General features: G+C 64.5%; 57 protein-coding genes (2 of these 57 only partly in view). 28 read left to right on the top strand and 29 right to left on the bottom strand.

Going from position 1 to position 56,128, the window contains the following annotated elements; genetic code table 11:
• Positions 1-631 carry the 3' portion of an NUDIX domain-containing protein gene (locus RM190_RS04720; RefSeq protein WP_311758253.1) on the top strand. 62 nt of this gene lie to the left of the window's left edge, so 631 of the gene's 693 nt are visible here — the last part of the coding sequence; the start codon falls outside the window, past its left edge; it ends in the stop codon at positions 629-631.
• A gap of 3 nt (positions 632-634) precedes the next feature.
• Here the strand turns inward: RM190_RS04720 and RM190_RS04715 are convergent, their stop codons facing one another.
• From RM190_RS04715 to RM190_RS04680, 8 genes are all read right to left on the bottom strand, one after another.
• Positions 635-1,405, bottom strand: a complete 771-nt coding sequence (locus RM190_RS04715; protein WP_311758252.1) for an enoyl-CoA hydratase-related protein — start codon at positions 1,403-1,405, stop codon at positions 635-637.
• A 65-nt stretch (positions 1,406-1,470) separates the two neighbouring features.
• On the bottom strand, positions 1,471-1,923 hold the full coding sequence (locus RM190_RS04710; RefSeq protein WP_311758251.1) for a cytochrome c-type biogenesis protein: 453 nt from the start codon (positions 1,921-1,923) through the stop codon (positions 1,471-1,473).
• Between the two features lie 5 nt (positions 1,924-1,928).
• Positions 1,929-3,893: a heme lyase CcmF/NrfE family subunit gene (locus RM190_RS04705; RefSeq protein ID WP_311758250.1), complete on the bottom strand. Its 1,965-nt coding sequence runs from the start codon at positions 3,891-3,893 to the stop codon at positions 1,929-1,931.
• A gap of 86 nt (positions 3,894-3,979) precedes the next feature.
• Entirely contained in the window at positions 3,980-4,510 is a 531-nt protein-coding gene (locus tag RM190_RS04700; RefSeq protein WP_311758249.1) for a holin family protein, read from the bottom strand.
• Positions 4,501-5,112, bottom strand: coding sequence for a holin-associated N-acetylmuramidase (locus tag RM190_RS04695; RefSeq protein WP_311758248.1), 612 nt, complete (start codon positions 5,110-5,112; stop codon positions 4,501-4,503). The genes RM190_RS04700 and RM190_RS04695 overlap by 10 nt, the downstream gene beginning before the upstream one ends.
• A 77-nt stretch (positions 5,113-5,189) precedes the next feature.
• Entirely contained in the window at positions 5,190-5,633 is a 444-nt protein-coding gene (ccmE, locus tag RM190_RS04690; RefSeq protein ID WP_311758247.1) for a cytochrome c maturation protein CcmE, read from the bottom strand.
• An 18-nt stretch (positions 5,634-5,651) separates the two neighbouring features.
• The gene (locus RM190_RS04685; protein ID WP_311758246.1) at positions 5,652-6,464 is read right to left on the bottom strand and encodes a glutamate racemase; all 813 of its coding nucleotides are present in this window, start codon (positions 6,462-6,464) and stop codon (positions 5,652-5,654) included.
• 64 nt (positions 6,465-6,528) lie between these two features.
• Positions 6,529-9,927 (bottom strand): indolepyruvate ferredoxin oxidoreductase family protein, encoded by a 3,399-nt coding sequence (locus RM190_RS04680; protein WP_390907942.1) that lies wholly within the window; start codon positions 9,925-9,927, stop codon positions 6,529-6,531.
• A gap of 156 nt (positions 9,928-10,083) precedes the next feature.
• Between RM190_RS04680 and RM190_RS04675 the strand changes: the two genes are divergently transcribed.
• The 3 genes from RM190_RS04675 to RM190_RS04665 all read left to right on the top strand — a co-directional run bounded on the left by RM190_RS04675 (position 10,084) and on the right by RM190_RS04665 (position 14,427).
• Positions 10,084-10,986: a LysR family transcriptional regulator gene (locus RM190_RS04675; protein WP_311758245.1), complete on the top strand. Its 903-nt coding sequence runs from the start codon at positions 10,084-10,086 to the stop codon at positions 10,984-10,986.
• Positions 10,987-11,339: 353 nt separating this feature from the next.
• On the top strand, positions 11,340-13,511 hold the full coding sequence (purL, locus tag RM190_RS04670; protein WP_311758244.1) for a phosphoribosylformylglycinamidine synthase subunit PurL: 2,172 nt from the start codon (positions 11,340-11,342) through the stop codon (positions 13,509-13,511).
• Between the two features lie 100 nt (positions 13,512-13,611).
• Entirely contained in the window at positions 13,612-14,427 is an 816-nt protein-coding gene (locus tag RM190_RS04665) for a GNAT family N-acetyltransferase (RefSeq protein ID WP_311758243.1), read from the top strand.
• Here RM190_RS04665 and RM190_RS04660 read toward each other — a convergent pair.
• The 6 genes from RM190_RS04660 to alr all read right to left on the bottom strand — a co-directional run bounded on the left by RM190_RS04660 (position 14,424) and on the right by alr (position 19,609).
• The gene (locus RM190_RS04660) at positions 14,424-15,362 is read right to left on the bottom strand and encodes a hemolysin family protein (RefSeq protein ID WP_311758242.1); all 939 of its coding nucleotides are present in this window, start codon (positions 15,360-15,362) and stop codon (positions 14,424-14,426) included. The genes RM190_RS04665 and RM190_RS04660 overlap by 4 nt on opposite strands.
• On the bottom strand, positions 15,359-15,883 hold the full coding sequence (gene ybeY / locus RM190_RS04655) for an rRNA maturation RNase YbeY (RefSeq protein ID WP_311758241.1): 525 nt from the start codon (positions 15,881-15,883) through the stop codon (positions 15,359-15,361). The genes RM190_RS04660 and ybeY overlap by 4 nt, the downstream gene beginning before the upstream one ends.
• Complete coding sequence (locus RM190_RS04650; protein ID WP_311758240.1) at positions 15,876-16,979, bottom strand: PhoH family protein; 1,104 nt, start codon at positions 16,977-16,979, stop codon at positions 15,876-15,878. Before RM190_RS04650 ends, ybeY begins: the two co-directional genes overlap by 8 nt.
• Before the next feature lie 118 nt (positions 16,980-17,097).
• Positions 17,098-17,835 carry an ABC transporter ATP-binding protein gene (locus RM190_RS04645; RefSeq protein WP_311758239.1) on the bottom strand — a complete coding sequence of 246 codons (738 nt, stop codon included), beginning with the start codon at positions 17,833-17,835 and terminating at the stop codon, positions 17,098-17,100.
• Entirely contained in the window at positions 17,835-18,593 is a 759-nt protein-coding gene (locus RM190_RS04640) for an MlaE family ABC transporter permease (protein WP_311758238.1), read from the bottom strand. Before RM190_RS04640 ends, RM190_RS04645 begins: the two co-directional genes overlap by 1 nt.
• A complete protein-coding gene (gene alr, locus RM190_RS04635; protein WP_311758237.1) occupies positions 18,590-19,609 on the bottom strand; it encodes an alanine racemase in 1,020 nt (339 codons plus the stop codon). Before alr ends, RM190_RS04640 begins: the two co-directional genes overlap by 4 nt.
• A gap of 153 nt (positions 19,610-19,762) precedes the next feature.
• On the opposite strand from alr, the gene RM190_RS04630 reads away from it, so the two are divergent.
• From RM190_RS04630 to RM190_RS04595, 8 genes are all read left to right on the top strand, one after another.
• Complete coding sequence (locus RM190_RS04630; RefSeq protein WP_311758236.1) at positions 19,763-21,295, top strand: acyl-CoA carboxylase subunit beta; 1,533 nt, start codon at positions 19,763-19,765, stop codon at positions 21,293-21,295.
• A 23-nt stretch (positions 21,296-21,318) separates the two neighbouring features.
• Positions 21,319-21,996: a DUF6497 family protein gene (locus RM190_RS04625; RefSeq protein WP_311758235.1), complete on the top strand. Its 678-nt coding sequence runs from the start codon at positions 21,319-21,321 to the stop codon at positions 21,994-21,996.
• A gap of 181 nt (positions 21,997-22,177) precedes the next feature.
• Positions 22,178-22,312 carry a hypothetical protein gene (locus tag RM190_RS04620; RefSeq protein ID WP_311758234.1) on the top strand — a complete coding sequence of 45 codons (135 nt, stop codon included), beginning with the start codon at positions 22,178-22,180 and terminating at the stop codon, positions 22,310-22,312.
• Positions 22,313-22,405: 93 nt separating this feature from the next.
• A complete protein-coding gene (locus RM190_RS04615) occupies positions 22,406-22,816 on the top strand; it encodes a hypothetical protein (protein ID WP_311758233.1) in 411 nt (136 codons plus the stop codon).
• Positions 22,817-22,943: 127 nt separating this feature from the next.
• Positions 22,944-23,189, top strand: coding sequence for a hypothetical protein (locus tag RM190_RS04610; RefSeq protein WP_311758232.1), 246 nt, complete (start codon positions 22,944-22,946; stop codon positions 23,187-23,189).
• Positions 23,190-23,255: 66 nt separating this feature from the next.
• Positions 23,256-23,468 (top strand): hypothetical protein, encoded by a 213-nt coding sequence (locus RM190_RS04605; protein WP_311758231.1) that lies wholly within the window; start codon positions 23,256-23,258, stop codon positions 23,466-23,468.
• Positions 23,469-23,583: 115 nt separating this feature from the next.
• On the top strand, positions 23,584-25,581 hold the full coding sequence (locus RM190_RS04600; protein WP_311758230.1) for an acetyl/propionyl/methylcrotonyl-CoA carboxylase subunit alpha: 1,998 nt from the start codon (positions 23,584-23,586) through the stop codon (positions 25,579-25,581).
• Positions 25,582-25,661: 80 nt separating this feature from the next.
• Positions 25,662-26,321 (top strand): hypothetical protein, encoded by a 660-nt coding sequence (locus tag RM190_RS04595; RefSeq protein WP_311758229.1) that lies wholly within the window; start codon positions 25,662-25,664, stop codon positions 26,319-26,321.
• Here RM190_RS04595 and RM190_RS04590 read toward each other — a convergent pair.
• Complete coding sequence (locus RM190_RS04590; protein ID WP_311758228.1) at positions 26,287-26,475, bottom strand: hypothetical protein; 189 nt, start codon at positions 26,473-26,475, stop codon at positions 26,287-26,289. The two genes, RM190_RS04595 and RM190_RS04590, sit on opposite strands and share 35 nt — an antisense overlap.
• Before the next feature lie 99 nt (positions 26,476-26,574).
• Positions 26,575-27,099 carry a DUF4174 domain-containing protein gene (locus RM190_RS04585; RefSeq protein ID WP_311758227.1) on the bottom strand — a complete coding sequence of 175 codons (525 nt, stop codon included), beginning with the start codon at positions 27,097-27,099 and terminating at the stop codon, positions 26,575-26,577.
• Positions 27,100-27,156: 57 nt separating this feature from the next.
• Between RM190_RS04585 and scpA the strand changes: the two genes are divergently transcribed.
• The 5 genes from scpA to RM190_RS04560 all read left to right on the top strand — a co-directional run bounded on the left by scpA (position 27,157) and on the right by RM190_RS04560 (position 32,677).
• Positions 27,157-29,301: a methylmalonyl-CoA mutase gene (gene scpA, locus RM190_RS04580; protein WP_311758226.1), complete on the top strand. Its 2,145-nt coding sequence runs from the start codon at positions 27,157-27,159 to the stop codon at positions 29,299-29,301.
• Between the two features lie 102 nt (positions 29,302-29,403).
• Positions 29,404-29,892: a GNAT family N-acetyltransferase gene (locus RM190_RS04575; protein WP_311758225.1), complete on the top strand. Its 489-nt coding sequence runs from the start codon at positions 29,404-29,406 to the stop codon at positions 29,890-29,892.
• A gap of 58 nt (positions 29,893-29,950) precedes the next feature.
• Complete coding sequence (locus RM190_RS04570) at positions 29,951-30,775, top strand: glycosyl transferase (protein ID WP_311758224.1); 825 nt, start codon at positions 29,951-29,953, stop codon at positions 30,773-30,775.
• On the top strand, positions 30,763-31,296 hold the full coding sequence (locus RM190_RS04565; RefSeq protein ID WP_311758223.1) for a hypothetical protein: 534 nt from the start codon (positions 30,763-30,765) through the stop codon (positions 31,294-31,296). The genes RM190_RS04570 and RM190_RS04565 overlap by 13 nt, the downstream gene beginning before the upstream one ends.
• A gap of 64 nt (positions 31,297-31,360) precedes the next feature.
• Complete coding sequence (locus RM190_RS04560; protein WP_311758222.1) at positions 31,361-32,677, top strand: homoserine dehydrogenase; 1,317 nt, start codon at positions 31,361-31,363, stop codon at positions 32,675-32,677.
• A 31-nt stretch (positions 32,678-32,708) separates the two neighbouring features.
• On the opposite strand, the gene RM190_RS04555 is transcribed toward RM190_RS04560, so the two are convergent.
• Complete coding sequence (locus RM190_RS04555) at positions 32,709-33,359, bottom strand: GntR family transcriptional regulator (RefSeq protein ID WP_311758221.1); 651 nt, start codon at positions 33,357-33,359, stop codon at positions 32,709-32,711.
• 31 nt (positions 33,360-33,390) lie between these two features.
• Complete coding sequence (locus RM190_RS04550) at positions 33,391-34,095, bottom strand: M48 family metallopeptidase (RefSeq protein ID WP_311758220.1); 705 nt, start codon at positions 34,093-34,095, stop codon at positions 33,391-33,393.
• A 140-nt stretch (positions 34,096-34,235) separates the two neighbouring features.
• Here RM190_RS04550 and RM190_RS04545 point away from each other — a divergent pair, with 140 nt between their 5' ends.
• Positions 34,236-34,559, top strand: coding sequence for an FYDLN acid domain-containing protein (locus RM190_RS04545; RefSeq protein ID WP_311758219.1), 324 nt, complete (start codon positions 34,236-34,238; stop codon positions 34,557-34,559).
• A gap of 124 nt (positions 34,560-34,683) precedes the next feature.
• On the opposite strand, the gene RM190_RS04540 is transcribed toward RM190_RS04545, so the two are convergent.
• From RM190_RS04540 to RM190_RS04520, 5 genes are all read right to left on the bottom strand, one after another.
• Entirely contained in the window at positions 34,684-35,193 is a 510-nt protein-coding gene (locus RM190_RS04540; RefSeq protein ID WP_311758218.1) for a CarD family transcriptional regulator, read from the bottom strand.
• Positions 35,194-35,533: 340 nt separating this feature from the next.
• Positions 35,534-35,872, bottom strand: a complete 339-nt coding sequence (gene fdxA / locus RM190_RS04535) for a ferredoxin FdxA (protein ID WP_311758217.1) — start codon at positions 35,870-35,872, stop codon at positions 35,534-35,536.
• A 165-nt stretch (positions 35,873-36,037) separates the two neighbouring features.
• Positions 36,038-36,316: an RNA-binding S4 domain-containing protein gene (locus RM190_RS04530; RefSeq protein ID WP_311758216.1), complete on the bottom strand. Its 279-nt coding sequence runs from the start codon at positions 36,314-36,316 to the stop codon at positions 36,038-36,040.
• Positions 36,313-39,291, bottom strand: a complete 2,979-nt coding sequence (locus RM190_RS04525; RefSeq protein WP_311758215.1) for a helicase-related protein — start codon at positions 39,289-39,291, stop codon at positions 36,313-36,315. The genes RM190_RS04530 and RM190_RS04525 overlap by 4 nt, the downstream gene beginning before the upstream one ends.
• A 1-nt stretch (position 39,292) precedes the next feature.
• Positions 39,293-39,976: a tetratricopeptide repeat protein gene (locus RM190_RS04520; protein ID WP_311758214.1), complete on the bottom strand. Its 684-nt coding sequence runs from the start codon at positions 39,974-39,976 to the stop codon at positions 39,293-39,295.
• Positions 39,977-40,067: 91 nt separating this feature from the next.
• Here RM190_RS04520 and RM190_RS04515 point away from each other — a divergent pair, with 91 nt between their 5' ends.
• From RM190_RS04515 to RM190_RS04480, 8 genes are all read left to right on the top strand, one after another.
• On the top strand, positions 40,068-40,352 hold the full coding sequence (locus tag RM190_RS04515) for an SCP2 sterol-binding domain-containing protein (protein ID WP_311758213.1): 285 nt from the start codon (positions 40,068-40,070) through the stop codon (positions 40,350-40,352).
• Between the two features lie 15 nt (positions 40,353-40,367).
• Complete coding sequence (locus RM190_RS04510; RefSeq protein WP_311758212.1) at positions 40,368-41,315, top strand: alpha/beta hydrolase; 948 nt, start codon at positions 40,368-40,370, stop codon at positions 41,313-41,315.
• A gap of 111 nt (positions 41,316-41,426) precedes the next feature.
• Positions 41,427-43,256, top strand: a complete 1,830-nt coding sequence (locus RM190_RS04505) for a M3 family oligoendopeptidase (protein WP_311758458.1) — start codon at positions 41,427-41,429, stop codon at positions 43,254-43,256.
• Positions 43,253-43,738: a GNAT family N-acetyltransferase gene (locus RM190_RS04500; protein ID WP_311758211.1), complete on the top strand. Its 486-nt coding sequence runs from the start codon at positions 43,253-43,255 to the stop codon at positions 43,736-43,738. The genes RM190_RS04505 and RM190_RS04500 overlap by 4 nt, the downstream gene beginning before the upstream one ends.
• Positions 43,739-43,786: 48 nt before the next feature.
• Positions 43,787-44,959: a dipeptidase gene (locus tag RM190_RS04495; RefSeq protein WP_311758210.1), complete on the top strand. Its 1,173-nt coding sequence runs from the start codon at positions 43,787-43,789 to the stop codon at positions 44,957-44,959.
• A gap of 34 nt (positions 44,960-44,993) precedes the next feature.
• A complete protein-coding gene (locus tag RM190_RS04490; RefSeq protein ID WP_311758209.1) occupies positions 44,994-45,653 on the top strand; it encodes a glutathione S-transferase family protein in 660 nt (219 codons plus the stop codon).
• Positions 45,654-45,777: 124 nt separating this feature from the next.
• Entirely contained in the window at positions 45,778-47,748 is a 1,971-nt protein-coding gene (gene parE, locus RM190_RS04485) for a DNA topoisomerase IV subunit B (protein ID WP_311758208.1), read from the top strand.
• 126 nt (positions 47,749-47,874) lie between these two features.
• Positions 47,875-48,939, top strand: coding sequence for a Hint domain-containing protein (locus RM190_RS04480; RefSeq protein ID WP_311758207.1), 1,065 nt, complete (start codon positions 47,875-47,877; stop codon positions 48,937-48,939).
• Positions 48,940-48,943: 4 nt separating this feature from the next.
• On the opposite strand, the gene RM190_RS04475 is transcribed toward RM190_RS04480, so the two are convergent.
• From RM190_RS04475 to RM190_RS04455, 5 genes are all read right to left on the bottom strand, one after another.
• Positions 48,944-49,450, bottom strand: a complete 507-nt coding sequence (locus tag RM190_RS04475; protein WP_311758206.1) for a phosphatase PAP2 family protein — start codon at positions 49,448-49,450, stop codon at positions 48,944-48,946.
• A gap of 103 nt (positions 49,451-49,553) precedes the next feature.
• Complete coding sequence (locus tag RM190_RS04470; protein WP_311758205.1) at positions 49,554-50,216, bottom strand: ABC transporter ATP-binding protein; 663 nt, start codon at positions 50,214-50,216, stop codon at positions 49,554-49,556.
• A complete protein-coding gene (locus RM190_RS04465; RefSeq protein WP_311758204.1) occupies positions 50,209-51,510 on the bottom strand; it encodes a lipoprotein-releasing ABC transporter permease subunit in 1,302 nt (433 codons plus the stop codon). The genes RM190_RS04470 and RM190_RS04465 overlap by 8 nt, the downstream gene beginning before the upstream one ends.
• Before the next feature lie 85 nt (positions 51,511-51,595).
• Positions 51,596-52,063 (bottom strand): Lrp/AsnC family transcriptional regulator, encoded by a 468-nt coding sequence (locus tag RM190_RS04460; RefSeq protein ID WP_311758203.1) that lies wholly within the window; start codon positions 52,061-52,063, stop codon positions 51,596-51,598.
• A complete protein-coding gene (locus tag RM190_RS04455) occupies positions 52,060-52,515 on the bottom strand; it encodes an Lrp/AsnC family transcriptional regulator (RefSeq protein ID WP_311758202.1) in 456 nt (151 codons plus the stop codon). Before RM190_RS04455 ends, RM190_RS04460 begins: the two co-directional genes overlap by 4 nt.
• A gap of 128 nt (positions 52,516-52,643) precedes the next feature.
• Between RM190_RS04455 and ilvC the strand changes: the two genes are divergently transcribed.
• Together ilvC and RM190_RS04445 are read left to right on the top strand one after the other, a co-directional pair.
• Positions 52,644-53,666: a ketol-acid reductoisomerase gene (gene ilvC, locus RM190_RS04450; RefSeq protein WP_311758201.1), complete on the top strand. Its 1,023-nt coding sequence runs from the start codon at positions 52,644-52,646 to the stop codon at positions 53,664-53,666.
• 60 nt (positions 53,667-53,726) lie between these two features.
• Complete coding sequence (locus RM190_RS04445; protein WP_311758200.1) at positions 53,727-54,053, top strand: YnfA family protein; 327 nt, start codon at positions 53,727-53,729, stop codon at positions 54,051-54,053.
• 6 nt (positions 54,054-54,059) lie between these two features.
• Here the strand turns inward: RM190_RS04445 and dnaE are convergent, their stop codons facing one another.
• Positions 54,060-56,128, bottom strand: the 3' portion of a protein-coding gene (dnaE, locus tag RM190_RS04440) for a DNA polymerase III subunit alpha (protein WP_311758199.1). It continues 1,402 nt past the right edge of the window; 2,069 of the gene's 3,471 nt are visible here — the last part of the coding sequence; its start codon lies beyond the right edge, outside the window; the stop codon is at positions 54,060-54,062.

Genomic DNA, 56,128 nt, shown 5'->3' with positions numbered 1-56,128 from the left:
CAGTAGCCCGAACGGCCCGACGGTCTTGATGGGGCAGCGGGGATCCGGTGCGGCCTTCATGCCCTCGAAATATGTATTCCCGGGCGGCGCTGTCGATGCAGCGGATGCAGATGTGCGCTTTTCGGCACCGTCAGATCCTTCGCAACACCACCGTCTTGCGGCCGAACCGGCCCGGGATCCGGCTCCCACCCCCGAAAGCCTGCTGGCCGCCGCCCTTCGCGAACTGGCCGAGGAAACGGGAATGCTGACTGGCGCTGCTGGTCCCGCACCCGAAGGCTGGGACCATTACGCGCGCGCCGGACTAAGCCCGGATCCCGCTGCGCTGATCTTTCTGTTCCGCGCCATCACGCCGCCGGGCCGGACCCGGCGTTACGACGCGCGGTTCTTTCTGCTGGACGCAACCCGTCTGCACGGCGACCGCAACGATTTCAGCGCCGCCTGTGATGAGCTTTCGCACCTGCACTGGGTCCCCCTTGATGAGGCACGCGCACTGGACCTGCCCTTCATCACCGAGGTGGTGATGGCCGAAGTCGCGGCGATTGCCCGCACTCCGGCCCAGCTGGCCCCGCCCGAGGCCGTGCCCTTCTTCGACAATCGCGCGCGCGAGCCGCGTTTCCTGCGAATCCGCTAGGATTCAGCGCCCCGAAAATTTCGGCCGGCGCTTTTGCAGGAACGCCCCGACGCCCTCGGCGAAGTCCGCCGTCGCGGCCATGCGCGCCTGTAGCCGGGCTTCGACCGCAAGCTGTGCCTCGATCCCGTTCGACGCGGATTCAAGGACGGCCTCGCGGATTGCAAGATAGGATTGCGTCGGACCCTGCGCCAGCATTGCCGCCCTTTCGGCGACGCGGGATTCGAACTCGGCATCCGCGACGGCTTCCCAGATCAGGCCCCAATCCGCAGCCTGACGCGCACTGACCGGCTCGGCAAAGAACATCATGCCCTTGGCTCGCGCCGTTCCCACCGCGCGCGGAACGATGAATGTCCCGCCCGCGTCTGGGATTAGGCCGATGCGGCTGAAGGCCTGCACGAAACTGGCGCTTTCCGTCGCGATCACGATGTCCGTGGCCAGCGCAAGGTTCGCCCCCGCCCCGGCAGCCACCCCGTTCACCGCAGCAATCACCGGCACCGGAGCCGAGGTGATCGCCTTCAGCATGGGTTCGTATTCTTCGCGCAGGATACGCTCGACATCCATGCCTGCGGATGCATCGGTCAGATCCTGCCCCGAACAGAAAGCGCGTCCGGTCCCGGTCAGCACGACGCAGCGCGTGCCAGGGGGCAAAGCGGTCAGCGCGGCCGCGATCTCAAAGCGCATCCGGCTGTTCAGCGCGTTCATGACCTCGGGCCGGTTCAACGCGACCCGGGTGATATCATCCTGATGCAAAACGGTAATGGTCTGATAGGTCATGCGTCCTCCGCTGGCTTGGCGGCATCCTGACCGCAGTGGAGGGCCCGGAAAAGCGCGACCTCGCGTCAGTCGCGCATCAGTCTGTCCAGCCGTGCGCTTTCCTCGGGGTCCAGCGCCTCCTCATCGGGTTCGCCACGCCTGCGCGAGCCGATGAAGCGCCACGCGACCAGCAGGGCCAGCAGCGCCATGACGGGTCCAGCAAGATACAGCACCCAGTTGATCCCGCGCGCCCGCGGCTCGAACAGGACATATTCGCCGAAGCGATCGACGACCGCATCCAGCGCTTCGGTGTCGCTGTCGCCCGCGACCAGCCGCTCGCGCAGGTAAAGCCTCAGATCCCGGCTGATCGGCGCGTTGGATTCGTCTATCGTCTCGCCCTGGCAGACCGGACAGCGCAGGACCTGCGAGATCTCCCTTGCCCGCGCCTCAAGCGCAGGGTCGGACAGCATTTCGTCCGGCTGAACCGCAAGGGCGGGCGTCGCGACCAGCAGCGACAGGCAAAGCAGCAGAAAGCGCATCCCCCCTACTCCGCGGGGCCGGCAAGCGGCGCAAGCCCGCTGCGTGCGCCGGCGGCCACGCGATAGCGGCGGTCGGACAGGCTGACAAGCCCGCCAAGCGCCATGAAGAAGGCGCCCAGCCAGATCCAGCTTGCGAAGGGTTTGACATAGCTGCGCACCGCCCAGCCCCCACCCTTTTGCGGATCCCCGATGACCAGATACAGGTCGCGGAACAACCCGTTCTGGATCGCGGCCTCGGTCGTGGGCATACCCTGGACTGGGTACAGCCGCTTTTCGGGGTAAAGCACGGCGACGGACTGCCCGTTGCGGGTCACGCTCATTCTGGCGATGGTCGCGTCATAGTTGGGGCCAGGCCGGCCCTCGACCGATTCAAGGGTGATGTCATAGCCACCGACATTGAAGGTCTCACCGACCTGAGCCACGCGGATATCCTCGACCTGCCAGGCCATCAGCAGGCTGACGCCGATGAATGTGACCCCAAGCCCAGCATGAGAGATCGCCTTGCCCCAGTCCGCGCGCGGCAGACGCCACAGGCGCTGCAGGCCTGACTTGCCCGTGCGCAACCACAGATCCATTGCCGCGCCCACGATAAGCCACGACCCCAACGCCGCACCGATCACCGCCAGCGCGGAATTCCCCGTGGACAGCGCATAAACCAACCCAGCCACTGCCAGCGCCAAGACCAGCGGGGCGCGCAGCGACGGCAGCACCTTTTCCAGTCGCCCTCGCTTCCACGGCAGAATGGCTCCCAAAGGCAGAACCAAGGCCAGCACGATCATGAAGGGCGTAAAGGCCTTTTCGAAGAAGGGCGGACCAACCGACAGCTTGCGATCCCACAGCATTTCGGCCACCAGCGGCCAGATCGTCCCGATGAAGACTACGAAGGCCGCGACCGCCAGCAGGATGTTGTTGAGCACAAGCGCGCCCTCCCGCGATACGGGAGAGAAGGCGCTTTTCGACTGCATCGCTCCTGCGCGGAACGAATACAGCACCAGCGCTCCACCAACAAATACCGCCAAAATCGCCAGGATGAAGACGCCTCGTTTCGGGTCATTGGCAAAGCTGTGGACCGAAGTGATGACGCCAGAGCGCACGATGAATGTGCCGATCAGCGAAAAACCGAAGGCCATGATCGCCAGCAGGATAGTCCAGCTTTTCAGCACCTCGCGCTTTTCGACGACGATGGCCGAATGCAGCAGCGCGCCCGCCAGAAGCCAGGGCATGAAGCTGGCATTCTCAACCGGATCCCAGAACCAGAAGCCGCCCCAACCCAGTTCGTAATAGGCCCACCACGACCCAAGCGCGATGCCGATGGTCAGAAAGATCCAGGCGGCCAGGGTCCAGGGCCGCACCCAGCGCGCCCAGGCGGCATCCACCCTGCCCTCGATCAGGGCGGCGACGGCAAAGCTGAAAGCCATCGAAAGCCCGACATAGCCGAGGTACAGGAACGGCGGATGGAAGGCGAGACCGGGGTCCTGCAACAGCGGGTTCAGGTCACGCCCGTCGAACGGAGCATTCTCAAGCCGCAGGAACGGGTTCGAGGTGAACAGGATGAACGCCAGGAACGCCGCGCCGATCGCGCCCTGGACAGACAGCACCCGCGCCCGCAGCCGGGGGGGCAGATGGACGTCGAACACAGCCGCCGCCGCGCCGAACAGCGCAAGGATCATCACCCATAGCAGCATCGACCCTTCGTGATTGCCCCAGACGCCCGAGATCTTGTAGATCATCGGCTTCGCGGTATGCGAATTCTCATAGACGAGACGCACCGAAAAATCCGAGTTAACGAAAGCAAGTGTCAGCGCGACAAAGGAAATCGCGATCAGCCCGAACTGGGCCAGTGCGGCCGGACGGGCGCTTTCGATCCAGCCGGTCCAACCACGAGCCGCACCGATGAACGGAACCGTCATCTGGAACACGGCTACGGCAAAGGCAAGGATCAGGGCAAAATGGCCGATTTCCGCGTTCATTGGTTCCTCCGGACAGGTTGGCGGAGGATAACGATCTCAGCCCGGGCAGGCCAGCCCTTGCAGCCACCCGGGCGATCACAGCCTGGCTAGTTTCGGCCGTAGGACTGCGCCCAATCCCTCAGCGCAGCATTATCCGCGAAATCCCCAGAATTTGCGGTTGTCAGTGAGGGCGGCGATCCCTGCCCGGTGTCGGGCCCCGCGGGGGTCTTGCTGCCCGGCCGTGGCCGGGCGCGAAAGTAATGCGCCTCTCTTGCGCCGAAATAGAAACTGATGATTGCGCCAAGCAGCCACCACAGCGGTTCCGGGACAAGGTTGAGGTTCGTCATCCGCAATCCGAACCCCACCGGCTCAACCATCGCATAGACGAAAAGCGCCAGCGTTCCCATGGTCAGGACCGGGCGCGGCAGCCGGTTCAGTCTGTCAACGAACCCGTCGAACCATGTCCGGGGCTTGGGTGGAGTAAAATCTACGGCGCACAGGCTGCATGACACCACCTCGTCATCTGCCCCCGTCTGCCGCGCCGCGCCTTCGCACAGGATCTCTGCCACGCCACTTGCGGCATTCGCCACCACTGCGGCGGTGCCGTTGCTTCCCAGCACCCGCTCGATCATGCCCATGCCGCGGTCCTTTTCTGATGTTCCGCCAGCGTCAGGTGATACCTGGCCGAGACGAACTCTTCGGCGCGCAGGATCCAGCCACCCTTGCCGCCGGACGCGGTGCGGGCATATTTGCGGCTGGCCGGTCGCGCATCCGCCAGCGCGTAATAGTAATTGCGGCGGGCGATCCCGTAGGCATCGGGCAGATAGCCGGCGGCAGCAACATCGGCACGACGGGCGGCATCGCTGGTGCGCGGCCCGACGATGCCGTCATCCGTGGCCGCAAACCCCATCCGGCTCAGCAACCGTTGCAGGATGCGCACGGCATTCGATCCGGCATTCACATACATGTCGAAAACCGGCGCCTGCACCGATTGCGGCAGATCACCCAGGCGCGGCGTGCGGAAATAATGCTCAACAAAAATCCGCTGGGCATCTGATCTGGTCAGCGCCTTCACATCGGCATTGTTGACCCTTCCGTCACCCGTCCGGTCCATCCCCAATCGCTGCAATGTGGCCAGCGTCACGCCGTATTTCGTGGCCCCGCCGGGATCGTCGGGATCGTTCACATAACCGCCTTCGCGCGCAACGATTTCGGCTGCGATCTGGTCGATTGTCTTCATCTGGCGTCCCTTTCCACAAGCTGCGGAAAGGCTGGCGCCGGGCGGTTAACGTCTCGTTAACCCGACGCGCGTTGCGCCTAGCTGCTCGGATCCTCGTAGACGCCCTGCGCTTTCAGCGAGTCGATGACTTCGCGCGGCATATAGGTTTCGTCATGCTTCGCCAGGATCTCGGAAGCGACAAAGGTGTCACCCTCCATCTGGCCGGTCCCGATCATTCCCTGACCCTCTCCGAACAGGTCGGGCGGAACGCCGGTGAAACTGACGGGGACCGAGGCCCCGCCATCTGTCACTCGGAAGGTGACGGTTTCGCCCGCACCACGGACAAGGGTACCTTCTTCGACAAGCCCTCCAAGGCGGAAAACCTCACCGGGCCGTGGCGGGTTTTCGGTCATCTGGCTTGGCGCGCGGTAAAGGTTGATGCCATCGCGGAAGCCATAGCCGATCAGCCCGACCGCCAGTACCAGCGCGACCGCTGCGGCGACGAGGATCTGGATACGTCGCTTTTTCTTAAGCGATTTCATCAGACAACAACCATTTCTTCAGGCAGCTTCAAAGTGGATGGCCTGACGCATGAACTGTGTGGCCTTGCCCGAGACCCGTTCCGGATCGCCGGTGGTCAGGAAGCGTGAGACGGTGCCCGTCCCCCGGAATTCGGGTCGGCGCTTGAGGTAATCGTCAAGGCTTTCGGCCACCAGGTTCGCCTGAGAATAGACCTTGACCCGCTGCCCCAGCGCCTTCTGGAAGGCGGCCTGCACCAGCGGATAATGCGTGCAGCCAAGGATCGCGGCCTCTGGGACGGGCATCCGGCGCAGCAGCGCCTCGACATGGCTGGTCACAAGCGCCTCGGCCAGGATCTCGTCGCCCATTTCGATCGCATCGACGACACCGCCACAAGGCTGCGCCTCGACATCGACGCCGATGGCGCGGAAGGCAAGCTCGCGCTGGAAGGCGCGGCTGGCGACGGTCGCCGGCGTCGCGAACAGGGCGACGTGCTTCACCTCGACCTCGCGCGGGGGGGAGTTGTCGCCCCAGCGGCGCTCGGTCAGCGCCTCGATCATCGGGACGAAAACGCCCAGGACGCGCTTGTTCGGGGGCAGCCAGGTTTCCTGCATGCGCTTCAATGCGGCAGCCGAGGCCGTGTTGCAGGCCAGGATCACCAGGTCGCAACCTTCGGCCCAAAGCCGTTCGACGCCGGCGCAGGTCAGGTTGAAGATGTCGTCGGCATCGCGCACGCCATAGGGGGTGTGCTTGTTGTCGCCAAGATAGACCAGCGGCAGATCGGGCAACCGGGCGGCAATGGCGTCCAGCACCGTCAGACCACCAAGACCCGAATCGAATACGCCCACCGCCATGATCAGCCTCCTGCTTGCGACGGGCCCTTTTAGGCTGGAGCGCGCGCGAACGCCACGATTTATGTCATTCGGCGGCCTGTGCCAGCGGGGAACCACCTTTGCGGAAGGCGTCCAGCAGCGCCAGACGCCGCTCGGCGGCGCCGGCTGCGGCAGCATCCTTGACCGGTCCATAGCCTCGCACGCTCAATGGTAATTCGGCCAACTCGCGCGCCAGTCCCATGGTGGCCGGACCGACGGCGGACAGGACTTCGCGCATGTCGCGTTCGAACTCGGCAATCGCCGCGCGCTCGGCCCGACGCTCGGCACTGCGGCCAAAGGGGTCAAGCGCGGTGCCGCGCAGCCCCTTCATGCGTGCGAGCAACCGGAACAACGGCACGATCCAGGGACCGAATTCACGCTTCAACGGACGCCCGTCCGGGTCGCGCCCCGGCAGGAACGGAGGCGCAAGGTGAAAGCCAAGCCGCGCATCACCCTCGAACTCTTCGGCAAGCTGGTCCGCGGTCGTCAAGTGAAGGCGCGCGACCTCGTATTCGTCCTTATAGGCCAGCAGCTTGTAATATCCCTGCGCCACGCTGTCGCGCAGCTCGGGCGGTGCCAGGTTCACCAGTTCACGGAAGCGGCGGGCCAAGGCCTCGTCCTGGTAATCCACCAGCCGCGCCGCGCGATATTCGACGGGGTCCACCACCTCTGCCTGCTCCGTCGGAGCGCGCAGAAGGGCTTCGGCAGCGTCGCGCTCCACCATGGCCCAGCGACCGACCTGGAAGGCGCGCTGGTTTTCGGCAACCTTTGCGCCATTCATCTCGATCGCTTTCAGGATCGCGCTCTCGGTCAGGGGGACCAGTCCCTGCTGCCATGCGGCACCCAGGACCAGCATGTTGGAATAGATGGAATCCCCCAGCAGCCGCAAAGCCAACGTCGAGGCATCAAGGAACGAGACCCGGTCCCCAAGCCGCGCCTGCAGCGAAAGGCGCAGCCGATCCGCGGGGATCTGGAAGTCGCGCTTACGGGTGAACTCACCGGTAATGATCTCGTGATCATTCACGACCGCACCCGTCCGGCCCTTGGTCATCAGGCCGATGGTCTTGGCCCCCGCCGTCACCACAAGGTCGCCACCGATGATGCAATCAGCTTCGCCCACGGCGACGCGGATTGCGCTGATATCCTCGGGGCGGTTGGCAAGGCGCAGGTGGATATGGACAGCGCCGCCCTTTTGCGCCAGCCCCGCCATTTCCATCATGCCCGCGCCCTTGCCGTCGATATGGGCGGCCTGTGCCAGAACCGCGCCGATGGTCACGACACCGGTTCCCCCGACCCCGGTGATGACGACGTTATGCGTGCCGCTGATCGCGGGCAAAGCGGGGGCTGGCAGGTTCGGCAGGTCCAAAGCGGCGGCCTCGGGCTTTTTCAGCTTCGCGCCCCGGACCGAGACGAAGCTGGGACAGAAGCCTTTGACGCAGGAATAATCCTTGTTGCAGCTCGACTGGTCGATGGCGCGCTTGCGTCCCAGTTCGGTATCCTTGGGGACGATCGAGACGCAGTTGGACTGCACCCCGCAATCGCCGCATCCTTCGCAGATGTCGGGGTTGATCCAGATGCGGCGGTCGGGATCGGGGAATTTGCCGCGCTTGCGACGGCGGCGCTTTTCGGCAGCACAGGTCTGTATATAGACAATGGCGCTGACGCCCTTGACCTGCTCCAGCTCCTTCTGCACCGCCAGCATCGAGGCCCGCTCCTCGAACCGCAGGCCCGAGGGGAACTGCGCGCGGTCGATCTCTTCCTTTTCATCATAGACCGCGATCACCGGTGATACGCCCATCGCCTGCAACTCGCGCACAATCTGCTGCGCCGTCAGCCCACCTTCGTTCGGCTGGCCGCCGGTCATGGCCACAGCATCGTTGAAAAGGATCTTGTAGGTGATGTTCGCGCCCGCCGCCTTGGCCGCACGGATCGCCAGAGATCCTGAGTGGTTATAGGTTCCATCCCCAAGGTTTTGAAAGACATGGGGTCTTTTGCTGAACGGCCCCTCGCCTATCCAGTTCGCGCCCTCCCCCCCCATATGCGTGAAGCCGACGGTGTCCCTGTCCATCCACTGGACCATATAGTGGCATCCGATACCGGCATAGGCGCGGGCGCCTTCGGGCAGACGGGTCGAGGTATTGTGCGGACAGCCCGAACAGAACCACGGCGTCCGGGTCGCGATCTCGGGGGCGTTGTCGTTGCGACGCACTTCGGTCAGGCGTTGCAGGCCGGCCTTGATCCCCTCGGTCCCGCGCCCCTCCTCGATCAGGATTCCGCCCAGCTTTTGCGCAATCATCACCGGGTCCAGCGCATAGCGGGTCGGAAACAGCTCTTCCCGCGTGCGGTCATGCTTCCAGCCAAGGACGCGTCGCCCGTGGCGGTTGTCGAAGATCGCCTCCTTGACCTGGATTTCGATCAGCTTGCGCTTTTCCTCGACGACGACGATGACCTCCAGCCCCTCGGACCATTCCTGAAAGGATTTCATGTCCATCGGCCAGGTCTGCCCGACCTTGTAGGTCGAAATGCCCAGCCGGTCCGCCTCGGCCTCATCAATGCCCAGCAGGGACATGGCATGGACAAGGTCCAGCCAGTTCTTGCCCGCCGCGACAAAGCCGATATGCGCACCGGGTTTGTTCCAGACCGGGCGATCGATGCGGTTGGCACGGGCAAACGCCTCGGCGGCGAAGCGCTTGTAGTCGATCATCCGCGCTTCCTGCGCGACGGGCGTATCTCCCAGCCGGATGTTCAGCCCGCCTTCGGGCATGGCAAAATCCGGCGTCACGAACTTCATACGGAAGGGATCGCCATCGACCACGCTAGTGGCCTCGACCGTGTCCTTCATGGTCTTCAGGCCGGTCCACACCCCAGCGAAGCGCGACAGGGCAAAGCCGTAAAGACCGAAATCAAGGATTTCCTGCACGCCTGCAGGAGAAAGGACGGGAATATAGGCATCCACCATGGCCCAGTCCGACTGGTGCAGCACGGTCGAGCTTTCGCCGGTGTGATCGTCACCCATCGCCATGATGACGCCACCATGCTTCGACGATCCGGCCATGTTGGCGTGACGCATCACGTCGCCCGTGCGATCTACGCCCGGCCCCTTCCCGTACCACAGTGCGAAGACGCCATCATGGCGCCCCTCACCCCGCAATTCGGCCTGCTGGCTGCCCCAGATCGCGGTCGCGGCCAGATCCTCGTTCAGACCCGGCTGGAACAGGACCTGCGCGGCCGTCAGTTCCCTTTTCGACTTCATCATCTGCAGGTCGACGCCGCCCAAGGGCGAACCGCGATAGCCGGTGACCAGCCCCGCCGTATCCAGCCCCGCCGCACGGTCTCTCGCCGATTGCATCAGCATCAGTCGAACCAGCGCCTGCGTCCCGTTCAGTAGAACGTGACGCTTCGTCAGATCGAATCGGTCCGCGAGGGAAAAATCCTGCACACTCATCTGGCCCTCCCAAGCTTGATGACTGGTATGGAGGCATTGTAGGTCAGCCTAGCTGACCGATAAAGGATTATCTTGCGCCCTCCCATATTGTCCGGTTGCACCTATATGCTAAGGGTTGCGAAAATTGCATGGCTGATAGAACACGAAAGCAATATTATGGATTGGGACAAGCTTAGAATATTCCACGCCGTCGCGGATGCGGGCTCGCTCACCCATGCGGGCGACGTGCTGCATCTGTCTCAATCCGCCGTCAGCCGCCAGATCCGCGCGCTTGAGGATTCGCTGGGCACCACACTGTTTCACCGTCACGCGCGCGGCCTGATCCTGACCGAACAGGGCGAATTGCTGTTCGAGGCGACGTCATCGATGGTGCGCAAGCTTGACACCACCGCCGCCCGGATACGGGACAGCGAGGAAGAGGTGTTCGGTGAACTCAAGGTCACGACGACCACTGGCTTCGGGACCATGTGGCTGGTGCCGCGGCTGGCCAAGCTTTACGACCGCTACCCCGATCTCAAGATTGACCTGATGCTGGAAGAGCGCGTTCTGGACCTGCCCATGCGCGAGGCCGACGTTGCCATCCGCATGAAGGAACCAGCGCAGCAGGACCTGATCCGGCGGCGGCTTCTGAACATCCGGATGCGGCTTTATGCCACGACCGAGTATCTTGAGCGCGCGGGAACGCCGGAAACGGTCGACGACCTGCGCCCGCATCGCCTGATCTGCCAAAGCCCGCAAACGCCGCAGGTCAGCTCGGGGGCGGTGCTGGTCCAGCAGTTGCTGACGCACAACCTGACCTCGATGCTGATGGTCAACAACTATTTCGGCGTGCTTCAGGGCGTGCTGAACCATGTCGGCATCGGTGTCCTTCCAGATTACCTGACTGCCGACTTCCCGAATCTGACCCGCGTCCTTCCCGAGATCGAGTCCGGCGAGGTTCCTGTTTTCCTGGCCTTCCCCGAGGAATTGCGCACCTCGCGCCGCGTCACGGCCTTCCGCGATTTCGTGCTGGAAGAGATCCAGTCGATCCGTCGCCTACAGTCGGAAACCGATCTGTGACGGGTCCAGCGTTCCCCTGCGTCATGGGCGTGTCGGACAGCCATTCGTTAACTGCATATCCGGCATGTCATATCTGCGGCCTTTCATCCTTGAATGGTTCGCTTACTGCACATATCTGAGGCTGCGAAGGAGATGGTTTGAGGAAACTCTCATCACCTTCAACCTCCCTGTTGGACTTAGGCCGGGCTTTATGCCCGGCTTTTTTTTGCCCATTCTGCAGCGACCGCCCGGACCGGAAAACAAGCCTTTGGCTGGCCATCCGCATCATCCTTGACCGATGCTGCGCGCGGCCCCTTTCCTAATGCCCCGCCGCCGCTTAAAAGGCCCCGAAATCCGGGGAAAAGGGCGCGAAAATGAACGAACCGCAGATCACCGAAGACCTCATCGCCGCGCATGGGCTGAAACCCGACGAGTATCAGCGCATCCTTCAGATCATCGGACGCGAGCCGACCTTCACCGAGCTTGGCATCTTCTCGGCCATGTGGAACGAACATTGTTCCTATAAATCCTCGAAAAAATGGCTGCGCACTCTGCCCACCACCGGGCCGCAAGTCATCTGCGGCCCCGGCGAGAACGCGGGCGTCGTCGATATCGGCGACGGTCAGGCCGTGGTCTTCAAGATGGAAAGCCACAACCACCCGTCCTATATCGAGCCGCATCAGGGTGCCGCGACCGGTGTCGGCGGCATCTTGCGCGACGTGTTCACGATGGGTGCGCGTCCGATCGCCGCGATGGACGCATTGTCCTTTGGCTGTCCCGAACACCCCAAGACCTCGCATCTGGTCAAGGGCGTGGTCGAGGGGATCGGCGCCTATGGCAACGCCTTTGGCGTGCCGAACGTGGGCGGCGAAGTGCGCTTCCACCAATCCTATGACGGCAACTGCCTCGTGAACGCCTTCGCGGCGGGTCTGGCCGATGCCGACAAGATTTTCTACTCGGCGGCGTCGGGCGTCGGCATGCCCGTCGTCTATCTGGGTGCCAAGACCGGCCGCGACGGCGTCGGCGGTGCGACCATGGCCTCGGCCGAGTTCGACGACACGATCGAGGAAAAGCGCCCGACCGTGCAGGTCGGCGACCCCTTCACCGAGAAATGCCTGCTCGAAGCCTGCCTCGAACTGATGCAGACCGACAGCGTGATCTCGATCCAGGACATGGGTGCTGCGGGTCTGACCTGCTCGGCCGTGGAAATGGGCGACAAGGGCGGCCTCGGCATCAAGCTGAACCTCGAGGCCGTGCCGCAGCGCGAAGCCAACATGACCGCCTATGAGATGATGCTGTCCGAAAGCCAGGAGCGGATGCTCATGGTGCTCAAGCCCGAGAAAGAGGCAGAGGCTCGCGCCATCTTCGTGAAATGGGACCTCGACTTCGCCATCGTTGGCGAGACCATCGCCGAGGACCGCTTCCTGATCCTGCACCATAACGAGGTCAAGGCCGACCTGCCGTTGTCGAAACTGTCCTCCAGCGCGCCGGAATATGACCGTCCGTGGGTCGAGACCCCAACAGCCGAGGCGCTGCCCGCCTTGCCCGCGATCACGCCCATCTCGGCGCTGAGGGCCCTGATCGGCTCGCCCAGCTATGCCCACAAGGCGTGGGTCTGGGAGCAATATGACACGCAGGTCGGCGCCGACACCGTGCGCCGCCCCGGTCTGGGCGCCGGCGTCGTGCGCGTCCATGGCACCGAAAAGGCGCTGGCCTTCACCAGCGACGTGACGCCGCGCTATGTCAAGGCAAACCCGTTCGAGGGCGGCAAGCAGGCCGTGGCCGAGGCTTACCGCAACCTGACCGCCTGCGGCGCGCTGCCGCTGGCGACGACCGACAACCTGAACTTCGGCAACCCCGAAAAGCCTGAGATCATGGGTCAGCTCGTCGGCGCGATCAAAGGCATCGGCGAGGCCTGCGCCGCGCTCGACTTCCCGATCGTGTCGGGCAACGTCTCGCTTTACAACGAGACGGATGGAAAGGGCATCCTGCCGACCCCGACCATCGGCGGCGTCGGTCTGATCGCCAATCTCGAAGACCTGATCGCGGGCCTGCCCTCTGCGGGCGATGTCGCCATCGTGATCGGCACCACTGTGGGCCATCTGGGCCAATCCGCCCTCGCGGCCGAAGCCTTCGGGATCGAGGCGGGCGATGCCCCCCATGTCGATCTGACCGCCGAGCGCAAGCATGGCGAGTTCCTGCGCGCCAATGGCAAGCTTTTCTCGGCTGCGACCGACCTGTCGGATGGCGGCCTTGCACTGGCGGCGTTCGAGATGGCCGAGGCCGCAGGTCTGGGCCTTGCGCTCGACTCGTCGGATATTGCCCAGCTCTTCGGCGAGGATCAGGCCCGCTATCTGGTCGCGGCGACCGAAACCAATGCCGGAAAGCTGGCCGAAGCCGCGACGGCAGCGGGTGTGCCAGTCGCCGTCGTGGGACGCTTTGGGGGCGAGACCGTCACCTTTGGGACCGATGCCGCGCCGCTGACCGAACTCTCAGCACTTTATCGCGACGCCTTCGTCGAGCAACTGAACCTCGCCATCGCCTGAACGTACAAAGGCCGGGCCAGGTGCCCGGCCTTTCCTTTGTCGCAATGGCCCTTGGCGCGCGACCCTGCTAGCCTGCCCGCAATTGAAAGGACCCCCTGACATGAGCGGCTGCGCCTGCGGACATCACCACCCCCATCACCATCATGCACCGGCCACTGGCGGGGCCGAGATCGCGCTGTCGCGGCCGCTGGTCGCGCTGTCGGGACGGCTGACCTGCGCGGACATGGCGCAAATGATGCTGGCGCTGGACCTGCTGCCCGATCATGTGAAGCTGAGCCGGGCCGAGCCGGGGAACCTGCGCTTCGATCTTGCCCAGACCGAAGATCCGCTGGTCTGGCGTCTGGACGAACTTTTCGCCGATGCCGAGGCCTTTGCCGCGCATCAGTCCCGCACCGCGGCCAGCGACTGGGGCCAGCGCAGCCGGGATATTACCCGCGCCTTTGAACGGACAGAGACCCTGCCCCGCATTCGTCCCGAACACCCGCTTGAGGCCGCGGCAATTTCGGAACTGCTGCGCCAGTCCTTCGGTGGCGGGGACGAGGCGCGGCTGGTCGAAATGCTGCGCGATCAGGACGATCTGACGCTGTCGCTGGTCGCTGAAGCGGCGGGCTGCATCCTTGGACATGTCGCGCTGTCCCCGCTGCAGGCGGAAGGACCGGCGCTAGCCCTTGCCCCCGTGGCCGTCCACCCGGCCGTGCAGAGGCGCGGGATCGGGGACGCGTTGATCCGCGCGGCGTTGGCCGCGGTTCCGGGGCATACGATCGTGGTGATGGGCGATCCGGCCTATTATGCCCGCTTCGGCTTCCAGCCGGTGGACCTGGGCTCGCCCTATGCCGGACCCTATCTGATGGCACTGGGCCCGGCGCTGCCCAAGGGCAGCGCCATCACCCATGCAAGGGCCTTCTCGGCGCTTTAACCGGCCTGCGGTTCGGGATCCGCCTGCATGGGTTCGGCCGCCCTTGGCAGACGCAGGCGGACGCGTTTCACGCGGCGGGGATCGGCATCGATGATCTCGAACTCGACGCCGCTTTCATGGGGGACGACCTCTCCCCTGACCGGAACGCGACCGGTCAGCATGAAGATCAGCCCGCCCAGCGTGTCGATCTCCTCCTCTTCCGAGGAAAGCCGCAGTCCGGTTTCAGCCTCGACCTCCTCAAGCGGGGCACGGGCTTGCACCAGCCATTGACCGGGTTGCTCCAGCATCAGCAGGCCGCCGTCGATCTCGTCATGCTCGTCCTCGATCTCGCCGATAACTTGCTCGATCAGATCCTCGATGGTGACGACGCCATCGACCCCGCCATATTCATCGATCACCATCGCCATGTGGATGCGTTTCTGCTGCATCTGCTGCAGCAGCACGCCGATCGGCATTGAAGGCGGGACGTAAAGCAGCGGACGCAAAAGCGGGCGCAGCGCGAATTTGGCGGGCGTCGCGGCACCGAAGCCGTATTTCAGCGCCAGATCCTTCAGGTGGATCAGGCCCAGCGGGCTGTCCAGCGTGCCCTTGAAGACCGGGATGCGCGAGAACCCGTGCTCGCGAAAGATCTCGACCAGTTCCGGCAGCGTCGAGGTGACCGGAACAGCCACGATTTCCGCCTTGGGCACCGCAACGTCATCGACGCGCAGTCGCCGCAGGTTGACCATGCCAAGCGCGGTCTTGCTGGGGCCCTTTGCCCCCGCACCCTGCGGGGACGAAGGCTCGCTTTCGGCTTCACCTCCGCCGAAAGCACCAAGGATACGGCCAAGAAAGCCGCGCGATTGCGGAAGATCCCGCCCGTCACCGCCGACGCCATCCGCCCAAGAGGCCGGGTCCGCGGAAACGGGGGTGTCGGGACTTCGATCGTTGCTCATGTTTCCAGTTCCAGATAGGGGTCAGGTATGCCAAGGCTGGACAGGATCGACCGCTCGGCATCCTCCATTGTCTCTGCATCCTGATCGTCGATATGATCATATCCCGCAAGATGCAGGATAGCATGGACCAGCAGATGGGTTGCATGGTCGGCAAAGGGCTTGCCCTGCGCCTCGGCCTCGCGCCAGCAGGTATCGAACGAGATCGCGATATCGCCCAGTTCGTCGACCTCGGGCAATTCGGGAACCTCGCCCGGCGCACGCAGGTCGAATTCGATCGCGGGCCAGCTCAGCACGTTGGTGGGGGTCGGCTTGTCGCGGAACTCGGCATTGAGGCCGGCAATGCGCGCATCGTCGCAGCCCATGACCACGATCTGGAAATTTTCCAGCCCCAGCCAGGAACCGACGGCGCGCGCTGCGCGCTGCGACATGCCCAGCAGATCGGCATCGTCCCAGCGGGCGTCCTCGATCACAAGATCGACGATGCCCGGACTTTGCTCGTCATGCGCGAAGTGATCAGACATCCGCCTGTCCCCCGGTCGTCGCGACAAAGCGCGGTTCCCGGCGCGGGATGCGCTGTCCGCGTTCGTCGAATGCTTCGCCGCGTGCCAGCGCCGCCTCGGCTTCTGCATCATAGGCCTCGATGATGCGCGCGACCAGAGAATGGCGCACGACGTCCTTGGCGGTGAAATAGCTGAAGCTGATGCCCTTGATATCCTTCAGGATCTTCTCGGCATCGACCAGACCCGAATGGATGCCGCGCGGCAGGTCGATCTGCGTGCGGTCGCCCGTGATGACCATGCGAGAACCTTCGCCAAGACGGGTCAGGAACATCTTCATCTGCATGGTGGTGGCGTTCTGCGCCTCGTCCAGCACGACGAAGGCGTTGGACAGCGTCCGCCCACGCATAAAGGCCAGCGGTGCGATCTCGATCCGCTTTTCTTCCATCAGCTTCTGCATCTGCTTCGAGGGCAGAAAGTCGTTCAGCGCGTCGTAAAGCGGCTGCATGTAGGGATCGACCTTTTCCTTCATGTCGCCCGGCAAAAAGCCAAGACGCTCGCCCGCTTCGACGGCGGGGCGGGACAGGATGATCTTGTCGACATGGCCGCCGATCAGCATGGTGACCCCGACCGCGACCGCGAGATAGGTCTTGCCCGTCCCGGCCGGACCGATGCCGAAGGCCAATTCGTTCGCGAACAGGTTGCGGACATAGTCCTTTTGCGCTTCGGTCCGGGGCTCGACGGTCTTCTTGCGGGTGCGCAGCTCGATATGGCCGGTCTGGAACATCTCAAGCTGCTCGGCCGGCGTCATCGGCTCCTGCGGCTGTTCAACGCCCATGCGCAGCGCGGCCTCGATCTCGGGCAACTCGACATGGCGACCCTGTTCAAGGCGGGCATAAAGTGCCCGCAGCACCTGCGCAGCCTCGGCCTGCGCATCGGCGGGGCCGACAACGGAAAGCAGGTTGCCGCGGCGGAGGACATGAACCTTCAGTGCCTCCTCGATCCGCGCCAGGTGACGGTCATGAGGGCCGCACAGATCGATCAGCAACCTGTTGTCGTGGAATTCCAGCAGGGTTTCGCCGGCAGTGGTGGTCGCGGGGGCAGTCGGGGAAAGACCCAAATTCGTCTCCGGTCAGGTCAGGAACACAATCTTCATGGTTGCAACTGCGCGGGATTCGCACAAGACCCCGTTCCGAGATGACGCGGATCTGCGCAGGCGCTGGTGCATATATAAGCATTCATGCGCCGGCTTGCGACCCCGGCACAAGGGCCCGACCGGCGATGAAATCCCGCAGGTATTCATCCTCGGCCGCATCCATGTCCGAAACCGGCCCCTGCCAGCGGATGCGCCCGCGATCCAGCAACGCCACGCGGTCGCCGATGCTGCGCACCGAACTCATGTCATGGGTAATGGTGATCGCGCTGGCGCCGGTCTCATCCACGATGCCGCGGATCAGGGTATTGATGGCAGCGGCGCGGATCGGGTCCAGCCCGGTTGTCGGCTCGTCAAAAAAGATCACGTCCGGATCCGCGGCGATGGCACGGGCCAGCCCGGCGCGCTTTCGCATCCCGCCCGACAACTCGGCCGGGTAAAGATCGGCGACCTCGGCGCCAAGGCCCACCCGGGCCAGCTTGTCCAGGGCAACCGCCCGCGCCCTTGCCTTCGGCATCTCGCGCAGCAGGCGAAAGGCGACGTTGCGCCAGACCGGCAGGCTGTCAAACAGCGCGGCGTTCTGGAACAGCATCCCGAAGCCCTGCATGAAGGTGGCGCGCTGATCGGCAAGCGGCCTGCCGTTCCACAGGATCCGGCCTGCATCCGGCCGTTCAAGGCCAAGAATCGACCGCAGCAGCACCGATTTCCCGGTCCCCGAGCCGCCGATGACGACAAGGCTTTCGCCCCTCGCCAAAGTCAGGTCGATGCCGTCCAGAACCCGCTTTGGCCCGAAGCTTTTGGTCAGGCCCTGCACCTCGATCATCAGAAGAACAGCCCCGTCAGAACGAAATTCGCAGCCAGGATACCGACCGAGGCCGCGACAACCGCGTTCGTGGTGGCGCGCCCCACCCCGGCTGCCCCATTCCCGGCATTCATGCCGAACCAGCAACCTGACAGTGCGACGACGAAACCGAAGAAACCGCCCTTGATCAGTCCAGAGACCACATCCCAGCCTTCAAGATAAGCCCAGCTGTTCGACAGATACGTGACCGAGTTGAAGCCAAGCGCGTTGACCCCGATCAGCCAGCCGCCCATGATCCCGATCACGTCACCGACCCCGACCAGCACCGGCAGGGACAGGATCGCCGCCCAAAGCCGGGGCGAGACCAGCCAGCCGACCGGATCCGTCGACAGCGTCACCAGCGCATCGACCTGTTCGGTGACGCGCATCGTTCCAAGCTCTGCCGCGATCGAGCTTGCAACGCGCGCCGCAACCATCAGCCCGCCCAGGACCGGGCCAAGTTCACGCGCCATGCCGATGGCGACGATCGCAGGCACCACGTCCGAAGCCTGGAACCGCTCGCCCCCCGAATGGATCTGAAGCGCCAATGCCGCGCCGGTGAACAGCGCGGTCAGCCCGACGACGGGAAGTGACAGCCAGCCGATATGCAGGATCTGGCGCAAAAGCTCGGCCGGATGCGCGCCGACGCGCGTCAGGCCCTGCGCTGCAAAGATGGAAACCCGGCCCGTGGTCCGGGTCAGCGTCATCGCAGCCCTTCCGATCAGCCGGACTGGCGTCACGAATAAGTCCGTGCGTAGCGTTGCCCCAGCGAGGTCAGGATCTCGTATCCGATGGTTCCCGACAGGTCGGCCAAGGCATCGATCCCCTGCGCCGCGTTCAGGATGGCAAGCTTTTTCGGAATGTCCGGCAGGTCGGTGACGTCAACGGTGATCAGATCCATCGAGATGCGGCCCACAACCGGGCAGGCGCGCTCACCCGCCCAAAGCCGCAACTCGCCTTGACGCGCGAGTGCCCGCGCCAGCCCGTCGGCATAACCCGCTGCGACGGTCGCGACGCGCGAGGGCCGCTTCGCGGTCCAGCTATAACCATAGCCTACGGATTCCCCGGCCTTGACGTCGCGTGTCTGGATCACCGGCAGATCAAGGCTCAGGACCGGGCGCGCCTCGGCAAAGGGCAGACCGCCGTACATGCCGACGCCTGGCCGCACGATGTCAAAATGGTAATCCGCACCCAGAAGGATTCCACCAGTCGCCGAAAGCGAACGCGGAACGCCGGTTCCGTCGGTCATCGCGCGGAACGCGGCCAGCTGTTCGGCATTGGCAGGATGTTCGGGTTCGTCGGCGCAGGCCAGGTGCGACATCAGAAGGCTGGGGCCAGCCGCCAGCGCTTCGGACCGGATCGCGGCCCATTCGCCCGGCTCCAGCCCCAGCCGGTTCATGCCGGTATCAAGCTGCAGGCCAAACGCGCCGCGCGGCCGCAGTGCACGGTCGCGGAAAAACTGCTCGGGGCTGTTCAGAAGCGGGATCAGGCCCGTCAGATCCTGGCCTTCCATGTGCCCGGACAGGACGAAGATGCGGGCGTCATCGCCCAGCAGGGGACGCAGGGCGCGCCCCTCGGCCGCCAGGGCGACGAAGAACTCGCGCACTCCGGCCTCGTAAAGCGCCGGCGCGACCCGCGCCGCGCCAAGCCCATAGGCGTCCGCCTTGACCACCGCCGCCGCGCGCGCACCGGGCGCCCGCTCGGCCAGCGATTTCCAGTTGGCCTGAATGGCCGAAAGATCGATGCTCATTCCCATGTGCAGCGGCATGGCCCGTGGCCCGGCTTTCGTCAAGGGCTTTACATTTTGCTGTTTGCACGTCGAGCTTGCAAACGACTTTGCAAATATTCGCAATTCTACTTTCCGCAATGCGGCACAGGTTCTACCTTGCCGAAAAATGGGGGACCGCAGATGAAGGACATCCTTGGCCAACTGGAAGCCAGACGCCGCGATGCAAGGCTTGGCGGCGGCCAAAGGCGCATCGACGCCCAGCACGCCCGCGGCAAGCTGACCGCACGCGAACGGCTGGAGCTGCTGCTGGACGAGGGCTCCTTCGAGGAATTCGACATGTTCGTCCGTCACCGTTCGGTCGATTTCGGGATCGACGCGGACCGCCCGTATGGTGACGGAGTCGTGACGGGCTGGGGCACGATCAACGGCCGCATGGTCTATGTCTTCTCGCAGGATTTCACCGTCTTCGGCGGCTCGCTGTCCGAAACCCACGCCCAGAAGATCTGCAAGATCATGGACATGGCCATGCAGAATGGCGCACCGGTGATCGGGTTGAACGATTCGGGCGGCGCCCGCATTCAGGAAGGCGTCGCCTCGCTTGCCGGCTATGCCGACGTGTTCCAGCGCAACGTGCTGGCCTCGGGCGTGGTGCCGCAGATCTCGGTCATCATGGGTCCATGCGCAGGCGGCGCGGTCTATTCACCGGCGATGACCGACTTCATCTTCATGGTGAAGGACACGTCCTATATGTTCGTGACCGGTCCCGATGTCGTGAAGACGGTAACGAATGAGGTCGTGACCGCCGAGCAGCTTGGTGGCGCATCGACCCACACCAAGAAATCCTCGGTCGCCGATGGCGCCTTCGAAAACGACGTCGAGGCAATGACGGAAATTCGGCGCCTGGTCGATTTCCTGCCGCTGAACAACCGCGAAAAGGCCCCGACCCGGCCCTTCTTCGACGATCCCCACCGGATCGAGACCAGCCTTGATACCCTGATCCCCGACAACCCGAACCAGCCCTATGACATGAAGGAGCTGATCCTGAAGGTCGCGGACGAAGGCGACTTCTACGAAATCCAAAAGGATTACGCGGGCAACATCATCACCGGCTTCATCCGCATCGAGGGCCAGACCGTCGGCGTGGTCGCGAACCAGCCGATGGTGCTGGCGGGTTGCCTTGACATCGACAGTTCGCGCAAGGCCGCGCGCTTTGTGCGCTTTTGCGACGCGTTCGAGATCCCGATCCTGACCTTCGTGGACGTGCCGGGTTTTCTGCCGGGAACCGGGCAGGAATATGGCGGGGTCATCAAGCACGGGGCCAAGCTTCTGTTCGCCTATGGCGAGGCGACGGTGCCCAAGGTCACTGTGATCACCCGCAAGGCTTATGGCGGGGCCTATGACGTCATGGCGTCAAAGCACCTGCGCGGCGACTTCAACTATGCCTGGCCGACCGCCGAAATCGCCGTGATGGGGGCAAAGGGCGCGGTCGAGATCCTGTATCGCAGCGAATTGGGAGATCCCGAAAAGATCGCCGCCCGGACCAAGGATTACGAGGACCGCTTCGCCAATCCCTTCGTGGCCGCCGAAAAGGGTTTCGTGGACGAAGTCATCCAGCCCCGCTCGACCAGACGCCGCGTCGCAAGGGCATTTGCCAGCCTGCGCGGAAAAAAGCTGACCAATCCTTGGAAAAAGCACGATAATATCCCGCTGTGATTGGACAGCCCGGAGAAGATTTGATGACACGTCCCGCAGCGGTATGCGCAAGCCTTGCCCTGTTGGCCCTGCCCGCAGCGGCAGAGATCAAGGGCGACGCGAACGAGGCGATCAGGCTGCCTTCGGGCGCCGTCGCCTATTGGCAGGAAACGCTGCACGACAGCGCGGGGGGGACAGGCCTGACCTATCGCTTCCGTTTCGTAATGCCCGACCTTGCCGCGCGCGTCCCCTCGACCGAGGGATCGGCGACGGAACCCGATGACGCGGACCGCGCCCCGATCGAGATCGACACCGAAACCGCCGAGGTTCAGGGCGGGGATGGCAGCGACGCCGATGCCAATGGCGCGGGCGAATACCTGGACGACAGGTCGGTGGAGATCGGCGCCGCGACTCCCGACACCGACCCCGCTGCCGCCGATGTCCAGGCCGAGGAGGACGCCGACGCGATGGTTGACGAACCCGCGCTTCCGGCGGCTCCGGACGCGCTGGCGCAGGATCCGGTTCATGACGATGTCGTGTGGCTTTGTGAAAACTGGGTACTGCCACGGATCGCCAGCCCCGGCCCTCGGCCGACGCAGATCATCGTCAGCCTGGCCGACAAGAAGATCTCGTTCGGAACCTATGATCCTGATGTCCTTCAGCTTTTCGAGGCGTTCCGCCTGCCCGCGGATCGCAATGCCTGCGAATGGGAACCCTGGTGATGTGCCCTTGCCCTGCTGATGCAGCCCTGCCACAGCCCTGCAACCCCGGCGCCATTCGTCCGGGCCCTGCCTGTGCCATCCCGGACCCGGTCTATATGGTCGGTCAGTGGTCGCCCAGAGTGGCCGAATCTCAACCGAGCAGTCGGGATCTTGCGGTCCCGCTCAACAGGAGCACGACAGCATGTCGAAGAAACTTGCCCTGGCCCTGGTCCTTGTCGGCCTGGCCGCAGCCTGCGCCAAGAAAGAGCCTGAAGTCATCACCCCCGCGCCGGTCACGACCGAGCCGGTCTTCCAAGGCAAATACGGCGCCAACTAAGCCTTTTGCCAAGCGCGGGCTGCATGGCGGCCCGCGTCTCGCACGCTCGGCCCGTTGCCCGCTTGAACACCTTATTCAAGAACGGGGCAGATCATGCTGAAGCATCGCGGTTTTCCCGGCCGCCTTCCGGGAACGGATTTCCAGTTCACCATTCGCCGCGCCAACAAGAAGGGCGCAACGCCGCTTGTCCGGCGCGAGCGGTTTCGCGACCGCAGGGCGCCCGACCGCAAGGCGGACGAAGGCTTCATGGCCGCACTGATCCAGTGTTTCGGCGAAGAAGCCTTTGTGCGCGGCAACCTTGATGCCGGTCGCCTGTCCTGGCTGATCGGACGCGAGGTGGTGCCCATCGGAAAGCTTGATCCGGTCGATTACGAGCAGGAATTGCGCATCGACATGAAGCGCGCCCAAGCCAGTTTCCCGGCCCTTTTCGCGGCGGACGCCCCCACCTTCGATTGGGACGATATCGACTGGGGCGACGACGAGGATTGGGACGACGAGGAATGAGCGGAATGCCGCGTAGCTGTGACATTTCACATGGAAGTCAGTTCCGGCTGACACACCCCCATGCAATATTGCAACTACCTCATTCACGAATGGCCCGCAAACGGGCCAATAATACAGGCAAAGAGCTATGCAAAATTCCGTCATCCTCCGCCTTTCGGGCGCCGTGCTTCTGGTTGCGGGTCTCGCGGCCTGCGAACCCAGCCCGTATGGCGGTTCGACCCTTTCGCCCGACGCGCAGCGTGCGGCAGGCGGCGCCCTGGCGGGTGCAGCCGTCGCCAAGATCCTTGACGAGAATGTCGCCACGGGCGCACTTATCGGTGCTGGCGCGGGCGCACTTTGTGACGACGCCGGCGTCTGCCAGCGCCGCTACTGATCCCGAATACCGGGTTGGCCGCGGCACGCAATGTCAGCTCGCGGCCCCTTTTACGGAGTATAGACCATGTCGAAGAAAATCGCCGCCGTCCTGGCTTTCGGCCTTCTGGCACTTGCCGGCTGCACCCAGGGCATCAACCCGACCGATACCGACCGCGCGCTTATCGGTGCCGGCACCGGCGCGGTCATCGCTGACCTCTCGGGCCATAGCGTCCTTGGCGGTGCTGCCGCTGGCGCTGCCGCCGGCGCGCTTTGCGACGACGTCCGCCTCTGCCAGTAACGCTGGTCATCTGAGCGTCGCGCCCGGCTTCGGTCCGGCGCCCATCGGATTTAGCCGTCCCGGTCCAGTACCGGGGCGGCTTTTTCATTTCCGCCTGCGGGCATAGGGGGAACGCATGTTCAAGAAGATCCTGATCGCCAACCGTGGCGAAATCGCCTGCCGGGTCATCAAGACCGCAAGGAAGATGGGCATTTCGACCGTGGCGGTCTATTCCGATGCGGATCGCAACGCGCTTCACGTCAAGATGGCGGACGAGGCGGTCCATATCGGTCCCCCGCCCGCGAACCAGTCCTATATCGTGATCGACAAGATCATGCAGGCGATCAGGCAAACCAGTGCCGAAGCTGTCCATCCGGGTTACGGCTTCCTGTCCGAGAACATGAAATTCGCCCAGGCGCTTGAGGCCGAGGGCGTGGCGTTCATCGGTCCGCCCTCGGGCGCGATCCAGTCGATGGGCGACAAGATCACCTCGAAGAAGATCGCGCAGGAGGCGGGCGTCTCGACCGTTCCGGGCTATATGGGATTGATCGCGGATGCCGAAGAGGCGGTGAAGATCTCGAAAGAGATCGGATATCCGGTGATGATCAAGGCCAGCGCCGGCGGCGGCGGCAAGGGGATGCGCATCGCCTGGACCGATCAGGAGGCGCGCGAAGGGTTCGAAAGCTCGAAGAACGAGGCCGCAGCCAGCTTTGGCGACGATCGCATCTTCATCGAGAAATTCGTCACCCAGCCGCGCCATATCGAAATTCAGGTTCTGGCCGACCAGCACGGGAATTGCGTCTATCTGCACGAACGCGAATGCTCGATCCAGCGCCGCAACCAAAAGGTGATCGAGGAGGCGCCTTCGCCCTTCCTGGACGAAGCGACCCGGCGCGCGATGGGGGAACAGGCCTGCGCTTTGGCGCGCGCCGTGGGGTATACCAGCGCGGGGACGGTGGAATTCATCGTCGATGCGCAGAAGAATTTCTACTTCTTGGAAATGAACACCCGCCTTCAGGTCGAACATCCCGTGACTGAGCTGATCACCGGCATCGACCTGGTCGAGCAGATGATCCGCGTCGCCAATGGCGAGCCGCTGCCCTTTGCCCAGGAAGATCTGAAGATCAACGGCTGGGCGATCGAAAGCCGCCTTTACGCCGAGGATCCCTATCGCAATTTCCTGCCGTCGATCGGGCGTTTGACGCGTTATCGCCCCCCGGCGGAGGTCGCTGACAGCGCGCATGTCGTCAGGAACGATACCGGCGTGTTCGAGGGCGGCGAGATCAGCATGTATTACGATCCGATGATCGCCAAGCTGTGCACCTGGTCCCCGACCCGCCATGAGGCGATCGAGCAGATGCGCCTTGCGCTGGATGAGTTCGAGGTCGAGGGCATCGGCCACAACCTGCCCTTCCTGTCGGCGGTTATGGACCACCCGAAATTCGTTTCCGGCGACATCTCGACCGCCTTCATCGCCGAGGAATACCCCGAGGGGTTCCTGGGCGCGGCCCTGCCCGAGGCCGAGATCATCCGGGTAGCCGCCTCGGCCGCCGCCATGCATCGCGTGGCGGAAATCCGGCGCACCCGCATTTCCGGACGGCTGGACAACCATGAACGCCATGTCGGGGAGCATTGGGTGGTGACGGTTTCCGGGCGCGAGTTCCCGGTTCGCATCACCGCCGACAAGCAGGGTTCGACCGTCGAGATCGAGGGCCGTAAGCTGCGCGTCGAAAGCGACTGGCTGCCGGGACAATCCCTGGCCCGCATCGCGGTGGATGGTGCGCCCTTGGTGATGAAGGTGGACCGGCTGCCCTCGGGCTTCAGGCTGCGTGTGCGGGGGGCCGAGCTGAAAACCTATGTCCGCCGCCCGCGCGCGGCCGAGCTTGCGCGCCTGATGCCCGAGAAGCTGCCGCCCGACACCTCGAAATTCCTGCTCTGCCCGATGCCGGGGCTGGTCGTGCGCGTGAACGTCGCCGCCGGTGACGAGGTGCAGGAAGGCCAGGCGCTGGCCACGGTCGAGGCGATGAAGATGGAGAACATCCTGCGTGCAGAGCGCAAGGGCGTCGTCAAATCCGTGAACGCAGCCGCAGGCGAAAGCCTGAAGGTCGACGACATCATCATGGAATTCGAATGATGGCCCGCCCCGGCGGTCCTGACCTGCCCACGTTGCGGCCCGCCACGGGCCGCAACCTTCAACAGCGCGATTAGGGAATCATGCCGCTTCTGGACGGTTATCTCAGCCCACCCGCGCAGCAGGCGCTGATTGCCGGACTGTTCCTGTCGGCAGGCTGGTGGGTGGTTGCCCTTCAGAACCGCAGACGGGACGCCAAGCTGCGGGCCGAGCGCGTGGACGATATGCAACGCGCCCTGGTGGCCGAGGTGCGTGCCCATGTCGTCGCGCTGGAGCGTCAGGTCCAGGACGACAGCCTGGACGGTATCCTTGCGCAGATCCAGGACGGGGATGCCCGGCTGGTCATCGCACATGGCGGCAATGACCGGATCTTTCGCGCGGTTCTGGCCGAGATCCACGTCCTGCCCGGCGCCGTGATCGATCCGGTGGTGATCTATTACCGCCTGGTCGCAGTCATGGACGCAATGGCCGATTCCATCCGGCGCCTGGCGCGCAATCATCCCGACCGCGCAAGTGAGATGATGGTGGATTACTTCCTGTTGACTCAGGAAACCCGCGAAGCCGGGCTTGATGTTCTGGAGATCCTGACGGCCAGCCTGCGTGGCGGAGAGGCCGAGATCCAGGCGATGCTGCGTCAGCAGCGCGAGGATGCGGGCAGCAGGCTACGAACCACCCTGCCGCAGGAGCTGGCGCAGATGCGCGAGCGCCTCAATACGCGATTTTCGGACCGGAGCGGCCTTTGATGGGTTTCAGGCCGATCACGCTGGTAATTTCGTTGGCGCTGCGCGCGCGCGCCAGCCGCTCGATCAGCGATTCAAGACGCGGATCGGGTTTGCCGCGCGGGGCCATGGCCGACGCGGTATCGTCGGCTTTGCGCGGCGAGGTCGATTTGGCCATGTCGGAACCCCTTTCATTCGGGCGCAGCCTGCGCCCTGCCTTCAAGATAGTGTGCCCGGGCCCCTGCCGCAATGAACTTGTTGCGAGTTTCGCAACGACCTATGGCAGCGCGGCACGACCGATCTCGCGCCGGCGCAGGGGGAACTTGTCAATCGCGCGGGTGATTTCGCGCACCGAACGCGGCGCGGGCATGCGCTGCTTGACCTGGCCGTCCTTGTCCATCAGCACGACCGAAAACCCCTCGGGGCGCAACTGCTTGCGCCAGGCGCTGGCTGCCGCGGGATCGGTATCCGTGATCACCACCACGTCGCGGATCAACAACGCGGCCGGATCGCGTCGCAACTGTGCCAACTGGGCGGTGAAATCGGGGTCCGCCGCCGTGTCGGCAAAGATGACCAGCGGCCGGGCCTGCCAGGTGAATTCCGCGGGCTCGACCTCGGACCCCGACAGGATCTGCAACTCGCCCTCGGGCAGCTTGCGCGACATGGGCTTGGCCTCGCTGGTCGCAGCAGGCACCTCGCCGCGCACAAAGGGGCTATGGCCATCGTCGGCCCCCTGGGGCCTTGGCCCCATCGCCGCCAGCAGCGGCACCGCAATCAGAAAGATCAGCCGTTTCAGTTTCATCGCCCTCTTGCCTCTTGCATCATATAAGAGCCGCCGGGCGCCGCGAAAGGATGTCAGATGAGCAAAAGCCCCGAAGCCCGCCTTGATGATTGGAAAAAACTTGCTTCGAAGGAGCTGAAGGGGGCCGATCCCGCCAGCCTGACCTGGCACACGCTGGAAGGGATCGAGGTCAAACCGCTTTACACCGAGGCCGATACCACCGGCCTGCCCCACCTTGGCAGCCTGCCGGGAATCGAGCCATTTACCCGCGGCCCCCGCGCGACGATGTATGCGGGGCGGCCCTGGACCATCCGTCAATATGCGGGCTTCTCGACCGCCGAGGAATCGAACGCCTTCTATCGCAAGGCGCTGGCGGCGGGACAGCAGGGCGTCTCGGTCGCCTTCGACCTTGCGACCCATCGCGGCTATGACAGCGACCATCCCCGCGTCGAAGGCGATGTCGGCAAGGCAGGCGTTGCCATCGACAGCGTCGAGGACATGAAGATCCTGTTCGACGGCATCCCTCTGGACCGGGTTTCGGTCTCGATGACGATGAACGGGGCCGTCATCCCGATCCTCGCCAGCTTCATCGTCACGGGAGAAGAACAGGGGCATCCGCGTTCGGTCCTGTCCGGCACGATCCAGAACGACATCCTCAAAGAGTTCATGGTGCGGAACACCTATGTCTATCCGCCCGAACCCTCGATGCGGATCATCGCCGACATCATCGAATACACCTCGAACGAGATGCCGAAGTTCAACTCGATCTCGATTTCCGGCTATCACATGCAGGAAGCGGGCGCGAACCTGGTGCAGGAGCTTGCCTATACGCTGGCGGACGGGCGCGAATATGTCCGCGCGGCGCTGAAAACCGGCATGGATGTCGACCAGTTCGCGGGGCGTCTGTCCTTCTTCTTCGCCATCGGCATGAACTTTTTCATGGAAGTCGCCAAGCTGCGCGCGGCCCGTCTGCTGTGGACGCGGATCATGAAGGAATTCGATCCCAAAAAGACCGGCAGCCTGATGCTGCGCACGCATTGCCAGACCTCGGGAGTCAGCCTGCAGGAGCAGGATCCCTATAACAACGTCGTCCGCACCGCCTATGAGGCGATGGCCGCGGCGCTTGGCGGCACCCAGTCGCTGCACACCAATGCGCTGGACGAGGCGATCGCGCTGCCGACTGAATTCAGCGCCCGCATCGCCCGGAACACCCAGTTGATCCTGCAGGAGGAGACGGGCATCACCAATGTCATCGATCCGCTTGCCGGCAGCTATTACGTCGAAAGCCTGACGGCAGAGCTGGCTGACAAGGCCTGGGCGCTGATCGAAGAGGTCGAGGCGATGGGCGGGATGACCAAGGCCGTGGCCTCGGGGATGCCGAAGCTTCGGATCGAGGAGACGGCGGCCCGTCGTCAGGCCCAGATCGATCGCGGGGACGAGGTCATCGTCGGCGTGAACAAGTATCGCCTGACCAAGGAAGATCCGATCGACATCCTCGACATCGACAATCACAAGGTGCGCGAGGCCCAGATCGCACGGCTGAACAGCATTCGCGCCAGCCGGGACGAGGTGAAATGCCAAACCGCGCTTGAGGAACTGGCGCGGCGCGCGAAGGAAGGCGGCAACCTGCTCGAAGCGGCGGTCGAGGCCGCCCGCGCCCGGGCCAGCGTGGGAGAGATCAGCATGGCGATGGAAAAGGAATTCGGCCGCCACCGGGCCGAGGTGAAGACCCTGGCCGGGGTCTATGGCGCCGCCTATGAGGGTGACGACGATTTCGCGCAGATCCAGCGCGACGTCGAGAAATTCGCCGAGGATGAGGGCCGCCGCCCCCGGATGCTGGTCGTGAAGATGGGCCAGGACGGCCATGACCGCGGCGCCAAGGTCATCGCGACCGCCTTTGCCGATATCGGCTTCGACGTCGATGTCGGCCCCCTGTTCCAGACGCCCGAGGAAGCGGCACAGGACGCCATCGACAACGACGTCCATGTCGTCGGCATCTCGTCCCAGGCGGCGGGCCACAAGACCCTTGCCCCGAAACTGATCGCGGCGCTGCGCGACCAGGGCGCCGAAGAGATCATCGTGATCTGTGGCGGCGTCATCCCGCAGCAGGATTACGACTTCCTGAAGAAGGCGGGCGTGAAGGCGATCTTCGGTCCGGGGACCAACATCCCCACGGCGGCGCGCGACATCCTGTCGCTGATCCGGGCAGCACGACCGGCCTGACACGGGGCCTTGCCGGTTCCGCTTGGCGTCGCGGCGATATCTGTGGAACAAGAAGGGCGCGCCGCCGCTGCATCGGCGGCGCGCCATCAATGCGAGGATACCATGCCCATCCGCCCCGCCACGCCCGAGGATCTGCCCGAGATCCTCGCCTTCTGGAACCCGATGATCCGCGAAACCACGGTCACCTTCTCGTCCGAGGAAAGAACGCTGGAAAGCCTGGGCCAGATGATCGCTACACGCCGTGGCAAGGGGCGCGAATTCCTGATCGCCGAGGAAGACGACCAGATCATGGGCTTTGCGACCTATGACCAGTTCCGGGGCGGCAATGGCTATCTCCACGCGATGGAGCACACGATCATCCTTTCCGGTCAGGCACGCGGCCGTGGGCTTGGCCGCCACCTGATGCGCGCGGTCGAGGATCATGCCCGTGGCGGGGGCGCCCATACCATGGTCGCCGCCGTCTCGGCCGAGAACGAGGGCGGCGTCGCCTTCCACCTGGCGCTTGGCTATGAACCGGTCGGTCGCCTGCCGCAGTCGGGGCGCAAGTTCGGGCGCTGGCTGGATCTGGTGTTGCTGCAGAAGATCCTGTGACCGCGCCTTGCCAGCCCGCGGGGCCTGTGAAAGAGTCCCGTGAAACGACGAGGACGGCATGAACGACGGTCGCAACGGCACGGTCAAGCAGATCATCTGCATCAAGTGGGGCACGAAATTCGGGCCGGAATATGTCAACCGCCTGCACGGGATGATTGCGCGCAACATCACGCCCCCGTTCCGGTTGTTCTGCTTTACCGATGACGGGACCGGGCTGCATCCCGACATCGCCGTCCGCCCCCTGCCCGAGTTCGAATATCAGGCCCCGGTGAATACCCGTGGAAAATGGCCGAAATCGCGGCTTTGGGGCGATCTGGGCGACGTGACGGGCGTGGTCCTGTTCCTTGACCTCGACGTGATCGTGACCGGCAGCCTTGATGAATTCTTCAGCTTCGGTGATCCCGACGATACCGTCCTGGGTCTGAACCCGAACACACCGCTGGAAAAGCTGGGCCAGACCTCGGTCTATCGGATGCGGGTGGGCAAGCTGAAACCGCTGCAGGATCTGTTCCGCGCCGATCCGCAGGGGGCTGCGGACAAGTACCGCTATGAACAGCGCTTCGTCACCCGCAACGCGCCGGGCGGCGTCAAGTTCTGGCCGCGGCGCTGGCTGGCGCATTTCCGCATGCAATGCGTGCCGATCTTTCCGCTGAACTACATCCGCGAGGCGCATATCCCGAAGGGAACGCGGATCGTCATCTTTCCGGGCAACCTGAACCCGCCCGACGCGATCGAGGGGCGCTGGGACCACAAGACCCCGCCTCTGGCCGCGATGGACCATCTGCGCGCGACCTTTGACGGGCGTCGGCGCGAAAGCCTGTCGAAGCACCTGCGCCACTATCTGCGGCCGGTCAGCTGGGTGAAAGAGCTGTGGCGCGAATAGGCGCCCCGCCCGAGACGCATTATACCCTGCCCGCCGATTTCGCGGCGACGCTTGGGCATTGCGTGGCCACCTTCGGCTGGCTGGAAGAGATCATCAAGCGCACCATCTATGCGCTGGACAAGGCCCGGCTGGCTGACGACCTGACCGAACGAGAATTGCACGCCTGGCTTTCCCGCATGTCCAGCCTGGCCGACGATTCGATGGGTACGCTGATCGAACAGCTGGACGCCGCCATGCGCCGCCATCCCGGATTGCCGGATCGCGATCGCCTGACCCAGCACCTGAACGAAATCAAGCGGCAGCGGAACCTGCTTTGCCACGCCTCGTGGCGTCCGACCGACGATCCCGCGCGCTGGCATCCCGCCTTCGTCAACATGAAGGGCGAGATCTTCGACCACGCGCTGACCGTGGCCGAGCTTGAGGCAATCGGCCGCACCACGGTCGAGATCGGCAACCGCGTCCTGGGCGTCATGCGGGCGACCGGGATCCAGGGCCATTGGTCCGGGGATGATGACGGCTAAGCCACGCGTTGCAACGCGATCCGCCATCCGCTAACACCGCCTCACCTGTAGAAAAGAGCTTCACATGACCGCCCAGAACTCGGGGCAAGACGCCTCTCCGCTTCGTCTCGGCATCGCTGGCCTCGGGACGGTCGGCACCGGCACCGTCAAGATCCTGCAGAGACATGCCGCGCTGCTGGCGACGCGTGCGGGTCGCCCCATCTCTGTCACCGCCGTCAGCGCGCGCAGCCGCGCCAAGAACCGCGACATCGACCTGTCCGGCTATGCCTGGGAAGACGACCCGCGCAGCCTTGCCGTGCGCGACGACGTCGATGTCTTCGTCGAACTGGTCGGCGGGGATGAGGGCGTGGCGCGCGAGGCCGTCACCGCCGCGCTGAAGGCCGGCAAGGATGTCGTGACCGCGAACAAGGCGCTGCTGGCGATCCACGGACAGGAGCTGGCCGAACTGGCCGAGGCGAACGGCTGCGTCCTGCGCTTCGAAGCTGCAGTCGCGGGCGGGATCCCGGTCATCAAGACCATGACCGAGTCGCTGGCCGGCAACGACATCCGACGCGTCATGGGCGTGATGAACGGCACCTGCAACTATATCCTGACGCGGATGGAGAATGCGGGCCTGCCCTATGACACCGTGTTCGAAGAAGCCCGGCAGCTTGGCTATCTTGAGGCCGATCCGACGCTGGACGTGGGCGGCATCGACGCCAGCCACAAGTTGGCGATCCTGGCCTCGATCGCCTTTGGCACGCGCCCGACCTTTGGCGCGGTCGAAATCGAGGGGATCGAGCGGGTCAGCATCGACGACATCCGCCGCGCCGCCGACATGGGCTATCGCATCAAGCTGCTGGGCGTCGCCCAGATGACCGGACGAGGGCTGGAACAGCGCATGTCCCCCTGTCTCGTGCCCGCCGACAGCCCGCTCGGACAACTTCAGGGCGGCACCAACATGGTGGTGATCGAAGGCGATTCGGTCGGCCAGATCGTCCTGCGCGGCGCGGGCGCGGGCGAGGGTCCGACCGCCAGCGCCGTCCTGTCCGACATCGTCGAGATTGCGCGTGGCGTGCGCATGCCGGCCTTTGCCCAGCCCGCCAGTCAGCTTTCCACCCCCGTCAGCGCCCGCACCGCCGTTCCCGCCGCCTATTACCTGCGACTGCAACTGGCCGACAAGCCGGGCGCATTGGCGAAGGTCGCGACGGTGCTGGGCGATGCCGGGGTCTCGATCGACCGGATGCGCCAATATGGCAAGCACGACACCGAGGGCGTCGCACCGGTCCTGATCGTCACCCACAAGACCACGCCCGAAGCCATCGACCTGGCCATCGAGGCGCTGCCGCGCACCGGCGTCATCCATGGCGAGCCGGTCGAGCTGAGGATCGAGGAAGTCTGAACAGCCCTCGCCCGCTCCCGTGGGCGGGCATCTAGGTCTGCGACAGGTGCCGCAGCCCGTGGGTCACGTCGGCCCGGACCGCCAGCCGCAGGCCGGGTTCGTCCCCGGCCCGCAGCGAGGCCAGGATCAGGCGGTGATGACGCGGCGGCTCTTGCCGCTTCACCCGGCCGTAAAGTGCCCGCATGGTCGGCCCCAGTTGCAACCACACCGTCTCCAGGATCGCGAGCATGGCCGGGGCCTGCGCGCGCAGGTAAAGCGTGCGGTGAAACTCCAGATTGGTGCGGATATAGCCCACGGCATCATGCCCCTCGGCCGCCTCGCCGATGGCGGCATTGATAAGGGCCAGCCGGTCGATCAGCGCCTGGTGGGCCCTGGGCAGGGCGCGCGTGGCAAGCTCTGGCTCGATCAGGGCCCGCAGCGCGGCCAGTTCCTCGATCCGCTCGACGGAAAGCTCGGGGGTCGAGATCCGTCCGGAAGAGGACAGCGTCAACGCGCCTTCGGCCACCAATCGGCGCACGGCCTCGCGCGCGGGGGTCATCGAGACGCGGTGCTCGGCCGCCAGTCCCCGCAAGGTCAGCGGCAGGCCGGGCGGCAACTCGCCCAGCATGATGCGGCCGCGCAGGCTGCGATAGACGCGTTCATGGGCAGAAATTTCTGCGGGACGGATGGGAAGCTTGTTCATCCCGCACGTGTGATCACAAATGCGGTCAAGGTCAACCGTCCTGTCCCTGAAAACGCCAGGCCAGCAAGTCATGCCCGTTCTGCCGCAACCAGCCGCGATGGCGCTGGTAATCGGGTACAAGATGCGCGGTGGTCGCCCAGAAGGCCGCGGAATGATCCATATGCGCCAGATGCGCGACCTCGTGCGCGGCGACGTAATCCAGCACAGCGCGCGGAGCCATGGCCAACCGCCATGAAAACATCAGGCGACCATCATGGGTGCAGCTGCCCCAGCGGGACCGCGTGTCCCGCAGCGAGATGGCGCGGAAGCTTTGCCCCAACCGAGCGGCGTGGTGGTCACAGGCCGGGACCAGCCGCGCGTGGGCCAGATGCTTGAGATAGGCGGCCACGACCACGCCAACCGGGCGACCGCTGGGCACCAGAAGCCGATCCCCCTCGATTCGCGCGGACCGCACTGCGGCGGGGGTAACGGTCACGTCGAACCCCTCGACCGGCAGGACGGCGCCGTGGCGGATGACGCTGGGAACCGGCATGGTCGCTCTTATCCGTCGAAGCCAATCGACACGGGATTCGACGAAGGCACGCCCCTCGGTCAGGCTGGCTTTCGTGGGCAATGTCAGGACCACCTGCCCCTCGGCACGCGTGACCCGCAAGGTCATGCGCCGCGCGCGCGACGACCGGCGCAGAAGCACCGGAATATCGCCGCCCACAAGGAACCCGTCATCCTGTCCGGTCATGCTCTTGAACCTGTCCCCCTGCTTGGTTACCTATAGCGCCTTGACCGGTGCCCGCACGCAAGGGGAAAAGGCTTTGACAGCCTGCACCACCTGTGGCAGGGGACAGCGGATTTACCTAACTGCGGCGGAAAGAGATTACCATGCCCAAAGAGGAATGGGGCACGAAGCGTCTGTGCCCCCACTGTGCGACCCGCTTTTACGATCTGACGAACGACCCGATGACGTGCCCGGCCTGCGGCAACGTCTTCTCGCTGGAAAGCCTGACGAGCGGCCGCTCGCGCTCGCTGATTGCCGAGAAGACTGCGGCGCGCGGCGAAGACCGCACCGACCTGGTGGATGACGAGGATCTGGACGATGATGCCGACACCGGCGATCTCGACGACGATCTGCTTGACGACGACGATGACGACGGCGACGTGTCGCTGGACGATATTGCCGATGTGCCGGATTCCGACGAGGAGTGATCCCGTCGCCGCATGAAATCGAAAGCCCCCGGCAGCAAGTCTGACCGGGGGTTTTTCATTCCGACCATGCGGACATGAAAAAGGGGCGCCCCGATGGACGCCCCGAATACAAATGCCGGTCGGATCAGGCCGCGCGCGAAACCAGCACGGCACCGACTTTCTTCTGGGCACCGGCCTCGTCGATGCCGCTGACGGCGGCGACCTCGCGGGTCAGGCGGTCCAGCGCGGCTTCGTACAGCTGACGCTCGGAATAGGATTGCTCGCGCTGGTCGTCGCTGCGATGCAGGTCGCGCACGACCTCGGCGATCGACATCAGGTCACCCGAGTTGATCTTCTGTTCATATTCCTGGGCGCGGCGCGACCACATGGCCCGTTTCACGCGAGCCTTGCCTTTCAGCGTGGCAAGCGCCTGTTCAACCAGATCAGGGGTCGACAGACCACGCATCCCAATCTCACTGGCGCGCGCAGTGGGGACACGCAGGGTCATCTTGTCTTTTTCGAACGAGATGACGAACATCTCAAGGCGCAGGCCGGCGACTTCCTGCTCTTCAATGGAAACGATACGGCCCACGCCATGGGTCGGATACACCACGAAATCATCGGGGCGGAATTCAGTCTTCTTGGATTTCGACATTGAGCTTCCTTCACAGCGGCGCCCGTCCACGGCGCAAAAAACCCCAAAGGCGGGTTCGCCCCAACCTTCTGGGCCAGCATAGATGATTTTTCCCTTAACCGGGCAGTCGGCAGGGCAGGCAGCATCGCCGGACAGGCCACTCTCGCGACCGGTTCGGCGACTTATGTCATATAGATATCACAAAATCAGGCCGAAATCAAAGGTAGCGGAATGGACAGCATCCCGCCTTGCCGCGCAGCGATTTGCGCCGATATTTCAGCGAAAAGCCAGCGGAATCGCGCCAATGCTTCGCATTCCCGCCGCACGAATCGCGGCGAAAGGACGCAAGGTCACGAAAGGTTCAATCGCCTTCGCCCGGCGCTTCCGAGAAGTACTTCGCAAGTTTTCCGGACTGGCCGTCCATTTCCTCGTAACCAGGCATCGGCTCTTTCTTGCGGGTGATGACCGGCCAGAGTTCCGAGTATTTCCGGTTGAATTCCACCCACTGCTCCATGTCCGGCTCGGTGTCCGGGCGGATGGCGTCCGCGGGGCATTCAGGTTCGCAGACACCGCAGTCGATGCATTCGTCCGGGTGAATGACAAGCGTGTTCTCACCCTCGTAGAAGCAGTCCACGGGGCACACCTCCACGCAGTCGGTGTATTTGCACATGATGCAGTTATCGGTGACGACGTAGGTCATGGCGGCAAGCTATCCTGTATCTTGCCGGCTAGTTACGCTTCGGCGGTCGATCATTCAAGGCCGCGACGCTGGAAAAGACGGCCATTGGCCAAGGTCGGGCCGAAGCCGGACGGACGTTTTCAGGAAGGCCCTTCCGGCGGAAACCGGTTCGCCGTCACGGGCTCTTCAAGCCCCGACTTCCTCGTACAATCCAACCGCCTCGCTGGAGGGCCCGCGGCGTTCGCCAAGCATCAGGACGCGCAAGGCGCGCACGCGGCCATGCGCCGAAACGGTGACGACGTCACCCGGCCGGACGATCTGTGCTGGCTTGGAGCAGGGATTGCCATTCAGGCGGATGCCACCCTGGCCGACCGCGTCGGCGGCCAGGGTGCGTGTGCGGAAAAGACGCGCGTGATGCAACCAGCGATCCAGCCGGATGCTTTCCGCCATCCCCCCTTCGGTCACGTCTTGTTCTTGAGCGAGGCAAGAATCGCGAAGGGGCTGTCCGGGTCGATCTTCTTCTCGGTCTTAGGGGGCCGGGCCTCGAAGCTTTTGGGGGCTTCGTGGCGGGGTTTGCCCTTGCCGCCGTCATGACGCGGCTTGCCCTTGGGACCGCGATCCGAACGCTCGCCGCGATTGTCGTCGCGGCGCTTGCCTTCGAACCGGTTCTCGCGCGGCTTGCCCTGCGGCGCTTCGCCCGAGGCATCGCGCTCGCGGCGCTGACCGGCATCGCCGGAACGGCGGCCCTGCCCCTGCGGCTGGCGCTCGCCATTGCGCTCGCCCCCACGCTCGCCGCCACGTTCGGGACGGCGGTTGCCGCGCGGGCGCGGCGCCCAGGTGAAGGTATAGAAGGATTCGACCTCGGGCGCAGCTGCCTCGACCGTCTCGACTTCACCGGCCTCGACCGCCTCGGCGGCAGCAGCAGCGGCCTCCTCGGCCTTACGGGCGGCCTGCTCGGCTTCCCACTTGGCGCGCGTTTCGGCGACGAGGACGCTTTCCTCCTCGGTCAGCGGACGGTCGTGATCGGCGGGTTCCGGTGCGGCCTCGACCACGGCGGGCGCTTCCGCGCGAGCCTTCGGACGCTCACCCTTTTCGGCGTGATAGCCCAGGCCCTGCATCAGGCCCGAGAACTGCTCAAGCGTCATGCCGGTGATCGACAGCATGTCGGGCGTCGCTTCGAAACCGGCGCGGCTGTCCTGCGTGCGCAGCATGTCGGCCAGACGCTCCAGCATGTCGATGCGGATCGCGCGCTCGCCTGCAGGGTGATAGCCCGACAGCGTGTAATAGCCCTTGGGCACATCCGGCAGATTGGGGATGGTCACCAGGCCCGGCGGCGGGCTTTCGGGGAATTCGCCCATGCCCTGATCCAGTCCCCACAGCACCAGCCGCAGCCGGGTCGGCGCGGGCTTCAGCAGCGCGGGCTGGAAGATCGTGAACTGGCCGAAGCGAACGCCGTGCTTGCGCAGCAGGCCGCGCGCGTCCTGATCCAGATCCTTGACCTCGTTCGCCACGCCTTCGCGCGGCAGGACGCCCAGCGCCTCGACCAGACGGAAGGCAAAGCCGCGGGCCAGGCCCAACAGCGTCTCGTCGTTCTTCAGCGTGTTCAGCGGCTCGAAGGCGGTCGCCACCTTGCGGTCGATGAAATGCTGAAGGCGGCGACGCACCTTCTCGACGATCTCGGGGCCGGCCTCTTCGTCCACGAAGGGCTCGACACCGGGCTTCAGCGCCTCGGAACCCTTGACGAGCTTGCCAACGGCCGAGCTGCCCCACATGAGGCCGCCCTGCTCGGTAAAGTCCAGCTCGGTATCGGGAGCGTTATAGAACCTGTCGGCCCGAAGATGGAATTCGGGGCGCAAGGCCTCATAGGCGGCGCGGGTCAGCGTCCGCGCCTCGTCCCCGGTTGCATTCGGATCGGCGCGGAAGCGGAAACCTTCCAGACGGCCGGCAAATTCGCCCTCAACCGTCACTTCGCCCTTGTCGTTCACCTCGGCCAAAAGGCTCTCCTTCTGCTTGAGCCGGCGCAGCAGGACAGATGTGCGCCGGTCCACGAATCTTTGCGTCAGAGCGGCATGCAGCGCATCCGACAAGCGATCTTCTACAGCGCGCGTCTCGGCGCGCCAATGGCTTTCGTCCGAAACCCAGCCACTCCGCTGCGCGACATAGGTCCATGTCCGGATGAATGCCAATCGTTTCGACAGGGTATCGATGTCCCCCTGCACCTTGTCGATGCGCTGGATCTGGCCCGCCAGCCAGTCGCTGGGAACCCCGCCTTCCTGCAGAAAGCCCAGGATGCGGGCCAGCAGCGTCGAATGCTCGGCGGGCGAGATGCCGCGAAAATCGGGAATCCGGCAGACATCCCACAGCAGGCGGACATCCTTCGGATGGGTCATGCGATCGCGAATCTCGGGCATCGCGGCCAGCGCCTTCAGCGCGCGCAGGTCGTCCGCCTCGCGTCCCCGGGTCAGCCATTCGGACTGGGGACTGGTCTCAAGGCTTTGGATCAGCCGGTCGACAGTGCCGAATTCCAGCGCCCCGTTGCGCCACATCAGGCGCGAGATCGGCTGGAAGCGGTGATTCTCGATCGCTTCGATCAGCCCGTCTTCCAGATGCCCGGCATCGCCGGTAATGCCGAAGGTGCCCGGCTCGGTATGCCGCCCAGCGCGCCCGGCGATCTGTCCCAGCTCATGCGGGAACAGCGGGCGATAGCGCCGGCCGTCGAATTTCTCGGTTCCCGAAAAGGCGACATGCTTGATGTCCAGGTTCAGCCCCATGCCGATGGCGTCGGTCGCCACCAGGTAATCGACCTCTCCGGCTTGATACATCGCGACCTGAGCGTTCCGTGTCCGGGGCGAGAGCGCCCCCATGACGACCGCGCAACCGCCCTTCTGGCGACGGATCAGCTCTGCCGTGGCGTAAACCTCGTCGACCGAGAAGCAGACGATGGCCGAGCGCGGCGGCATCCGGCTGATTTTCTTCGACCCCGCCCATGTCAGGGTCGAGAAACGCTCGCGCCGCATGAACTGCACGCCCGGCACCAGCGCCGCGATGGCGGGACGCATCGTGTCGCTTCCCAGCAGCAGCGTCTCGTGCAGGCCGCGCATGTTCAGCAGCCGGTCGGTAAAGACATGGCCGCGCTCGGGATCGGCGCAAAGCTGGATCTCATCTATGGCGACGAAATCCGCGCCAACCTCGGGCATCGCCTCGGTGGTGGCGACCCAGTATTGCACCCGGTCGGGGACGATACGTTCCTCTCCGGTGACCAGCGCCACGACCGAGGGGCCGCGTGCCTTCACGATGCGGTCATAGACCTCGCGCGCCAGCAGGCGCAGCGGCAGGCCGATGACCCCCGTGCGATGCGCCAGCATCCGTTCGATCGCGTAATGCGTCTTGCCAGTATTGGTCGGGCCGAGAACGGCCGTGACCCGTGATCTGTCCTGCATGTCAGGCGTCCGTGCCCTTTGTCTTGTCTTCCAGACGCTCGACGGCGTCGGCTGCATCTTCCTGATGCGGGTGGATCTTCAAGCTGGCGCGATATGCCTCCAGCGCGCGCTTGTCGTCCCCCAGTTCCTCGAACATCGCGCCAAGCTGGGTCAGGGCGCCGAAATGCCGCGGCTCCAGCGTCAGCGTCCGCGCCATGTCCGAGATCGAGGGACCGACCTGCCCCTCCAGATAGAACGCCACCCCCCGCAGATACCAGCCCCCCGCAAAATCCGGGGCATGGTCGGTCAGGGCGGTCAGATGGCCGATCGCGGCTTCGGTATCCCCTGCATCCAGTGCCGCCTCTCCACGCTTGTAGAGCAGGTCCATCGCCGCCGAGCCCGAGCGTGACCAGATTCGCAGGATATCGGTTTCCGCCCGCGCCCATGTCTCGCCATCCGGTTGGGCCAGTTCGGCAAATAGCAGATCCAGATCCTCACGCTCCTGCAGGCGGGCATCGGCGGTGGGCAGGTCCGGCTCGGCCGGTTCAAGCCCGGTCGGGGGTTCTGCCATCTCTGGCGAATCGGGATCGGGCGCGGTGCCGGGCGGTGCTCCATCATCCTTGGGTTGCGGCGCATCCGGGGGCGAAAGCTGTTGCGCCAACGCATGTCCCGACATGGCCGGCGACAGGATCAGGCCTGCCGCCACGGCAATATGGAAAAGGGGGCCTAGCCATCGCATATCCACTATGTAACTTTCCACCCAACCCATTTCCAGACACAGTCAAGGGAGAATTCAGATGAGTAAAGTGGTCGAGGCAGCCGTCGCTGCTCTGGATCCCAAAGCCAAGGGCTTTGATGGCACCGCCAAATTCGTGATCGAGGGCGAGGGCAGCGTCTACATCGACGCCAATGGCGCACGCGCGGCGGATGATGAGGCGGACGTCACGCTGACCGCCAGCCGCGAAACCTTCGAGGGGCTTCTTTCCGGCGACGTGAACCCCACCATGGCCTTCATGACTGGCAAGCTGAAGGTCGATGGCGCGATGGGTACCGCCATGAAGCTGGGCGCCCTGCTGGGCTAAGACGCGGCATCCCCCGTGGACCCCGCGCCCTTCCGGTCCCTGCCCGGCGACCCCCACCCGCTGGCCCGGCCTTTCTGGCTTTGGGCCGAGGACGGGGTTCGCCTGCGGGCCGGACATTGGGCCTCGGACCGGCCACGGGGCAGCGTGCTGCTGTTTCCGGGCCGGACCGAGTATCTTGAAAAATATAACGCCCTCGCGCTGGACCTTTGCAGCGCCGGGCTGGATGTCCTGGCAATGGACTGGCGCGGACAGGGGCTATCGGATCGCCTGATCGCCGACAGCCGCCCCGGACATATCGGCAGCTTCAGCGATTATCAGCGCGATGTCGTCGAACTGGTCGTCGCCGCGAACGAACTCGACCTTCCCCGCCCCTGGCATCTGCTGGCCCATTCGATGGGCGGCGCCATCGGGCTTGCGGCACTGCAGGACGGGCTGCCGGTCGACAGCGCGGTGTTTTCCGCGCCGATGTGGGGATTGCACCTGCGTCCGCCGACCCGGCTTCTTGCCATCGCCATGACCGCTCTCGCCCAGCGCCTGCGTCTGGACGAACGCGCGGCGCTTGGCTCGGGCGGGTATGAACCCTTCGTGCTGAAATGCCCCTTCGAGGGCAACCTGCTGACCACCGACCCGGTCCGTTGGGGCCGCTTCGTGGCCGAGGCCGCCTCCTGGCCCGAACTTTCCCTTGGCGGCGTGACCAATCGCTGGCTGGGGCAGGCCCTGGCCGAATGCACGCGACTGGCCGCCCTGCCCTCGCCCGATCTGCCCGTCCTTGTCGGGCTTGGCAGCGACGAGGCCATTGTCTCTGCCCGCGCAATCCGCAGCCGTGTCGATGGCTGGGCCGGCGCGCAGCTGATGCTTCTGCCCGGTGCCCGACATGAGCCGATGATGGAGCGGGAAAGCGTGCGCACCCCCTTCCTTCGGGCGATCCTCCAGCATTTCGGCACAGTGGCGCACTCCGTCTGACAACTTCCTTGCGGGCGATGCCTTGCGGCTGGACGGCTTAACAGCCAAATTCCTTGGCAATCGAAAGGATTGACCATGACGACTTCCGCCGCGATTCGCTTTCCGTCCCCGATGCTTGGCCGCACGATTCCCCGCGACGAGAACGCCCTGCCCAGCGCCGCCCATGGTGCCGACCTGGGTCAGCTGCCGGACTGGGATCTGACCGATCTTTACCCCGCGCCGGATGCGCCCGAGCTGGCCGATGACATGGCCGCGCTGCGCAAGGATTGCTGCCAGTTCGCCCGCGACTATGAGGGACGCCTTGCCTCGCTGGACGGGCCGAAGATGCTGGAATGCATCGAGCGCTATCAGCGGATCGACACTCTTGGCGGGCGGCTGATGTCCTATGCCGGGCTGCGCTATTACCAGAACACCACCGATGGTGAGCGCGCCAAGTTCCTGGGCGACCTTCAGGACCAGATCACCGAACACACGACGAAGCTTGTCTTCTTCAGCCTCGAGTTCAACCGCATCGCCGACGACCGCTATGCCGAGGTCTTTGCCGATCCCGCCGGTCCCGGCCGCTACAAGCCGGTCTTCGACCGCATGCGCGCCATGCGTCCCTATCAGCTTTCGGATGAGCTGGAGCGCTTCCTGCACGACAACTCGGTCGTCGGTGCCGCCGCCTGGAACCGCCTGTTCGACGAGACGACCGCCGGCCTGACCTTCGATGTCGAAGGCGAGGAAATGGGGATCGAGGCGACGCTGAACCTGCTGACCGACCACGACCGTGCAAAACGCGAGGCTGGTGCACACGCACTGGCCAAGGTCTTTGGCAAGAACATCAAGCTGTTCGCCCGCGTCCACAACACGCTCGCCAAGGAAAAGGCGATCGAGGACAAATGGCGCAAGATGCCGACCTCGCAAACCGCGCGGCACCTGTCGAACCATGTCGAACCCGAGGTGGTCGAGGCGCTCAGGAATGCTGTCACCGCCGCCTATCCGCGCCTGTCGCATCGCTATTACCGGCTCAAGGCGAAATGGCTGGGGCTGGACAAGCTGCAGGTCTGGGACCGCAATGCCCCCCTTCCGAACGAAACTCCGCGGCTGATCCCTTGGGCTGACGCGCGCGCGACGGTTCTTGACGCCTATGCCGGGTTTTCCCCCAAGCTGGCGGATCTGGCCGAGCCCTTCTTCGACAAGGGCTGGATCGATGCGGGCGTGAAGCCGGGCAAAGCCCCCGGTGCCTTCGCCCATCCGACCGTGACGACCGTGCATCCCTATGTGCTGCTGAACTATCTGGGCAAGCCGCGCGACGTGATGACGCTGGCGCATGAACTGGGCCACGGCGTCCACCAGCGCCTTGCCAGCGCACAGGGCGAGCTTCTGGCTTCGACCCCGCTGACGCTGGCCGAAACAGCTTCCGTCTTCGGCGAGATGCTGACCTTCCGCGCGCTGCTGGCCAAGACCACCGACCCCGCCCAGCGCAAGGCCCTGCTCGCCGGCAAGGTCGAGGACATGATCAACACCGTCGTGCGCCAGATCGCCTTCTATGACTTCGAGTGCAAGCTTCACGCCGCCCGCGCGGAAGGAGAGCTTACCCCGGACGACATCAACGCGCTTTGGATGTCGGTGCAGGGGGAATCGCTTGGCGATGCGTTCGAGTTCATGCCGGGCTATGAAACCTTCTGGACCTATGTGCCGCATTTCGTCCACTCGCCCTTCTACGTGTATGCCTATGCCTTTGGCGATGGCCTGGTGAACGCGCTTTACGCCGCCTATGAGGACGGGCTTCCCGACTTCCAGGACAAGTATTTCGCCCTGCTGGCGGCGGGCGGCTCGCAGCATCACAAGGATCTGCTGGCACCCTTCGGCCTTGACGCTTCGGACCCCGCATTCTGGGACAAGGGTCTGTCGATGATCGAAGGCTTCATCGACGAGCTTGAGGCGATGGAGGCATGATTCATCTCGAGCCGATCGGCTGGGACGAATACGATCGCGTGGCCCATATCAGGGTCACGCCCGAACAGGAGCCGTTCTGCGGGACCATCGCAGGACATTTCGCGTCCGAGGAAACCGGCTGCGACTTTCACGCCGTCACCCGCGGCGCCCTGCCGGTCGGTTTCTTCAAGATCGACCGCGAATATCCCTCGCGCTTCGATTTCGCTGCGGAGGGAGAGCTTGGCCTGCGGGCCGTGATGATCGACCGGGCCGAACAGGGGCGCGGAAGCGGAAAAGCCGCGATGCTGGCGCTTGGCCCCTATCTTGCCCGACACTATCCGGCAGCCGGGAGCTGCGTGCTGACGGTCAACGTCGTCAACCCGGCGGCGCGCGCGATCTATCTTGCGGGCGGCTTTGTCGATGATGGCGCGCTGTATCACGGCGGCCGGATCGGTCCCCAGCACATCCTGCGGCTGCGTTTGCCGAAATTGGCGGTCGCCTAGCCGGACGGCCTCGCCTATTCTGCCGCCGCAATGATTGGGAGGAACGCCATGATCCGGCGCATCTTTTTCGCCCTGCTGGGGCTTGTGGCAATCCTGGCGGCGGTGGTTGCCTATTTCGGGCCGGGTTATGTCGAACGCAAGCTGAACCCCGTTACCGGCCCAGCTGAAGGCTGGCCCGTCTCGCCCCAGGCACAGGCGCTGCATGACAGTCTGGTCATCGGCGACTGGCACGCCGACACGCTGCTGTGGGACCGCAACATCCTGCGCCGCGCGGATCGCGGCCATACCGACATTCCGCGCCTGGCCGAAGGCAACGTGGCCGTCCAAGTCTATACCACTGTCACCAAAAGCCCGCGCGGGCAGAACTACAGCCACAACTCGGCCGAGGCGCCCGACAACATCACGCCGCTTTTTATCGGCCAACTGCGCCCGGTTCCCAGCTGGTTCAGCCTTAAGGAGCGCGCCCTGACGCAGGCGGCCGCTCTGTCCCGCGCGGTGGAAGAGGACCCGCAGGCGGTCACGATGATCCGATCGGCCCAGGACCTGCAGGACCTGCTGGAGGCGCGGCGAAACGGCGCGCACACCGTCGGCATCCTGCTGGGGACAGAAGGCGCACACCCGCTTGAAGGCAATCTCGACAATCTTCGCGTCCTTTACGGCGCGGGCTTCCGACTGATCGGCCTGACGCATTTCTTCGACAACGAGCTGGGCGGCAGCCTGCATGGCGAAGGCGGAGAAGGATCGGGTCTGAACGAATTCGGAGAGCAGGTCGTGCGCGAGATGCTGGACCGCCGCATGATCATCGACCTGGCCCATGCCAGCCCGCAGATGGTGCAGGACGTGCTGGACATGCCGGGAACGCGGCCGATCCTGTCCCATACCGGCATCCACAGCCAATGCCCCAGCCCGCGCAACCTGCCCGATGATCTGGTCAAGGCGATCGCGGCCAAGGGCGGCGTCATCGGCATCGGTTATTGGGCGGATGTTGTCTGCGGCGACAAGCCCGCCGACATCGCGCAGGCAATCCGCGCCGCGATCGCGCTGGTGGGCGAGGATCACGTCTCGCTTGGTTCGGACTATGACGGCTCGGTCGATGCGCCCTTCGATGTGTCCAATCTGGCGGTCCTGACGCAGGCGCTGATGGATGCGGGCCTGTCCGACGACCAGATCGCAAAGGTCATGGGCGGCAACATGATGCGCTATCTTGCCGAGACGCTGTGACCGCGCCAGTCTGCACCCAAAATCGGAGGAAATCATGCTGACCATCTATGGCGTCATCCGCTCGCGCGCATCGCGCGTCGTCTGGCTTTGCCACGAGCTGGGCCTGCCTTTCGAACATGTGCCCGTGATCCAAGCCTATCGCCTGCCCGATCCAGATGCGCAAGGCGCGCCCTTGAACACGCACTCGCCCAGCTTCCTTGCGATGTCTCCGGCGGGCGCCATTCCGGTCATCCGCGACGGCGATCTGGTGTTGACGGAATCGCTGGCCTGCACGCTTTACCTTGCGCGCAAGCACGGCCAGCCCTTCGGTCCCGCCGATGCGACCGAAGACGCGCAGATGCTGCAATGGAGCTTTTGCGCCGCAACCGCGCTTGAGGCGGATGCCCTGACACTGCTGTTCCTGCACCGACCGGGCCGGACCCAGTCGGGCGCGGATCAGGCCGCCATCGCGAATGCGGCCGAAAGGCTGGTCCGCCCCCTGTCGGTGATCGAGGATCATCTGTCCCGCGGCGCCTATCTGGTCGGTGGTCGTTTCACCGTCGCCGACATCAACATGGCCGAGGTGCTGCGCTATGCCCAAGGCTATCACGAGTTGATGGACCGCTTCCCCGCGACGACCGCCTGGCTTCAGGACTGTCAGGCCCGTCCCGCCTTCCAGCGCATGTGGAAAGACCGTTCGGCCGAGCCGGAATAGAGACAGCATATCGCGGCCGGGACACTATCGCTTGGGGTTTTCCCCGAACCGGCCGCTTCCCCTTGCCCAGACCTGCCACGGCATGAGATAACCCCGCTTCAGAAGAACAAGACGAGCAGGTGCGATGGCAGACGATCTCTTTCCGGTCTCGGACAAGGCAGCCGAGAGCTATTCGGCATCCTCCATCGAGGTGCTGGAAGGACTCGAGCCCGTTCGCAAGCGCCCCGGCATGTATATCGGCGGCACGGATGAACGCGCGCTGCACCATCTTGTCGCAGAAATCCTCGACAACTCGATGGATGAGGCCGTGGCCGGCCATGCCAGCCGGATCGAGGTCGAGCTGCTGGCCGATTACTCGGTCGTGATCCGCGACAACGGCCGCGGCATCCCGATCGACCCGCATCCCAAATTCCCCGGCAAATCGGCACTGGAAGTCATCCTGTGCACGCTGCACGCGGGCGGCAAGTTCTCGGGCGATGCCTATCAGACCTCGGGCGGGTTGCACGGCGTGGGCGCCTCGGTCGTGAACGCGCTGTCGGACACGATGGTCGTGCAGGTCGCGCGCAACCGCGAATTGTTCCAGCAAAGCTTCTCGCGCGGCATCCCCCAGGGCCCGGTCGAAAAGATCGGCGCGGCCCCGAACCGGCGCGGCACCACCGTCACCTTCCATGCCGACGAACAGATCTTCGGCCACCACCGCTTCAAGCCCGCGCGAATGCTGAAGATGGTGAAGTCCAAAGCCTATCTGTTCTCGGGCGTCGAGATCCGCTGGAAGTCCGAGATCGATGATGGCGAGACCCCTGTCGAGGCCACCTTCCATTTCCCCGGCGGGCTTGCCGATTACCTAACCGAGACGCTGGGCAAGTCTTCGACCTATGCCGACCGGCCCTTTGCGGGCAATGTCGACTTCAAGGAGAAATTCGGCGTTCCCGGCAAGGTCGACTGGGCGATCAACTGGACCCCCGCCCGCGACGGCTTCATCCAGTCCTATTGCAACACGGTGCCCACGCCCGAAGGCGGCACGCATGAGGCCGGTTTCTGGTCTGCGATTCTCAAGGGCATCCGCGGCTATGGCGAGCTGATCAACAACAAGAAGGCCGCCAACATCACGCGCGAGGATCTGCTGACCGGCGGTTGCGCCCTTGTCAGCTGTTTCATCCGCGAGCCCGAATTCGTGGGCCAGACCAAGGACCGGCTGGCCACCGTGGAAGCCGCGCGTCTGGTCGAGGGCGCGGTCCGCGACCATTTCGACAACTGGCTGGCGGCGGATACGAAGTCCGCGGGCGCGATCCTGGACTTCCTTGTGCTGCGCGCCGAGGAGCGCCTGCGCCGCAAGCAGGAAAAGGAAACCGCCCGCAAGACCGCAACCAAGAAGCTTCGCCTGCCCGGCAAGCTGGTCGATTGCTCGGCCACCAACCGCGAAGGGACCGAGCTGTTCATCGTCGAGGGCGACTCGGCAGGTGGCAGCGCCAAGATGGCGCGGGAACGCACGACGCAGGCGCTGCTGCCGCTGCGCGGCAAAATCCTGAACGTGCTGGGCGCGGCCAGCTCGAAACTGGGGTCCAATCAGGAAATCAACGATCTGTGTCAGGCGCTTGGCGTCAACATGGGCAGCAAGTTCAATGTCGAGGATCTGCGCTACGACAAGATCATCATCATGACCGATGCCGATGTCGACGGCGCGCATATCGCCTCGCTCTTGATGACCTTCTTCTTCACCCAGATGCGGCCGATGATCGACAAGGGGCACCTGTATCTGGCCTGCCCGCCGCTTTATCGCCTGACGCAGGGCGCACACCGCATCTATGTCGCCGACGACGCCGAGAAAGAGGCCTGGCTTGCCAAAGGCATCGGCGGCAAGGGCAAGATCGACGTGCAGCGCTTCAAGGGTCTGGGAGAGATGGACGCCAAGGACCTGAAAGACACGACGATGAACCCCAAGACGCGCAAGCTGATCCGGGTGTCCATCGACGAGGACGAGGGCGGAGAGACTGGCGATCTGGTCGAACGCCTGATGGGCAAGAAACCCGAGCTGCGCTATCAATTCATCCAGGAAAACGCGCAATTCGCGGATACTGCCGAACTGGACGTCTGACCCCGGCGGCAGGACCGGGGCGAAAGCCATTTTCTGTTAGACTTCTTCGCGCAAGGGCCTAGGGTCGGTTGGGATTCACTCGACAAGACCCACTCCTCCCCTTGCCCTCCCAAAGGAGAAGTCGTCATGCCTGAACGAATTCGGGACGGCAGCTTTGCCTCCGCCTTGGAAAACTGGATCAGCACGGGCACCGGCAATCAGGTGCAACTGGATGCGGCGACCGGAAATGCCGTGATCTTCAATGGCGGCGGCTCGGCAGGCGGGGCAACCTTGTCCCAGACGGTGGCCGTCACGCCGAACCAGACCGCGACCTTCTCCATCGATTTCGGCAAGCTGGGATTGGGCGGCGCGGTGGCGCGGTTGCAGGTCCGCATCTTCTACCTGGACAATGGCAATCAGGTCGAACTGCTGAACCAGACCGCAACGGATGCGACCGGACCCACCTATGCCAATCGCAGCCCGGCGGCGCTGGACCAGTCGATCACCGGCAGCTTCACCATCCCCGACGGTGTGACCGAGGTCGTGGTCGAGGTCATCGACGGGACCACCAACACCACGAACAACGACCTCGTCGTCGACAATGTCTCGCTGGACGTGCTGTGCTTTTGCGGCGGCACCCTGATCGAGACCCCGACCGGCCCACTTCCGGTCGAAGGACTGAAGGCGGGCGACCTTGTGGTGACTGCGCAAGGCAGCGCGCCGATCCGCTGGGTCGGTCGCAGCCGCGTCGCCGCAACCGGCAAGCTTGCCCCGGTCCGGATCGCGGCGGGCGCGCTTGGCAACGGGCTGCCGCGCCGCGCACTGCTGGTGTCGCGCCAGCACCGGATCCTTGTCCGTTCGGCCATCGTGCAAAGCATGTTTGACCTGGGCGAGGCGCTGGTGCCAGCGATCAAACTTGTCGGTTTGCCCGGCATCGCGGTCGAGGAGGGTCTGCCTGAGGTCGAGTATTTCCACCTGCTCTGCGACCGGCACGAAATCCTTTACGCCGAAGGCGCCGCCGCCGAGAGCCTTTACCTGGGGCCGCAGGCCCGGCGCTCGCTGTCACCCGAGGCCGTCGAGGAACTGACCGCGATCTTCCCCGAGTTGATGGACGGACAGCCCGGGCACGCGCCCGCCTGCTTCCTGCCGGACCCAAGGGACAGCAAGCGGCTGGTGGCGGGCCATGCGGTGCAGGCCTGCGCCCTGCAATGATCCCCTAGAAACGCATCCCGACCGAGAAGCTTGCCCCCTCGGTCCCGATGCCGAAGCTGGCCGCCCCAAAGGTGAAGCCGATCAGCGCGCCGGTCCAGACCTGTTCGGGCGTGTGCTCTCCGGCGTGAACGCGGCTCCACCCGGTCAGCCCGGCCGCGCCATAGGCCGCCGCCCCGGCCCAAGGGTCGTCCTTGAAGCATTTCCCGGCAAGGTCGGACGCGCCGAAGAAAGCGGCGGCGGTATGGCCCGAAGGAAACCCCTTGCCCTCGCCCGAGGGGCGGCGGGAAATCGGCTCACCATCAAAATACTGCTTCATTCCCCAGACCAGCGCGGCTTGCAGGACGCCGCGCACGGCAAAATCCTCAAGCCGGTCCTGATCTGCCGCGCAGACCGCCGCGGCCAGAGGCAGACCGTATTTCATCGCCGTGCCGAAATCCTCGAACGGGTCGGCCACGGCTGACACCGGCATGGCCAGTGAGCAGGCGCACAGCGCCGCGACGATCCTTGTCATGCCGCCTCCCAGATCAGATACCCGCCGCGCGCGGCATGGGCCGGTTTCCAGCATTTGCCACGCATCCTGCCGCAGGCACAGCACCGGACGCAACGCCCGCGCCCTACTCTCCCAGTCGGATCACCCGGTCCATGCGTCCGGCCAGATCAAGGTTATGGGTCGCGATCAAGGCGGAAAGCCCCGTTTCGCGCACCAAGGTCATCAGGACGTCAAAGACCTTGTCCGAGGTGCCGGGGTCAAGGTTGCCCGTCGGCTCGTCCGCCAGCAGAAGCGAGGGCGAATTCGCCAGCGCCCGGCAAAAGGCCACGCGCTGCTGTTCGCCCCCCGACATCTGCGCGGGTCGATGCCCCGCGCGATGCGCCAGTCCGACACGGGCCAGCAGATCCTGCGCACGCGCCTTGGCAGCGCTGTCGGCGACGCTGTTGGCCAATTGGGGCAAGACGATATTCTCGGCCGCCGAAAACTCGGGCAGCAGGTGGTGGAACTGATAGACGAAGCCCAACTCGCGCCGCCGCGCCTCGGTCCGGACGCGGTCGTTCTGTCGGGTCATGTCGCGCCCGTTCAGAAGCACCCGTCCGTCGTCCGCGCTATCCAGAAGCCCGGCAATATGGAGCAGCGTCGATTTCCCCGCGCCCGAAGGCGCGACCAGCGCCACGACCTCGCCACGCCCGACCGTCAGCGACAGATCGGCCAGCACCGGTACCGGCGCGGGGCCGCCCTTGCCATAGGTCTTGGATATCCCCTCAAGCACCAGAACGTCACTCATAGCGCAGGGCCTCCACCGGGTTCATGCGCGCTGCGCGGCGCGCCGGAAAGATCGTGACGACAAAGGACAGGACCAGCGACAGCCCCACCGCCTTTGCAATGTCGATACCGCGCAGCTTTGCCGGCAGTTCATAGATCCCGCGCACCGACGGATCCCAAGCCCCGCCGCCCGAGAACCAGTTCACGAAGCTCATGACATGGTCGACATTCAGCGCGAAGATCACCCCCAGCACGACCCCGGCGATCGTGCCGATTACCCCGGTGAATGCCCCGCACAGGAAAAAGACGCGCAGGACCGCGCCTTCGGTCAGGCCCATGGTCCGCAGGATGCCGATGTCGCGCCCCTTGTTCTTGACCAGCATGATCAGTCCCGAGGTGATGTTCATCGAGGCGATCAGCACAAGGATCGACAGGATGATGAACATCACGTCATCCTCGACATCCAACGCCTTCAGGAACGACCCCGAGGCATCGCGCCAGGTCCAGACTTGCGCCCGGTCGCCCGCCGCCTCCAGCAGTTGCGGCGTCCAGTCGTCGACCCTTTCGGGATCATCGACAAAGACCTGAATTTCGTCCGCCACGCCCTCGCGGTTGAAATAGCTTTGCGCTTCGGCCATCGGCATATAGATGCGCGTGCGGTCGATGTCATAGCGACCGGCCGTGAAGACATAGGTCACTTCATAGCTTTCGACGCGCGGTGCCGTCCCCAGCGCGGTCTGCGCCCCGTCCGGAGAGATCAGCCGCACACGGTCGCCAAGGTTCACCCCCAGTTCCCGCGCAAGGCCCGACCCGATGGCGATGCCTTTGTCGAAATCGTCGATACTCCCCACGCCCGTCGCCGGATCGGCGATCCGTGGGATCGCCTTCAACGCGTCCAGCGTCAGCCCATAGACCTCGGCCACATTGTTCGCGTCGTTCTGGCTGGCCATGACCTGACCGCGCACGACGGGCGTGGCGCGGACCACGCCGGGCAGCGCCGCCATCTTGGCGGCCAGCGCGTCGAAATCCTCGATCCGGCCGGGGGTGATATAGGTTTCCTCGGTCAGGTCGTTATAGAACGAGGTCGGCGCGTAATAGACCGTGCTATGGGCATTCGCGCCCAGAATCGTGTCCACGAATTCGGCCCGGAATCCCGCGCGCACGGCCAGCGTGGCGATCAGCGCCATCACGCCCAGCGTGATCCCGATCAGGCTGATCCAGGTCATCACGCTGACCCCGCCCTCGGCCCGTCGCGCGCGCAGATAGCGCCATGCGATCATGAATTCATAGCGCGAGAAAGGGGCCGGATTTGCCATCGATCACCTGTCTTTCGGTTCGAGCCTGATTGGCGTGTCCCGCGCCTTTATGCAAGCCAACAAGGGTGTGACTGCCTGCCCGGCATCACAACGGGCCGGGCCTGCGCTCTTCGGACAGCATCACGTTCGCCTCGACCTGGCCGATACCCGGCAGGGTCATGATGCGACGCCGCAGGATGCGCTCGAAATCCGCGATGTCGCGGGCGCGGACACGCAGGCGGTAATCGAACTGCCCCAGCACATGCTGCACGGTCTGGACCTCGGGGATGGCGGTGGCGGCGCGTTCGAAATCTTCCAGACTGGTGCGGCCCTTGGCAGCCAGTCGAACCCCCAGAAAGACGGTCACGCCAAAACCCAGCGCGGCCTCGTCGACCACGATGCGCCGGCCCGCGATCACCCCTGCCTCGGTCAGACGGCGAATGCGCCGCCATGTCGCGGGCTGGGTCATGCCAAGGGCGCGCCCGATCTCGGCGGCGCTGCGCGTCGCATCCGCGGCCAGAAGCCTCAGGATCGCAAGGTCGGTGGCATCGGGGGAAAAGGCCGGGCCGCTCATAACGGCAGCTCCTGCACGTCCTTGATGTTGCTGACCAGCATCAGCGCATCGGAATCCGAGACATGGGGCAGCGTCAGGATGCTTTCGCGATAGATCTCCTGCCAATGCGCCATGTCGCGGGCAATGACGGAAAGCCGCAGGTCGACCGAGCCCAGGAAATTCTGGATCTCGGTCACCTCGGGCACCAGTCGCGCGGCAGCGACAAAATCGTCGAAGGCGCGGGGCACGGTCTTGTCCAGCGTGAAGCGCAGGCTGACCTGCACCTCGTATCCCAGCTTGCGCCAGTCGATGCGGGTCTCGATGGCGCGGATCACACCGGTTTCGCGCATCCGTTCCAATCGGCGCCACAGGCTGGCCGCAGTCACGCCGGCCCGCTCGGCCAGTTCCGCATTGCCGATGCCGGGATCGGCCAGCAATTGGCGCAAAATGCGCCGATCCGTCTCATCAGGCATGATTTTTTCACCTCATGATCGTGAATGACATGATTCTTTTGAATTTTCCACCATGAATGCGAAGAATGCACAGAACTGTCCCCGTTTGCCTGCTAAAACCCCGACATCGGATATGAGGAGAGACGCTGATGCGCGTTTACTATGATCGCGATTGCGACGTGAACCTGATCAAGGACAAAAAGATCGCCATGCTGGGCTATGGCTCGCAAGGCCACGCCCATGCGCTGAACCTGCGCGACTCGGGCGCCAAGAACGTCGTCGTCGCGCTGCGCGAAGGCTCGGCCTCGGCCAAGAAAGCCGAAGCCGAAGGTCTGAAGGTCATGGGCATTGCCGAAGCGGCCGCCTGGGCCGATCTGGTCATGTTCACCATGCCCGACGAACTGCAGGCCGAAACCTACAAGAAATACGTCCATGACAACATCCGCGAAGGCGCCGCGATTGCCTTTGCCCACGGTCTGAACATCCACTTCGGCCTGATCGAGCCGAAGCCTGGCGTCGATGTCATCATGATGGCGCCGAAGGGCCCCGGCCACACCGTCCGTGGCGAATACACCAAGGGCGGCGGCGTCCCCTGCCTGTTCGCGGTCCACAACGACGCGACCGGCAAGGCGCAGGACATTGCCCTGTCCTATTGCTCGGCCATCGGCGGCGGCCGCTCGGGCATCATCGAGACCAACTTCCGTCAGGAATGCGAAACCGACCTGTTCGGCGAACAAGCCGTCCTGTGCGGCGGTCTGGTCGAACTGATCCGCATGGGCTTCGAAACCCTGGTCGAAGCTGGCTACGAGCCGGAGATGGCCTATTTCGAGTGCCTGCACGAAGTGAAGCTGATCGTCGACCTGATCTATGAAGGCGGCATCGCGAACATGAACTACTCGATCTCGAACACCGCCGAATACGGCGAGTATGTCTCGGGCCCGCGCATCCTGCCCTACGAAGAGACCAAGGCCCGCATGAAGGCCGTGCTGTCCGACATTCAGACCGGCAAGTTCGTGCGTGACTTCATGCAGGAAAATGCCGTCGGCCAGCCCTTTTTCAAGGCGACCCGTCGCATCAACGACGAGCATGAAATCGAGAAGGTCGGCGAGAAGCTGCGCGCCATGATGCCCTGGATCTCCAAGGGCAAGATGGTCGACAAGGCCCGCAACTAAGACTTGCTCCGAAAAGCCCCGCCCCGTGCGGGGCTTTTCTTTCCCGGACAGGACGCAGCAATGCAGACGGCGCTGACATTCATCATCGCGGCCATCGCCGAAATTGCGGGGTGCTTCGCCTTTTGGTCGTGGCTGCGGCTGGATCGCTCGGCCCTGTGGGCGGTGTCGGGCGTGGCCTCGCTGATCGTGTTCGCCTGCGCGCTGACGCTGGTTCCCGCCGATGCCGCCGGCCGCGCCTATGCCGCCTATGGCGGGATCTATATCGCCGCCTCGCTGGTCTGGCTGTGGGCCGTCGAAGGGATGCGCCCCGATCGCTGGGATCTGACCGGGGCCACCATCTGCCTGATCGGCACGGCGGTCATCCTGTTCGCGCCGCGCGGCGGCTGAGCCGCGCTATTCCTCCAGCACTTCCAGCACGCCCGGTACCACCCGCAGGGCCTGCCGCGCCGGAGTGGTCAGGGGCGCATCCTCGGTAATCTCGATATCGACAAGATCGTCGCCATCCTTCAGCCGCAGGGTGATCGGACCCCTTGCGCGCGAGGGAGCGTTCACTTCGGCCTGAATGCGGGCCAGGGCCGCTGCAATCCCCGGCACCGCGTCAAGGCCGGTGATCTCGACGGCAAGGCGGTTCGCTCCGGCATCGGCCACCGCCTGTTCCAGCGGCACCACGCTGCGCGCCAGCAACTTCACCTGTTCGCCCGAAGGTTCGACCTGCACCTGCAGGACGACATTCTCTCCCGGCTCAAGGTGCTGGCGATGAGCATCCAGAGTGTCGGAAAAGACCGTGACCTCGTAAAGCCCGGTCGGATCCGACAGGCCGACAAAGGCGAAACGTGTCCCGCGTGCGGATTTCTTCTCTTGTCGGAAGGCCACGGTTCCCGCCAGCGAGGCGACCAGCGCCCCGTCCTGCGCGGCCTGTGTCACCTCGGCCAAAGTCTGCACGTTCTTGCGCCGCAGCGCGGGCAGGTAATCGTCCAGCGGATGCCCGGAAAGATAGAAACCGACCGCGGCATGTTCCTCGCCCAGCTTCTCGGCTGGCATCCAGATCGGTGCGACCACGGCGCGCGGCGGCGGCAGATCCTCGCCCCCGCCGAAAAGCGACGACTGGTTCGAAGCCGCGGCCTCTTGCACCGCCGACGACCACGCCACCAGACCATCGAGTGATTTCAGCACCTTGGCGCGGCTTTCCTCGATCATGTCGAAGGCCCCGGCGCGGGCCAGCATTTCCAGCGGCCGCTTGCCGACACGGCGCATATCCACGCGGCGGGCAAAATCATGCAGGTCACGGAAGGGTCTGTCTCCCCGCGCCTGGACGATCATGTTCATCGCGTCGACCCCCACGCCCTTGAGTGCACCCAGCGCATAGACGATGCGGCCATCCTTGACGCTGAAGGTCGCAAGCGAGCGGTTGACGCAGGGCGGGACCGTCTCGATCCCCATGCGATCCGCCTCACGCTTATAAACGGCCAGTTTGTCGGTCAGGTGGATATCGCAGTTCATCACGGCGGCCATGAACTCGACCGGTTGGTTCGCCTTCAGCCATGCGGTCTGATAGCTGACCACGGCATAGGCGGCGGCATGCGATTTGTTGAAGCCGTAGTTGGCGAATTTCTCAAGCAGGTCAAAGACCTCGCCCGCCTTCTTCGCATCGACGCCGTTCCCGACCGAGCCCTGGACGAATTTCGGCCGCTCCTTGGCCATCTCCTCGGCGATCTTCTTGCCCATGGCCCGGCGCAACAGATCGGCGCCGCCAAGGCTGTAGCCCGCCATGACCTGCGCGATCTGCATCACCTGTTCCTGATAGACGATGATGCCCTGCGTCTCGGCCAAGATCGGGTCAATCGACGGATGCAGCGATTCCAGATCGCGCAACCCGTTCTTGACCTCGCAATAGGTCGGAATGTTCTCCATCGGGCCGGGGCGATACAGCGCCACCAGCGCGACGATATCCTCGATGCAGGTGGGCTTCATGCGCCGCAGCGCGTCCATCATGCCCGAGCTTTCGACCTGGAACACCGCGACAGTTCGGGCGCTGGCGAAAAGCTCATAACTGGGCACGTCGTCCAGCGGGATGGCGTTGATCTGATTTTCCGCCCCGTCGGCGGGTTCGTAAAGTTGGCGCCCGTCGGCGGCGACGTGCAGGGGACGCCCGCCCCCGTTGATCAGATCGACCGCGTTCTGGATGACGGTCAGGGTCTTGAGGCCCAGGAAGTCGAACTTCACCAGCCCGGCTTGTTCGACCCATTTCATGTTGAACTGCGTCGCCGGCATGTCCGAGGCTGGGTCGCGATACAGCGGCACCAGCTTGTCCAGCGGCCGGTCGCCGATCACCACCCCCGCGGCATGGGTCGAGGCATTGCGCAGCAGGCCTTCCAGCTTGGCGGCATAGTCCAGCAGCCGGCCCACCACCTCTTCCTTGGCGGCCTCGCGCAGGCGTGGTTCATCCGCCAGCGCCTTTGTCA

The organism is Paracoccus broussonetiae, assembly GCF_031854425.1.
GTDB classification, from domain to species: domain Bacteria; phylum Pseudomonadota; class Alphaproteobacteria; order Rhodobacterales; family Rhodobacteraceae; genus Paracoccus; species Paracoccus broussonetiae.
This window is presented reverse-complemented; position numbering and strand designations above follow the sequence as displayed.

Excerpts from the sequence above, each read along its gene's own strand:
- RM190_RS04585 (WP_311758227.1), bottom strand. The coding sequence starts at position 27,099 with ATGAAACTGAAACGGCTGATCTTTCTGATTGCGGTGCCGCTGCTGGCG.
- RM190_RS04685 (WP_311758246.1), bottom strand. The coding sequence starts at position 6,464 with ATGGCGGTGGGCGTATTCGATTCGGGTCTTGGTGGTCTGACGGTGCTG.
- RM190_RS04675 (WP_311758245.1), top strand. The coding sequence starts at position 10,084 with ATGGATTGGGACAAGCTTAGAATATTCCACGCCGTCGCGGATGCGGGC.
- RM190_RS04500 (WP_311758211.1), top strand. The coding sequence starts at position 43,253 with ATGATTCATCTCGAGCCGATCGGCTGGGACGAATACGATCGCGTGGCC.
- RM190_RS04550 (WP_311758220.1), bottom strand. The coding sequence starts at position 34,095 with ATGACCGGACAGGATGACGGGTTCCTTGTGGGCGGCGATATTCCGGTG.
- RM190_RS04575 (WP_311758225.1), top strand. The coding sequence starts at position 29,404 with ATGCCCATCCGCCCCGCCACGCCCGAGGATCTGCCCGAGATCCTCGCC.
- RM190_RS04590 (WP_311758228.1), bottom strand. The coding sequence starts at position 26,475 with ATGGCCAAATCGACCTCGCCGCGCAAAGCCGACGATACCGCGTCGGCC.
- RM190_RS04555 (WP_311758221.1), bottom strand. The coding sequence starts at position 33,359 with ATGAACAAGCTTCCCATCCGTCCCGCAGAAATTTCTGCCCATGAACGC.
- RM190_RS04545 (WP_311758219.1), top strand. The coding sequence starts at position 34,236 with ATGCCCAAAGAGGAATGGGGCACGAAGCGTCTGTGCCCCCACTGTGCG.
- RM190_RS04560 (WP_311758222.1), top strand. The coding sequence starts at position 31,361 with ATGACCGCCCAGAACTCGGGGCAAGACGCCTCTCCGCTTCGTCTCGGC.
- RM190_RS04645 (WP_311758239.1), bottom strand. The coding sequence starts at position 17,835 with ATGATCGAGGTGCAGGGCCTGACCAAAAGCTTCGGGCCAAAGCGGGTT.
- RM190_RS04625 (WP_311758235.1), top strand. The coding sequence starts at position 21,319 with ATGACACGTCCCGCAGCGGTATGCGCAAGCCTTGCCCTGTTGGCCCTG.
- RM190_RS04620 (WP_311758234.1), top strand. The coding sequence starts at position 22,178 with ATGTCGAAGAAACTTGCCCTGGCCCTGGTCCTTGTCGGCCTGGCCGCA.
- RM190_RS04570 (WP_311758224.1), top strand. The coding sequence starts at position 29,951 with ATGAACGACGGTCGCAACGGCACGGTCAAGCAGATCATCTGCATCAAG.
- RM190_RS04700 (WP_311758249.1), bottom strand. The coding sequence starts at position 4,510 with ATGGGCATGATCGAGCGGGTGCTGGGAAGCAACGGCACCGCCGCAGTG.
- ilvC (WP_311758201.1), top strand. The coding sequence starts at position 52,644 with ATGCGCGTTTACTATGATCGCGATTGCGACGTGAACCTGATCAAGGAC.
- RM190_RS04460 (WP_311758203.1), bottom strand. The coding sequence starts at position 52,063 with ATGAGCGGCCCGGCCTTTTCCCCCGATGCCACCGACCTTGCGATCCTG.
- RM190_RS04445 (WP_311758200.1), top strand. The coding sequence starts at position 53,727 with ATGCAGACGGCGCTGACATTCATCATCGCGGCCATCGCCGAAATTGCG.
- RM190_RS04515 (WP_311758213.1), top strand. The coding sequence starts at position 40,068 with ATGAGTAAAGTGGTCGAGGCAGCCGTCGCTGCTCTGGATCCCAAAGCC.
- alr (WP_311758237.1), bottom strand. The coding sequence starts at position 19,609 with ATGGGAATGAGCATCGATCTTTCGGCCATTCAGGCCAACTGGAAATCG.
- RM190_RS04600 (WP_311758230.1), top strand. The coding sequence starts at position 23,584 with ATGTTCAAGAAGATCCTGATCGCCAACCGTGGCGAAATCGCCTGCCGG.
- RM190_RS04505 (WP_311758458.1), top strand. The coding sequence starts at position 41,427 with ATGCTTGGCCGCACGATTCCCCGCGACGAGAACGCCCTGCCCAGCGCC.
- RM190_RS04490 (WP_311758209.1), top strand. The coding sequence starts at position 44,994 with ATGCTGACCATCTATGGCGTCATCCGCTCGCGCGCATCGCGCGTCGTC.
- RM190_RS04605 (WP_311758231.1), top strand. The coding sequence starts at position 23,256 with ATGTCGAAGAAAATCGCCGCCGTCCTGGCTTTCGGCCTTCTGGCACTT.
- parE (WP_311758208.1), top strand. The coding sequence starts at position 45,778 with ATGGCAGACGATCTCTTTCCGGTCTCGGACAAGGCAGCCGAGAGCTAT.
- RM190_RS04465 (WP_311758204.1), bottom strand. The coding sequence starts at position 51,510 with ATGGCAAATCCGGCCCCTTTCTCGCGCTATGAATTCATGATCGCATGG.
- RM190_RS04710 (WP_311758251.1), bottom strand. The coding sequence starts at position 1,923 with ATGCGCTTTCTGCTGCTTTGCCTGTCGCTGCTGGTCGCGACGCCCGCC.
- RM190_RS04715 (WP_311758252.1), bottom strand. The coding sequence starts at position 1,405 with ATGACCTATCAGACCATTACCGTTTTGCATCAGGATGATATCACCCGG.
- RM190_RS04680 (WP_390907942.1), bottom strand. The coding sequence starts at position 9,927 with ATGAGTGTGCAGGATTTTTCCCTCGCGGACCGATTCGATCTGACGAAG.
- ccmE (WP_311758247.1), bottom strand. The coding sequence starts at position 5,633 with ATGAAATCGCTTAAGAAAAAGCGACGTATCCAGATCCTCGTCGCCGCA.
- scpA (WP_311758226.1), top strand. The coding sequence starts at position 27,157 with ATGAGCAAAAGCCCCGAAGCCCGCCTTGATGATTGGAAAAAACTTGCT.
- RM190_RS04705 (WP_311758250.1), bottom strand. The coding sequence starts at position 3,893 with ATGAACGCGGAAATCGGCCATTTTGCCCTGATCCTTGCCTTTGCCGTA.
- ybeY (WP_311758241.1), bottom strand. The coding sequence starts at position 15,883 with ATGTCTGATCACTTCGCGCATGACGAGCAAAGTCCGGGCATCGTCGAT.
- RM190_RS04480 (WP_311758207.1), top strand. The coding sequence starts at position 47,875 with ATGCCTGAACGAATTCGGGACGGCAGCTTTGCCTCCGCCTTGGAAAAC.
- RM190_RS04665 (WP_311758243.1), top strand. The coding sequence starts at position 13,612 with ATGAGCGGCTGCGCCTGCGGACATCACCACCCCCATCACCATCATGCA.
- RM190_RS04455 (WP_311758202.1), bottom strand. The coding sequence starts at position 52,515 with ATGCCTGATGAGACGGATCGGCGCATTTTGCGCCAATTGCTGGCCGAT.
- RM190_RS04615 (WP_311758233.1), top strand. The coding sequence starts at position 22,406 with ATGCTGAAGCATCGCGGTTTTCCCGGCCGCCTTCCGGGAACGGATTTC.
- RM190_RS04595 (WP_311758229.1), top strand. The coding sequence starts at position 25,662 with ATGCCGCTTCTGGACGGTTATCTCAGCCCACCCGCGCAGCAGGCGCTG.
- purL (WP_311758244.1), top strand. The coding sequence starts at position 11,340 with ATGAACGAACCGCAGATCACCGAAGACCTCATCGCCGCGCATGGGCTG.
- RM190_RS04495 (WP_311758210.1), top strand. The coding sequence starts at position 43,787 with ATGATCCGGCGCATCTTTTTCGCCCTGCTGGGGCTTGTGGCAATCCTG.
- RM190_RS04610 (WP_311758232.1), top strand. The coding sequence starts at position 22,944 with ATGCAAAATTCCGTCATCCTCCGCCTTTCGGGCGCCGTGCTTCTGGTT.
- RM190_RS04540 (WP_311758218.1), bottom strand. The coding sequence starts at position 35,193 with ATGTCGAAATCCAAGAAGACTGAATTCCGCCCCGATGATTTCGTGGTG.
- RM190_RS04470 (WP_311758205.1), bottom strand. The coding sequence starts at position 50,216 with ATGAGTGACGTTCTGGTGCTTGAGGGGATATCCAAGACCTATGGCAAG.
- RM190_RS04660 (WP_311758242.1), bottom strand. The coding sequence starts at position 15,362 with ATGAGCAACGATCGAAGTCCCGACACCCCCGTTTCCGCGGACCCGGCC.
- RM190_RS04475 (WP_311758206.1), bottom strand. The coding sequence starts at position 49,450 with ATGACAAGGATCGTCGCGGCGCTGTGCGCCTGCTCACTGGCCATGCCG.
- RM190_RS04630 (WP_311758236.1), top strand. The coding sequence starts at position 19,763 with ATGAAGGACATCCTTGGCCAACTGGAAGCCAGACGCCGCGATGCAAGG.
- RM190_RS04525 (WP_311758215.1), bottom strand. The coding sequence starts at position 39,291 with ATGCAGGACAGATCACGGGTCACGGCCGTTCTCGGCCCGACCAATACT.
- RM190_RS04695 (WP_311758248.1), bottom strand. The coding sequence starts at position 5,112 with ATGAAGACAATCGACCAGATCGCAGCCGAAATCGTTGCGCGCGAAGGC.
- fdxA (WP_311758217.1), bottom strand. The coding sequence starts at position 35,872 with ATGACCTACGTCGTCACCGATAACTGCATCATGTGCAAATACACCGAC.